The sequence below is a fragment of the Actinosynnema sp. NPDC050436 genome, assembly GCF_040655415.1.
Taxonomy (GTDB): Bacteria; Actinomycetota; Actinomycetes; order Mycobacteriales; family Pseudonocardiaceae; genus Actinosynnema.
In genome coordinates this window covers 446,251-503,441 of the sequence record NZ_JBFAJV010000003.1, presented here as the reverse complement: position 1 = coordinate 503,441, position 57,191 = coordinate 446,251, and the positions used below count along the sequence as shown (strand labels likewise).

Here is a 57,191-nt window from a genome sequence, read left to right as displayed (position 1 = left end):
CGCGGAGGTGCCGCCCGCCCGGCCGGCGCGGGCCGGGGTCCTCCGGGCGGGAGTGCTCCGGGTGCGGGTGCTCCGGGCGGGGGTGCTCCGGGCGCGGCCGGTGCCGGGTCCGAGCTGGAGTGCGGGTCCGACGGGTTCGCGCCGGGCGGGGTGGCCCCGCGTGGCCCGGTGCCCACAGGGTTCGGACCGAGAGGGTTCGGGCCAGGCGGATTCGGGCCGAGTGGGTTCGGGCCGGGCGGGGTGGTGCCGGTCGGACCGGGACCGGTCGGACCAGGACCGGGCGGGGTGGCGCCGAGGCGGTGTGGGCCGGGTGGCGGTGGGAGGCTGCCGGAGAACGCGTTGGTGTAGCGGGTGGCGTCCGCCGCCGGCGTCGGGCCGGGCCGGGGCGCGCGGCCGGCCGGCGGCACCGCCTCGCCCCGGAACCCGCGCTCCTCTCCCCCGGACCGATCCCGCTCGTCGCCGTCGAGGCGGCCGTGCCTGCCTTCGTCGGCGTACCGACCGGGCCACGCGTCGTCCGAGCGGCCGTGGCCGCCGTCCTCGGCGTGCTGCCCGCGTGGGCCGTCGTCCAGGCGGCCGTGACGGTCGCCCTCGCTGTACTGCCCACGTCGGCCGTCGTCCAGGCGGCCGTACCGGTCGCCCTCGCTGTACGGCCCGCGCCAGTCGTCCAAGCCGCTGTGGCGGTCGCCCTCGGCGTGCTGCCCGCGCCAGTCGTCCTCCAGGCGGCCGTGGCGGCTGTCGCCGTTGAGCCTGCCGCTCAGCGAAGGGGCGTCGGGGCGGGGGGCGGGGCCGCGCGGGTCGAGGGCTCGGGGCTGTCCGCCGGGTGGCGTCGGGGGCCTGCGGACCGAAGGCTCGTCCCAGCCCGGCGGCGAGACCTGGGTGATCTCCTCGGGGGCCGGCGGGGGCGGTGCGGCGGGTCGGCGGTCCCCTGGCCTGGGGCGGGGCGACCGTCCCGGCGGCAGCCCCGACGGGCCGCCGCGCGGCGGGGGCGGGTCGTGGCTCACCGAAATTCCTCCCGGTCCGAACGTTCCTGAACTGCGCGGTGCTCTTCAGTGACCTGCTCGGCTACGTTAACGTGTTCATCCAGCAGTGGACGTGAACTCGCGCCACTGGGAGCTCATCCACCCCCGTCAGGCGAGGACAGAATGCCCAAGTCCAAGGTCCGCAAGAAGGCCGTGTACACGGCGCCGACCGATCGCCGCACCCCGGTGAAGGTGAAGGCGGCCGGTCCGTCCCACCCGGTCTACATCGCCGTGATGCTCGGTCTGATGCTGCTCGGCCTGGCGTGGCTGGTGGTCAACTACATCGCGGGCGAGAAGGTCCCGGTGATGATGGACCTCGGGAGCTGGAACTTCGGCATCGGGTTCGCCCTGATGATCGTCGGACTGCTGATGACCATGCGGTGGCGCTGACCACGCGCTACGCCACGTGGCGGACGGCCCGGACGTGTACCGCGTCCGGGCCGTCGTGCGTCCACCGGTAGTTCACCCGGTTCACCTCCCGGTCACCGAAGCACAGGGGTGTAACTCATCCCCAATGGGGACAACTCCTGTGGACAACTTTGCGCCAAATTGCACAAGCGCCGGTAGAGCCCTCCAGTTGTCCACATGCGGGAGACTCGGACGCGTGACCGAACCTCGTTCCTGGGCCCCGAAACCGGCCGCCGTGGGCGTCGCCTGGGCGCTGGCCGCCACCGCGCTCGTCGTCGCCGTCCTGAGCGCCGAACCCACCACCAGGCTGCTCCTGGGCACCGCGACCGCGTTCACGGCCGCCTTGGCGGCCTACGGCACGTTCGTGCGACCCAAGCTCGCCGCCGACGCCACCGGGCTGACCGTCCGCACCGCCACCGGGCCGCGCCACCTGCCGTGGCACGAGGTGAAGGTGAAGCTCGCCCACACCCGCCGGCTGGGCCGGGAGGTGACCACCCTGGAGCTGGACTGGGAGCGCGGCGAGGACGAGCAGCTCTACGTGCTGACCGTCACCGACCTGGGCGCGGACCCGCGCGACGTCGCCGACGTGCTGCACGCGCTGCGGCCGTAGCGCCGACCGCGCACCGGGACCGCCGCCGGGGGTGCCGGTCAGCCGAGCTGGCCGGTCCGCACGACGGCCATCACGACCAGCAGCACGACCGCGCCCACCACCGCGAGCGCCTGGTACCGGTCGCGGTGCGCGCGGGGGGCGTAGACCAGGCCGGCCGCCACCGCCGCGCCGACGACCAGGCCGCCCACGTGGCCGAGCAGCGAGATGCCCGGCAGCGTGAAGCTGAGCACCAGGTTCAGCGCGATCACGCCGAGCGCCGACCCGGGGTTGAGCCGGAGCTTCAGCACGGCCACGAGCAGCGCGCCCATCAGGCCGTACACCGCGCCGGACGCGCCGGCGACGGGCGTGTTCACCCCGCCGAACAGGTACACCGCGACCCCGCCGCCCAGCAGCGACACCAGGTACACGGCCAGGAACCGGACCTTGCCGAACGCCGGTTCCAGGTCACGCCCCAGCACGTAGAGGGCGATCATGTTCAGGCCGAGGTGGGCGGGCCCGTAGTGCAGGAACCCGGAGGTCACCAGCCGCCACCACTCGCCCGACCAGATGCCGACCGGCCACAGCACGAACTCGGCGAACAGCCGCGACGCCGCGTTGTTCGCCACGCTGCCCGCCTGGAGCGCGGTCACCACGTACGCGAGCGCGTTCAGCGCGATCAGCACGGGCGTGACGACCAGCCGGCGGGAGAACTCCGCGCCGACCATCGTCGTGCCGCGCCGGACCGTCTTGCGGCCCTCGGACACGCAGTCGACGCACTGGAAGCCGACTGACGCCTCCCTCAGGCACTCCGGGCACGCGGGGCGGTCGCACCGGGCGCACCGCAGCCCGGTGGCCCGGTCGGGGTGCCGCACGCAGGCGGCGGCCCCGACCGGGTCACCGGGGGCAGCAGGCGAGGTCATCGCTCAGGCGCGCTCGATCGAGATCTTCTGGATCACCACGTCGGTGACGGGGCGGTCGCCGGAGCCGGTCGGCGCGTTGCCGATCGCGTCCACGACGTTGCGGGAGTCCTGGTCGGCCACCTCGCCGAAGATCGTGTGCTTGAAGTTCAGCCACGTCGTCGGCGCGACGGTGACGAAGAACTGCGAGCCGTTCGAGTTGGGCCCGGAGTTCGCCATCGCCAGCAGGTAGGGCTTGTTGAACTGGAGCTCCGGGTGGAACTCGTCGGCGAACTTGTAGCCGGGGCCGCCCCGGCCGGTGCCGGTCGGGTCGCCGCCCTGGAGCATGAAGCCCGCGATGACGCGGTGGAAGATCGAGCCGTCGTAGAAGGCCCCGGAGGACTCCCCCCGCGCGTTGGGCTCGCTGTAGCTCTTGGTGCCCTCGGCCAGGCCGACGAAGTTGGCCACCGTCTTCGGGGCGTGGTCGGGGAAGAGGTTGATCTTGATGTCACCCTGCGAGGTGTGCAGGGTGGCCGTCACCTTGGTCCCGACGAGGGAGTCTTTGCTGTCTGCCACGCCCACCATCGTGCCATCCGGGAGCAGGACGGTTCGGGAAGGGGCAGGATGGGTATTGCCGGAGGGTGACTGACCGACAGCTTGTGGAGCGCGACATGGACGAGGTGGACGCAATGGCCCGAGCCGGTGAATCGGTGGGCAAGGCGGTCGGCACGGGTCTGCGCGCCGTTCGCCGAGGTGCGGTCCGCGCTGGTCACGCCGGTGCCGATGCCGCCGTGACCTGGGCGGAGCGGGCGGAGGGCAAGCTCGCGGAGCGCGGCGTCACGGCCGACCACGTGCGCGGCCTCGTCGCGGACCGGGCGGGCGCGCTGGTGGAGAAGGCCGAAGAGGTCGAGAAGTCGACCCGCAAGACCCGCAAGCAGCTCGCCAAGAGGGCCAAGGGCGTCCGCAAGGACGTGGCCAAGGCCGCCGACCGGGCCCGCAAGGAGACCAGGACGCGTGCGAAGGACGTGCGCAAGGCCGCCAAGCAGGCCCGCAAGGACTTCGCCGCCGCGCAGCGGCCGAAGAAGGGCCGCAAGTGGCCGTGGCTGCTGGGCCTGGTCGCCGCCGTGGCCGTCGCCGGCTACGTGGCGCTGACCCGCCGCCCGGAGGAGGTCCACCTGGAGGAGGTCGACGAGCCGGTCGGCCCGCCGCCCGCCGTGGACCGCACGACCGCCGACAACGCCGCCCGCAACGGCCGCCCGGCGGACCAGAGCGTCTCCGACCGCCACTGAGGGTTCCGGGGGACGACCCCGGAGCACGGGCCGCAGCCGCGCCGACCACCTCCCACCGAGGCGGCCGGCGCGGACGCACGCCCGCGCTCAGAGGCCGAGGTTGCCGATCACCGTCTCGGCGATCCGCTTCGCCTTGATGGTCTGCTGCTGGTTGCTGGTCACGACGACGGCGGCCCCGCCCTTGGCGACCGCGTAGACCGCGCCCTCGCCGCCCGTCAGCGACCCGCCCTTCCAGCCGGCGGGCGCGGAGGCGGGGCTGGAGTCGGCGACCGGCGCGGCCCGGTCGACCACCGCCTTGGCGGCTTTCTCCTCGCCCTCGAACACCCAGACCGAGAGCTGGACGTCGGTGGCGTTCGCGTAGAAGAAGCACGCCGGGCGGGGCTGGTCGGCGGACAGCCGGACCTTCACCACGAGCTGGCCGTTCGCCTGGGCGACGGTGGTCGACTCCAGGTACGGGCACGTCCCCTCGGCGGCCGGCTCCGGCACCGGGGGCGGGCCCGCCGGCGCGGGTGCCGAGGACGGGGTGCTCGACGCGGCGGGCGGGGTCGCGGCGGCGGGCGTGGCCGGGCCGCCGGTGCCGCACGCGGCCAGCGCGCCGAGGACCAGCAGGGATGGCAGGGCAATGCGCAGCGGTCGGTTCATAGGGCCGTCAGTCAATCAGAATCCCAACAGCGAATCGACAGGGTGACGACCTAGGCACGCAACGTTAAGGCGGTTAGCTTGTCCTTACCCCTGCCAGGCCGCCCTGCGATGTGAGGACTGACCCTGATGAACGTCTTTGACCGCGGTCGTGATCACGCCCTAGCTGTGTTCCGGATCGTCGTCGGCGTGTTGTTCGTGTGTCACGGGGCACAGAAGTTGTTCGGTGTGCTGGGCGCGAAGGGAAGCGTGTCCATCACCTCCTGGCCGGCGGGTCCGGCCGGGCTGATCGAACTCGTCGGCGGCGCGCTGATCGTCCTCGGGCTGGGCACGCGCGTGGCCGCGCTGGTCTCGTCCGGTGCGATGGCGTACGCCTACTTCGTGGTGCACCAGCCCGCCGGGCTGCTGCCGATCCAGAACCAGGGCGAACTCGCCGCCGTGTACGCCTGGGTGTTCCTGCTCCTGGTCTTCACCGGTCCCGGGTCCTGGGCCCTGGACAAGGTGATCGCCGCGCGCAGGCAGCACAACACCTCGAACAGTCTGGCCAACGCCTGACCACCCGGTGAGCGAGCAGGCGGGGCGTCGCAACGGTGCGACGCCCCGCCGCTGCTTTTCACCCGATCGGGCAGCCACCTCCACCCGGCAGCGCCCGCACGTGACGCTTCGTGCCCCGCAGCCGACCGGTTGAGTGCCGCACCGGGACCCGGTCCCCCGGCACCCGACCGGCACCCACCCGATCACCCCCGATTCCACGGCACCGGGCCGGAACCTCAGCGCGCCGGAACGACACGGGGCTGGAACGACGGGGAGCCGGAATGACAAAAGGCCCGCAGGAGGTCCTGCGAGCCTTGAGTGCGTGGAGACGAGGGGAATCGAACCCCTAACCCCCGCCTTGCAAAGGCGGTGCTCTGCCAATTGAGCTACGTCCCCTCACGAGGAGCGGCAGATGTCCGCCCTTCGCGGGTTCAGTCGGTCGGAGCCGTGGCCTCGCGCCACAGGTCCGCGTCGGCCTTCGCCGAGCGGTTGCGCTTGACGAAGAACAGAACCGCACCGGCGACGGCGACAAGTGCGATGATCTTCTTCACAGCATTTCCCCTCTGCAATCCTGCGGAACTTCCGGTGGGCCTAGGAGGACTTGAACCTCCGACCTCTTCATTATCAGTGAAGCGCTCTAACCGCCTGAGCTATAGGCCCTCGGGGCAACGACCGCAACAGTACACGATCCACTGTCGTGGCCCCAAATCCGGGGTCACTCGCGTTCGGACAGCGTCACTTCCAGTCCGCCCGCGAGGTCCGCCGACACGTTGTAGACGAACGCGCCGACCGTGGCGAGCGCGGTGAACAGCACGATGTTGACCGCGCCGACGATCGCCGCCACGCCGAACACCCGGCCCGCGCTGATCAACGGGTCACCGGACGCCTCGTTGCCCTGGAGCAGGTCGTTCGCGGTGTTGTTGATCTTGTCCCACACGCCCATGCCGTTCAGCACGCCGTACAGCACGCCGACCGCCACCAGCCACACGAAGAACAGCGCCACGCTGAGCACCAGCGCCAGCTTCAGCACCGACCACGGGTCCACCCGCTTGACCTGGAGGCTGGCCCGCCGGGGCCCCCGGCCGGGACGGCGCGTGGACGGCGCGGACTGCGCCGGCCGCCCGTTCGCCGCGCCCAGGTTCACCGACGTGCGCCCCGGACCGCCGAGCAGGCCGCCCGCCGGCGACCCGGCCGACCCCGGTGCCGCCGGGCGGGCCACCGCCACCGTGTCCGGGTCGGAGGCCGGGTACGCGGGCTGCGACCCGGCCTCCGCCGAGGGCTGCTCGGGAGCGACGTCGCCCGGCCCGACCTGCTGCGCCTCGCCGTACCGGGCGTCGCTGGTCACGCGCTGCCAGGGCGGCGGCGCGGCGGCCGACTCCTGGTCGGCCGCCGGGGCCTCCGCCGCCGGGCTCCCGCCGGCCGGGGTGGCCGGCGCGGTCGGCGCGGCGGCCTCCGCCGCGCCGGACCCACCCGATGAGGTCTGCGCCGTCGGTTGTTCCGGTGTCGACCCGGCGCTCGGCCGGGTGATCACCGCGGTCTTGTCCTCTGGCTTCTCGGGTGAACTCACGAGCAGTCCTCAACCTCTCGTCGCGCTAGTTGGCGGGTTCCCCGTCGACCGGTTCCCCGCCGTCACCACTGGGGACGTCTCCGGCCTCGTCCGCGTTGCGTGCGACCGCGATGAGAGTGGTCCCCTCACCGAGGTTCATCAACCGGACGCCCTTCGTCTGCCTGCCCGCTTTGCGCACCTCCACGGCGCTGGTCCGGATGACCCCGCCGGAGGAGGTGATGGCGTACAGCTCGTCGTCGACGTCGACGATGAGCGCGCCGACCAGCCTCCCACGCCGGCGGTCGTGCTGGATGGTCAGCACGCCCTTGCCGCCCCGACCCTGCACCGGGTAGTCCTCGATCGGCGTGCGCTTGGCGTACCCACCATCGGTGGCCACCAAAACAAACAGGCCCTCCTGCACCACGCCCATCGACAGCAGCTCGTCACCGGTGTTGAAGCGCATCCCCAGGACGCCCGAGGTGGCGCGGCCCATCGGCCGCAGCGCCTCGTCACCGGCGTGGAACCGGATGGACTGGCCGTCCGCCGACACCAGCAGCAGGTCGTCGTCCGCCGAGCAGAGCACCGCGCCCACCAGCTCGTCGTCGTCACGGAGGTTGATGCCGATAAGACCACCCGATCGGTTGGAGTCGAAGTCGGTCAGCTTCGACTTCTTCACCAACCCCTTCTTGGTGGCCAGCACCAGGTACGGCGCCACCCCGTAGTTCTTGATCTGGATGACCTGGGCGATCTCCTCGTCCGGCTGGAACGCCAGCAGGTTCGCCACGTGCTGGCCGCGCGCGTTCCGGTTCGCCTCGGGCAGCTCGTACGCCTTGGCCCGGTACACCCGGCCCTTGTTGGTGAAGAACAGGATCCAGTCGTGCGTGGAGCACACGAAGAAGTGCTGCACGATGTCGTCCTGCTTGAGCTGCGCGCCCTGGACGCCCTTGCCGCCGCGCTTCTGCGAGCGGTACAGGTCGGTCTTGGTCCGCTTGGCGTAGCCCGTGCGGGTGATCGTGACCACGACGTCCTCGACCGCGATCAGGTCTTCCATCGACACGTCGCCGTCGAACGGCACGATCTTGGTCCGCCGGTCGTCGCCGTGCTTCTCCACGATCGCCAGCAGCTCCTCGCGCACGATCGCGCGCTGCCGCTCCGGCTTGTCCAGGATGTCCTTGAGGTCCGCGATCTCCAGCTCGATCTCGGCGAGCTGGTCGATGATCTTCTGCCGCTCCAGGGCCGCCAGCCGGCGGAGCTGCATCTCCAGGATCGCGTTCGCCTGGATCTCGTCGACGTCGAGCAGCTCCATCAGGCCGGTGCGCGCCACGTCCGGCGTCTGCGACCGGCGGATCAGCGCGATGACCTCGTCGAGGTGGTCGAGCGCCTTGACCAGGCCGCGCAGCACGTGGGCCCGCTCCTCGGCCTTGCGCAGCCGGAAGCGGGTGCGCCGGACGATGACCTCGATCTGGTGCTTCACGTAGTGCCGGATCATCTGGTCCAGGCGCAGCGTGCGCGGCACGCCGTCGACCAGCGACAGCATGTTCACACCGAAGGAGTACTGGAGCTGGGTGTGCTTGTAGAGGTTGTTGAGCACCACCTTGGCGACCGCGTCCCGCTTCAGCGTGACCACGATCCGCATCCCGATGCGCTTGTTGGACTCGTCGGCGATGTTGGCGATGCCGGTGAGCTTCTGGTCGCGCACCAGGTTGGCGATGTTCTCCACCAGGTTGTCCGGGTTCACCTGGTAGGGCAGTTCGGAGACGACCAGGATGGTCCGCCCCTTGCTGTCCTCGTCGATCTCCACGACCGCGCGCATCTTCACCGAGCCGCGCCCGGTCCGGTAGGCGTCCTCGATGCCGGCGGTGCCGAGGATCTGGCCGTAGGTCGGGAAGTCCGGCCCCTTGACCCGGGCGATCATCGCCTCCAGCGTCTCCTCCTCGGACGCCTCGGGGTTGTCCAGCGCCCACACCACGCCGTCCGCGACCTCGCGCAGGTTGTGCGGCGGGATGTTGGTCGCCATGCCGACCGCGATGCCGGAGGACCCGTTGATCAGCAGGTTGGGGACGCGGGACGGCAGGACGGTCGGCTCCTGGATGCGCCCGTCGTAGTTGTCCCGGAAGTCGACCGTCTCCTCCTCGATGTCGGCCAGCATCTGCATGGCCAACGGCGTGAGGCGGCACTCGGTGTTGTGGCTGACGAACCCGTCGGTGACGAACGCGTGGTCCTCGGTGTCGACGCGCAGGCTGTACACCGCCTGGACGCCGGCGGCGGTCACGGACTCGACCGCCGCGTAGTAGAACCGCCCGTCCACCAGCGGCTCGACCACGTCGAGCACCTCGCGCTCGGTGATCCGCGCGGAGATCTCGTCGCGGTCCCGCTCCCACCGCTCCACGCGGTCGACGTCGTGCCTGCGCAGCCAGTCCCGCTCGGTCCAGCGGGTGGCACCGCGCGCGCGGACGTAGTCGCCGACGAAGGGCACGTGGTCGCTGCTCATGGCCCGGCTCTCGGCCGGGATCGCGCCGAGGATCGCGGTGAGCTTGTCCTGCTTGACGCCGAGGAACCCGACGTTGACGGCGAACAACCGGGCGTCCCGCCGGTTGGTGACGACGACCTTGACCTCACCGTCGTCGTAGGCGACCAGCGTGCTGACCACGCCGAACTCCAGCAGCAACTGCTGCACCTCGCGGGCGAGCAGGCGGCTGCGGGTGGAGTAGGAGACCTGCACGGTGTTGCGCGACAGCGCGGAGGCCGAGCCGTCACCGGTGAACAGCGAGGCGAGGAACACCCGCTTGACCGCGACGGAGCCCCGCCACACGAACTCGGGCACCTGCTTGGCCGCGCTGCGCTGCCCCGCCATCGGGCCGAGCACGCTCGTCCGGAGCGCGGTCAGGTCCTGCACGTCGAGTTCGTGCAGCACCGAGCCGGACTTGATGGTGCGGCTGTAGGCGTAGCGCGGCCCGCCGACCACCGAGTCGTACGCCGCGAGCACGCGGGCGAAGTAGTCCGCGTCGACGTTGTTGAACCCCGCGCGGTTCTCGGAGACCCACCCCTCGCCGACGAATGCGCCGGCCACCAGCGCGGCTGCCTCGTCCTCGGGCGTGAGCGCCTCCGACTGGTCCTGCGGCGTGCGCTGGAGGACCACGCGGTCGCCTGGCTGGATCTCCTCCAGCAGCTTCCACAGCAGCGTCGGTACGCCGAGCACGCTGACCAGGCACAGCACCGGGTGGTTGTGCGTGCCGGTCAGCTCGTAGCCGTTGCGGGTGCGCAGCTTCAGCGTCGGGTGGTCGCCCGAGTGGAAGAGCACGTCGGCCCGCACCGGGTCGCCGTTGCGGTCGAGCACCTTGAGGTCGACCGGGTTGTCGCTGTTCGGCAGCGCGTCGGGCACGATGTCGCCGATGCGGGGCGTCGAGCCGTCCGCCAGCCTGACCCGCGTGTCCGGTGCCACGCAGTAGCGCATGGCGGCTGCCGGGTCGTTGCCCTGGGAGCCGAAGTTGCCCTGGCCGTCGATCAGCGGGTAGCGCAGGGCCCACGGTTGGGCGAGGCGGACCAGGGCGTCGTAGATCGCCGAGTCGCCGTGCGGGTGGTAGTTGCCCATCACGTCGCCGACCACGCGGGCGCACTTGTTGTAGCTGCGGTCCGGGCGGAAGCCCGAGTCGTACATCGAGTACAGGACGCGGACGTGGACCGGCTTCAGGCCGTCGCGCACGTCGGGCAGCGCTCGTCCGACGATCACGCTCATGGCGTAGTCGATGTACGAGTTCTGCATCTCCTGCTGGAGATCGCGCGGCTCGGTGCGGTCATGACCGCCGGGAGGCAGCGTCGTCTCAGTCACGGTTCTTCTTTCCTGTTCGCCGGCCGGGGAGGACTACGCGCGGACGCTCAGACGTCCAGGAACCGCACGCCCTTGGCGTTGCGGGTGATGAACGAGCGGCGTGCCTCGACGTCCTCGCCCATCAGGACGCTGAACAGCTCGTCGGCCGTCGCCGCGTCGTCCATGGTCACCTGGAGCAGCACCCGGTTGGCCGGGTCCATGGTGGTCTCCCACAGCTCCTCGGCGTTCATCTCGCCGAGGCCCTTGTAGCGCTGGATGTTGTCGTCCTTGCCGATCTTCCGGCCGGCCGCGAGGCCCTGCTGGACCAGGCCGTCGCGCTCGCGGTCGGAGTAGGCGTACTCCGGCTCCGCGCGCTGCCACTTGATCTTGTACAGCGGCGGCTGGGCGAGGTAGACGTGCCCGGTCTCCAGCAGCGGGCGCATGAAGCGGAAGAGCAGGGTGAGCAGCAGGGTGCGGATGTGCTGGCCGTCGACGTCGGCGTCGGCCATCAGCACGATCTTGTGGTAACGCAGCTTGGTCAGGTCGAACTCGTCGTGGATGCCGGTGCCCAGCGCGGTGATCAGCGACTGGACCTCGTTGTTCTTCAGCACGCGGTCGATGCGCGCCTTCTCCACGTTGATGATCTTGCCCCGGATCGGCAGGATCGCCTGGAACATGGAGTCCCGGCCCTCCTTGGCCGAGCCGCCGGCGGAGTCGCCCTCCACCACGTACAGCTCGCACTCCTCCGGGTTGGTGGAGCGGCAGTCCTTGAGCTTGCCGGGCAGGCCGCCGATGTCCAGGGCACCCTTGCGGCGGACGAGTTCGCGGGCCTTGCGGGCGGCGATGCGGGCCTGGGCCGAGGAGACCGCCTTGGTGACGATGGTCTTGGTCTCGTTGGGGTGGCGCTCGAACCAGTCGGCCAGGTGCTCGTTGGAGGACTTCTGCACGAACGACTTGGCCTCGCTGTTGCCCAGCTTGGTCTTCGTCTGCCCTTCGAACTGGGGCTCCTTGAGCTTGACCGAGATGATCGCGGCCAGGCCCTCGCGGATGTCGTCGCCGGTGAGGTTGGAGTCCTTCTCCTTGAGCAGCTTCTTCTCGCGCGCGTACTCGTTGACCACGCGGGTCAGCGCGGCGCGGAAGCCCTCCTCGTGGGTGCCGCCCTCGTGGGTGTTGATGGTGTTGGCGAAGGTGTACACCGAGGGCGTGTAGCCGGTGTTCCACTGCATGGCGACCTCGACTTCGAGGTCGTCGCCCTTGGCCTCGAACGAGATGACCTTCTCGTGCACGGCCTCGCGGGTGTGGTTGATGTGGCGGACGAAGTCCTCCAGGCCGCCGGGGTAGTGGAAGGTGCGCTCGCGCACGGCGGCCACGTGGCCCTCGGCGTCGGCCTCCACGTCCGTGTCCTGCACGCGCTCGTCGCGCAGGATGATGGTGAGGCCCTTGTTCAGGAACGCCATCTCCTGCAACCGGCGGGAGATGGTCTCGATGTTGTACTCGGTGGTCTCGAAGATCTCCGGGTCCGCCCAGTACGTGATGGCCGTGCCGGTCTCCTCGGTCGCCTCGCCCCGGCGCAGCTCGTGCGCGGGCTTGCTGGCCTCGAAGCGCTGGTTCCACGTGAAACCGTCGGTCTTGACCTCGACGTCGATCGCGGTCGAGAGCGCGTTCACCACGGAGATGCCGACGCCGTGCAGGCCGCCGGACACCGCGTAGGAGTCGCTGTCGAACTTGCCGCCCGCGTGCAGCTTGGTGAGCACCACCTCCAGGGTGGGCTTCTGCTCCACGGGGTGCATCCCGACCGGGATGCCCCGGCCGTCGTCGATCACCCGGACGCCGCCGTTGGCCAGCAGGGTGACGTCGACCTTGGTCGCGTACCCGGCCATGGCCTCGTCCACCGAGTTGTCCACGACCTCCCAGATGAGGTGGTGCAGACCGCGCTCGCCGGTGGACCCGATGTACATGCCGGGCCGCTTGCGGACCGCCTCCAGACCCTCTAGGACGGTGATCGAAGACGCGCTGTACTCATTCTTCTTGGCTGCCACGGGCCTGGTGTCTCCTCGGACGTCAAGCGACTCGCCACCGAAGGGTGCGACGCTGCTGTCACGCTATACCCCTCGATTCTACTGGGCGAGACGTCCAGAAACCCACCAAGGACACCCCTGGTTTGCTCACAGGCGGCCCGAAGTGAAGACCGAAGGGTCCGCGCGGCTGTCGCCGGGCTGCGAAACGGCTGCTGAGCGCTCACCGCGCCGTAGGATCGCCGCTGACGCCCTGGCGGGGCTCACCCGTAGGTGTCACGTGGTCCGCGCCCCGGCACGTGCCTGGGGCCGTAGCGCCAACTGGGCGCGGCCGGCCCCTGCACCTTGAGCTTGTGCACCACGCCGTTCCCCACCCCGGCCGCGATGCGCTTGAGCAGCTCGCGCTGGAGCAGCCGCAACTGGGTGGCCCACGCCGTGGAGTCGGCCTGGACGGTCAGCTCGCCGTCACTGAACGCAACCGGTTGCGCGTGCTCGGCCACGTCCTCGCCGACCAGTTTGGGCCACCGGGCGAACACCTGGCCGCCCGCGAGCCGCTCGGTCCAGCCCCGGTCGGCGGCGATCCGGGAGGCCAGCCTGCCCAGCGGCTGGGGGTCGCGGTCGTCGGGGCCCGGACCGGACCAGCGCCGCCGGCGGCGGACCGCGCCGCCGCTCCCGCCCCTCCGGGCCACGCGCGCACCGCGTTCCTTGGCCGACGCCCGCGCCGCCTCCAGAGCCGCCCGTGCGAGGTCCGACCCCTTCAATCCACCCTCTTGTGGGACTTCAGGTGTGGATAGATGCCCTTCGGTGGCCGAGTTATCCACACCATCCACAGGGTTGTCCCCAGATGTGCCGCCCATCACACCCGATTGGCGGATCTCCTCAGGCACGGTGCACCTCCCCGTGGCGAACCTCGAAACGCACGCCGTCCAGCTCCTCGGGCACGTCCTCGGCGACCGCCGCCGTGATGAACACCTGCTCCGCCGCCGCCGCCACCTTCGCCAGTTGCCGACGCCGGCCCCGGTCGAGCTCGGCGAACACATCGTCCAGCACGAGCACCGGTTCGGCCCCCTCGACACGCAGCATCTCGTAGCCGCCCAGGCGCAGCGCCAACGCGAAGGACCATGACTCACCGTGACTGGCGTAGCCCTTCGCCGGCAGCTCGCCGAGCGCCAGCTCCAGGTCGTCGCGGTGCGGGCCGACCAGGCACACGCCCCGGTCGACCTCCTGCCCGCGCAGCCGGCCCAGCTCGGACAGCAGCGCCTCCTCCAGCGCCGCCCGGTCGTGCGTGCCCGGGAACGCGCCGCCCAGGCTCGACCGGTACCCGATCACCGCCGGCCGAGACTCCGGCGCGACCTCCGCGTAGGACCGCGCCACGTGCGGCGCGATGTCCGCCACCAGGTCCAGCCGGCCCGCCAGCAGCTCCGCGCCGTGCCGGGCCAGGTGCCCGTCCCACACGTCCAGCGTGCCGACGTCCGCCGACCGCACCGACCGGATGCTCTTGAGCAGCGCGCCGCGCTGCTTGAGCACCCGGTCGTAGTCCGCGCGCACCCCGGCGAACCGGGGCGACCGGCTGGTCAGCAGCTCGTCCAGGAACCGCCGCCGCTCACCGGGGTCGCCGCGCACCAGCGCCAGGTCCTCCGGCGCGAACAGCACGGTGCGCAGGATGCCCAGCACGTCGCGCGGCCGGGGCACCGGGCCCCGGTTGATCCGCGCCCGGTTGGCCTTGCCGGCGGTGATCTCCAGCTCGACCAGCAGCTCGCGGCCCTCGTTCACCACGGCGGCGCGCACCACCGCGCGCGCCGCGCCGTGCCGGATCAGCGGCGCGTCCGTCGCCACCCGGTGCGAACCGAGGGTGGCCACGTAGCCGAGCGCCTCGACCAGGTTCGTCTTGCCCTGGCCGTTGCGCCCGACGAGCACGCTCACCCCCGGCTCGAACGCCAGGTCCGCCTGCTCCCACGACCTGAAGTCGGCGACCTGCAGGTGCCGGACGTACAAGGCTCAGCTCTGCGTGCTGCCGGAACCGGAAGAGGGACCGGCAGCCTGCACGGCGTGCCCGCCGAACTGGTTGCGCAGCGCGGCGACCGCGCGCATCGCGGGCGAGTCGTCCTGGCGGGACGCGAACCGGGCGAACAGCGCGGCGGAGATCACCGGCGCGGGCACCGCGTGGTTGATCGCCTCCTCGACGGTCCACCGGCCCTCGCCCGAGTCCTCCACGTGGCCGCGCAGGTCGTCCAGCTCCGGGTCCGACTCCAGCGCGCGCACCAGCAGGTCGAGCAGCCAGGACCGGACGACGGTGCCGCGCTGCCACGCCTTGATCGTCGCCGGCACGTCCTGGACCAGCTCGGACGCCTCCAGCAGCTCGAAGCCCTCGGCGTAGGCCTGCATCAGGCCGTACTCGATGCCGTTGTGCACCATCTTGGCGAAGTGCCCCGCGCCGACCTTGCCGGCGTGCGCGAAGCCCTCCTCGCGCGGGCCCTCCGGGCGCAGCGCGTCGAAGATCGGCATCGCCTGCTCGACGTGCTCCGGCTCGCCGCCGACCATCAGGCCGTAGCCGTTCTCCAGGCCCCACACGCCGCCGGACACGCCGGCGTCGACGTACGCGACGCCCTGGGCGGCCAGCGCCTCGGCGTTCTTCGCGTCGTCGGTGAACCGCGAGTTGCCGCCGTCGATCACCAGGTCACCGGGCGAGAGCAGCTCGCCCAGCTCCGCGACGGTCTGCCGGGTGATGTCGCCGGCGGGCACCATCACCCACACCACGCGGGGGGCGTCGAGCGCGGCCACCAGGTCGGCCAGCGAGCCGGTGTCGGTCACGTCCGGGTTGCGGTCGTAGCCCACCACCTCGTGACCGGCGCGGCGGATCCGCTCGCGCATGTTGAAGCCCATCTTGCCGAGGCCGACGAGTCCGAGCTGCACGGTCGTGTTCTCCCCTGGGTCGTGGTTGGTCAGCCGGGCAGGCGCACGGGCATCAGCAGGTACAGGTAGCCCGGCGCCACGTTCCCATCCTCGTCCACCGGCTTGAGCAGCGCCGGGCGGCTCGGCGTGGTGAACGACAGGTGCGCCCTGGGGGTGCGCACCGCCTGGAGGCCCTCGTGCAGGTAGGTCGGGTTGAACGCGATGGTGACCGCGTCGCCGGTGTACTCGACCGGCAGCTCCTCCTCGGCGCTGCCCTCGTCGTCACCGCCCGCCGACAGCTTCAGCACCGAGTCGCCGAACTCCAGCCGCACCTGCGTGCCGCGCTCGGCGACCAGCGAGACCCGCTTGATCGCCTGCACCAGCGAGTCGACCTCGATGATCGCGGCGGCGGAGTGCTCGGTCGGCAGCAGTTGCCGGTACTTCGGGAAGTCCGCGTCGAGCAGCCGGGTGGTGGTGCGCCGGCCCGTGCCGGACAGGCCCAGCAGGCCGTCGTTGGCGGCGAGCGACAGCTCGACCTTCGCGCCGGACGCGCCCAGCGTCTTCGCGGAGTCGTTGAGCGTCTTGGCGGGCACCAGGACGGCGACCTCGCCCAGCGACTCGTCGGGCTGCCAGTCGAACTCGCGCATGGCGAGCCGGAACCGGTCGGTCGCCACCAGGGTCAGCTTGCCCTCGCCGATCTCCAGCCGCACGCCGGTCAGCATCGGCAGCGTGTCGTCCTTGCCGGCCGCGACGGCGACCTGGGAGACGGCCTCGCCGAACACCTCGCCGGGCAACTGGCCCGCGAGCTGGGGCATGGACGGGAGCTGGGGGTAGTCCTCGACCGGCATGGTCGGCAGCGAGAAGCGCGCCGAACCGCAGCTGATCGTCATCCGGGAGCCGTCCACCGCGATCTCCACCGGATGGTTCGGCAGCGCCTTGGTGATGTCCGCGAGCAGCCGGCCGGAGACCAGCGCCTTGCCGCCGTCCGCGATCGTGGCCGGGACCCCGCACTGCGCCGAGACCTCGTAGTCGAACCCGGAGACGGTCAGCGCCTCGCCGGAGCCGTCCTCCGCCCCGGCGTCGAGCAGAACACCACCGAGCACCGGGACCGGCGGCCGGGACGGCAGGCTGCGCGCGACCCAGGCGACGGCGTCGGCCAGGCCGTCGCGCTCGACGCGGATCTTCATGAGGCGTCCTCTCTCAAAGTCCTCAAGTCGGCATGGTCCACGACAACAGCGAGCCGTTGCGGTGGGGTTGGGGAGCCGCGTCCCTCGCCGGATCGTCCGACCCTCGGCGCGGAGCCCCAACCGTAGAGCGTCGGGGAGCGGTTCGTCACCTCGGGGCCACACCCGGGTGCCACCCGGGGCGGGGCGCTGTCCCCGGGCCCGACCCCCGCTGTTTTTTCTTTCTTCTCTTCTTCAAGGGAAGACAACAGCAACAGCAGTAGGGGCTGTGGATTGTGTGGACAACAGGCGTTCCCGCAGTTCGTCACCCCTCTGGAGCTGTGGACGAACACGGGTCGTCACCCGGGGACAGATCGCCGCACCCGGGGAGAACTCCGGCGGTGCTCCGTTCAGTCCACAGGAAGGCCGAGTTGTCCCCGGGTGCATCCCCGGGTGTGGGCCGAGTTGTACCCGGGTGCTGCACAGGGTGATCGTGGCCTGGATCTCGCCCGATCGGCGCTTTTTGCGGGCCTGTGGACAACCCGGAACCGCCGGTTCACCGCCCCGACACGCGCCGGCACCCGGGTTCCGCCCCGGGTTCCGGGCCGTCGCACACCCCTGGCGGCACCCTCGGCAGGCCGTTGCCGAGCCCCGGGCCGCCCCCGCGCAAACGTTTCCGGAGCCCCTCCGCCGCCCCGCCCCGGCCGGGCCCGCACCCGGGCGCGACACCCGGGGACGCCGACCCGCACCCGGGTGCGGGGTCGGTCCGGCCCGGCCGCACCCGGGTGCGGCGCGGTCGGGCCGGCGCCCGCACCCGGGTGCCGGGGGTGGAGCGCCGGCCGCACCCGGGTGCGACTGGGCGTCCCCGGGTGCGGGTCCGCCGGCGCGTCACCCGCGCGGCGACCGGTCGCCGGGGACGGGGGTGCCGTGCAGGATCTGGTCGAGCCGGTCCGTCGCGCTCTCGGCGGCGTCGATCGCCCGGGCGGCGTGCTCGGCCGCCTGCTGCGCGCGGTCGGCCGCCTCGGTCGCCGCGCCGGCCTCGCGGCGCAACCGCCGCGCCAGGTCGACGTGCCCGAGCCGCTCGGCCGCGTCCGCCCGCTCGCCGGCCGTGGCCGCCGCGCGCCGGCGTCGAACGACGTCGTGGCGACCTGCTCGGCGGCGAGCTGCGCGCCCTGCGCAAGGACGCCCGCGTCACGCTCGAACAGGCGGCAGCGGCGATAGGGCTGTCGAAGCAGGTGCTCTCCCGGCTGGAGACCGGCCAGCGCAACATCGTCCCGGACGAAGTCGCCGGGCTGCTCGGCCTCTACGGCGTCACCGGCCCCCGCCGCGAGCAGTTGCTGACCATGGCGCGCACGCTGGACGACCCCGGCTGGTGGGAGCTGAACGCGCCCGGCCTGACCCAGGAGTCGGCGACCCTGGCCGACTACGAGGAGCGGGCGACCCGCATCACCGACTGGTCGCCGCTGCTCGTGCCGGGTCTGCTCCAGACCCCCGACTACGCCCGCGCGTTCATGCTGGACGACGGGCTGACCTCCACCGAGGTCGAGTCGCGGCTCGCCGCGCGGATGCGCCGCCAGGAGCGCCTGGACCGCGACGACGTCCACTACACGGCACTGCTCGGCGAACCGGCGCTGATCGGCAACGACGACATCCACCGGGACCAACTGGCCGCGCTGGCGGTCGCCGCCGACCGCCCGAACGTGACGATCCGAGTGGTACCGACCCGGTCGATGCCACGACTGGGCCGCGTCGGTGCCTTCATGGTGCTCGGCATCTCGTCGTCGACCGTGGTGCACGTCGAGATGGCCCGGTCGGGCACATTCCTGGACGAGGAGGCGTTCACGACGCCCTACCTCCGTCGCGCAGGGCGACTCGGGGAGGTCGCGCTCAGTGCGACACTGTCCCTGCGTCGGATTGTCGATCTGCGAGACGAAGTGGGTGTGTGATTGATGCGACTACCTGCACTGGTGTGGCGGAAGTCGGCCCGATCGGAGTCGCAGTCGAACTGCGTTGAACTGGCCTCGCTCCGGGACGGCGGTGTCGCGGTGCGGGACAGCAAGCTGGGCGGGTTGAGCCCGGTGCTGGCGCTCGGCCGGGCCGGTGCGGTGGCGTTGCGCGACGCTGTCAAGCGGGGCGCGTTCGAACCGGCCTGACCGTCTTCACGTGACGGGAGCGGCGGCGAACCCGGTCCGGGTCGCCGCCGCTCCGGCGTTCGGCACCGGTCAGGGGGTGTGGCGGGCGCGCTGCTTGATGCGCGACGTCAGTTCCTGCACCTGCTCGTAGACCCGGCGGCGCTCGGCCATCTCCTTGCGGATCTTCTTGTCCGCGTGCATGACCGTCGTGTGGTCCCGGCCGCCGAAGGTCTGGCCGATCTTCGGCAGCGACAGGTCGGTCAGCTCGCGGCACAGGTACATCGAGATCTGGCGGGCCTGGGCGAGCACCTTCGTCTTGCCGGGCCCGCACAGGTCGTCCATGGACACGCTGAAGAACTCGGCGGTGACCGCCATGATGGTCGGCGCGGTGATCTCCGGCGCGTGCGAGTCCGGGATGAGGTCGCGCAGCACGATCTCGGCCAGCTGGATGTCGACCGGCTGCCGGTTCAGCGACGCGAACGCGGTGACCCGGATGAGCGCGCCCTCCAGCTCGCGGATGTTGCGCTCGATCCGTGACGCGATGAACTCCAGCACGTCGGCGGGGGCGGCCAGGCGGTCCTGGGCGGCCTTCTTGCGCAGGATCGCGATCCGGGTCTCCAGCTCGGGCGGCTGGATGTCGGTGATCAGGCCCCACTCGAACCGGGTGCGCAGCCGGTCCTCCAGCGTCTCCAGCCGCTTGGGCGGCCGGTCGGAGGACACCACGATCTGCTTGTTCGAGTTGTGCAGCGTGTTGAACGTGTGGAAGAACTCCTCCTGGGTGCCTTCCTTGCCCTCCAGGAACTGGATGTCGTCCACCAGCAGCACGTCGATGTCCCGGTACCGCCGCTGGAACGCGACCTTCCGGTCGTCGCGCAGCGAGTTGATGAAGTCGTTGGTGAACTCCTCCGTCGACACGTACCGCACCCGCATACCCGGGAACAGGCGCTGGGCGTAGTGGCCGACGGCGTGCAGCAGGTGGGTCTTGCCCAGCCCGGACTCGCCCCAGATGAACAGCGGGTTGTACGCGCGGGCCGGTGCCTCGGCGACCGCGACCGCCGCCGCGTGGGCGAACCGGTTGGACGCGCCGATGACGAAGGTGTCGAAGTTGTACTTCTCGTTGAGCCGGGTCTGCGACGAGGCCGGGTTCGCGGGCCGGGTGAACGGCGTGCCGCTCGGGGCGCCGCCGCTGAACGTCGGCCAGATCTCGGTGACGGCGGCGAGCGCGTCGCCCTCCTCGTCGACCTCCTCGTCGGTCTCCGGCTCGTCGGCCGCGAGCGGCAGCTCGGCCGGCACCAGCCCGGTGGGCGGGGGGCCCGGCACGGGCACCGGCAGCGGCACCGGCTTGACGCCGGGCACGGGGATCGGCGTGGTCGGCGGGCTGTTCACCGGTTCGGGTGAGTCCACCTTCACGGCCAGGGACACCGCCCGACCCAGCCTGCGCGACAGCGCGGCCGTGATCGGCTCGCGCAGCGCACGCTCGATCGCCTCCTTGGCGAAGTCGGAGGGCGCGGCCAGCAGCGCGGTCCCGTCGAGCAGGCCGATGGGACGGGTCACGCGCATCCACGCGCGCTGCTGCGGGGACAGCGTGCTGGCGGCGAGCTCCTGCACGACCTGCTCCCACACTCGACCCAGGTCGGCCTGGTGGTCGGACACCTCCGCGCCCCTCCCCTCGGTGTGACTGCCCTGCGGTCGGCCCCGGGGACCGACACGACGTGGACACGGAGAATAGAGGCATCCACAGAGTTATCCACAACTGTGCACGAACGGCGCGTCGGGTGGCAGCGGATCCCCCCGTTGCTCCCGGACGCCCAGCGGTGCGCGTCACGACGTCCCGTCGGCCCACGGCTGCCCGCGAAGGCAGCACGCTAACAAGGCGCGGGCCATGCCACAAGACGTAGGTCGCCGCAAGCGCTTTACCTGCCGGGCGGGGTCGCGGACCGTGGCGGCGCACACCCTACCGGGGACCCCGATTTGAGTCCCGCACCCGGGGCTGCGTACCCTGGAACGGTCTCCGCTTGCGAGGCGTGCTCTTTGCGCGCGCCCATGGACCCGCCGGGGACGACCACAGACGTTAAGCACCCGGGAGTCCGACCGTGAGCAAGGGTAAGCGCACTTTCCAGCCCAACAACCGCCGCCGCGCGAAGACGCACGGCTTCCGGCTGCGTATGCGCACCCGTGCCGGTCGCGCCATCCTGGCCGCGCGCCGCAGCAAGGGCCGCAAGCAGCTGTCCGCCTGATCGCCGAAGAGCCGTGCTTCCCGCGGCCAATCGGCTGACCCGCAGCCAGGACTTCGGCCTGGTGGTCCGCCGAGGCCGCCGGGCCGGCCGGCCCCGGCTGGTCGTGCACGCCCTGATGTCCGCAGTCGAGGACCTCGGGGTGCCACCGCGTACCTCGGCGCAGCCCACCTTGGACCAGTCCAAGGTGGGCTTCGTCGTGAGCAAGGCGGTGGGCAACTCCGTCGTCCGGCACCGGGTGAGCCGCCGGCTGCGGCACGTGGTGCGGGACCGGCTCGCCGTCCTGCCCGCCGGCACGTCGCTGGTCGTGCGCGCGCTCGCGCCGGCCGCCTCGGCGAGCAGTGCCGAACTCGGCGACGACTTCGACGCCGCCCTGCGCAGGCTGCTGCGATGACCGAGCGGGTGAGCCCCGTGACGCGGGTGTTGCTGCTGCCGATCCGCTTCTACCGGCGGTTCATCTCCCCCGCGTTGCCCCCGACCTGCCGTTTCCACCCGAGTTGCAGCACCTACGCGGTGGAGGCGCTGACCGTCCACGGTCCGCTGCGCGGCTCCTGGCTGGCCATCCGCCGGCTGGGCCGCTGCGGACCCTGGCACCCTGGTGGCCTGGACCCCGTTCCGCCGAGGCGAACCACGGTCCCCGACCTTCCTGCCGAGGAGTAGCAAGTGCTCAACTTCATCTACTACCCGGTGTCCTTCATCCTGTGGTGTTGGCACTGGGTGTTCGGCCACGTCTTCGGCGAGTCGAGCGGGATCGCGTGGGCGCTGTCCGTGGTGTTCCTGGTCTTCACGCTCCGGGCGCTGCTGTTCAAGCCGTTCGTCGGCCAGGTCCGCTCCATGCGCAAGATGCAGGAGTTCGCGCCGGAGCTGCAGAAGATCAAGAAGAAGTACGCGAACGACCGCCAGCGCCAGGCGCAGGAGATGCAGAAGCTCCAGTCCGAGCACGGGGTCAACCCGCTCGGCGGCTGCCTGCCGATGCTGGTGCAGATCCCGGTGTTCATCGGTCTGTTCCACGTGCTGCGCTCGTTCAAGCCCGGCTGGGGCGAGGTGTACTTCTTCGACGCCGAGGGCGTGAAGTCGTTCGTCGAGGCGAAGCTGTTCGGCGCGAACCTGTCGACGTTCATCACCATGCCGGCCGACGAGCTGGCGAAGTTCGCCACCGAGCGGAACTCGGTCCTGTTCGTGGCGATCCCGCTGATGATCGTCGCCTCGATCGCCACGCACTTCACCGCGCGGCACTCGGTGGCCCGGCAGACGCAGGTGGCGGCGGAGAACCCGCAGACCGCCATCATGAACAAGCTGACGCTCTACATCTTCCCGCTGGGCGTCCTGGTCGGTGGCTTCTTCTTCCCCATCGCCATCCTGCTCTACTGGCTGAGCAACAACGCGTGGACGCTGGCCCAGCAGTACGTCGTGTACCACCGCATCGACCGCGAGGAAGCGGAGAAGAAGGAAGCCGCGACCCAGCAGCGCCAGGCGCTCGCCCCCAAGCCGGGCGTGAAGCCGAAGCCCGGCGCGAAGCCCGCCGTGGGCGCGAAGCCCGCCGCCGGCGCGAAGCCTGCCGGTGCCAAGCCGGCGGCCGGTGCGAAGCCCGCTGCGCGGAAGCAGGACACCCCGCCGTCCGACGCGGTCGAGGCCGAGGAGCCCACCGCGAACGGCAAGTCGTCCACCGAGATCCCCGGTCTGAGCCCAGACCGATCCCCAGGCAAGAAGCAGGGCAACAAGAGGCGTCGTTGACCCTGGAGAGGAGACATCGTGTCGGAGACGTTGCAGGCGACCGACGTGGACGCACCCGAGGCCGAGGCCCCGCAGGTGCGGTCGGGGACTTCGGAGGACCTGCTCGTCCAGGAGGGCGACATCGCGGGTGACTACCTGGAGCGGCTGCTCGACCTGCTCGACTACGACGGGGACATCGACCTCGACGTCGAGGCGGGTCGGGCCATCGTGAGCATCGACGGCGGGGACGACCTGGAGAAGCTGGTCGGCCCGCGCGGCACCGTGCTGGAGTCGCTGCAGGAGCTCACCCGCCTGGCCGTGCAGCAGGAGACCGGCGTGCGCAGCCGGCTCATGCTGGACATCGCGGGCTGGCGGGCCGGGCGTCGGGCCGAGCTGGCCGAGTTGGGCAAGTCGACCGCCGAGAAGGTGCTCGCGGCCGGTGAGAAGGTGCGGCTGCACCCGATGACGCCGTTCGAGCGCAAGGTCGTGCACGACGCCGTTGCCACGGTCGACGGCGTGCACAGCGAGAGCGAGGGCGAGGAGCCCCAGCGCCGCGTCGTGGTGCTGCCCAAGTCCTGACCCTGCTTCGCGGAGCGGCCCCCGGTTTCACGTGAAACCGGGGGCCGCTCTGTCATGTCGAGGTGGTCACCCCGACACGCCGTGCCTCTTCGGCCAAACGGTGCCCATCGCCGTGTTCCACGTGAAACCGTCCGGGCATGACCGAGATCATCCGGAAGCTGCGGGTGGCGGCCTACGCCGTCATCATCGACGACGACCGCATCCTGCTCTCGCGGTGGCTGGGGCCGGAGCGCCCCCGGTGGATCCTGCCCGGCGGCGGGATCGACCACGGGGAGGACCCGTACGACGCGGTGATCCGCGAGGTGTTCGAGGAGACCGGGTACCGGGCCGAGGTGCAGCGGCTGCTCGGCATCCAGAGCGTGCGCGGTCCGCTCAACCTCGACGGCGACGACGTGGACTACCACCGGCTCCGCGTCCTGTACGAGGCGAAGGTGGTGGGCGGTGAGTTGACGTTCGAGGTCGACGGCTCGACGGATCAGGCGGCCTGGGTGGCGCTCGGCGACCTGCCCGGTCTGGACTACGTGGAGTCGGTCGACGCCGGCCTGGAGCTGTACCGCCAACGGCCCGCAGACGGCCGTCCTCCCCTCCTCGGGTGACGTCTGGCGCCGTTTCACGTGAAACACGGTTGATCTGGTCACGTCGGTTTGGCGTGTCGGCGGGGTGATCCGTCATAGTGGTCGTCGGCACATCCGAGGGCGGTCGACGCCCGCGCGGACGCCCCCATAACCCACCGGCTCAGCACCGCCGTGGGGTTTCACGTGAAACGACGGAGACATGGCCGTAGCTCTGGAGGACCGCGCGAAGCGGGTTTTCGGTGACCACTACCCCAAGGCAGTCGCCTTCCAGACCCTGCTCGTGGAGCACGGCGTCGAGCGCGGGTTGATCGGTCCGCGCGAGGTCGACCGCCTCTGGGAACGGCACATCCTGAATTCGGCCGTCGTCGCGGAGTTGCTTCCCCAGGGTTGTCGGGTGGTGGACGTAGGCTCGGGCGCGGGCTTGCCGGGGATACCCTTGGCGATCGTCCGCCCCGACCTCGACCTCACGCTCCTGGAGCCGATGGCCCGTCGGGTGGCGTGGCTGACCGAGGTGGTCGACGCGCTGGGGCTGAAGACCGAGGTGCTCCGGGGACGGGCGGAGGAGGCGGTGGTGCGGGAACGGCTGGCCGGCAGTGACGTCGTGACGGCCCGCGCCGTGGCCCCGCTGGAACGGCTCACCCGGTGGTGCCTCCCGCTCGTGCGGCCGGGTGGACGGCTGGTCGCGCTCAAGGGCGAGAGCGCCGAGGAGGAACTGGCACGGGACGCCGAGGCGGTGCGCCGGGCCGGGGGGATCCGACCCCGGGTCGTCGCGTGCGGCGGTGACGTCCTCGACGTGCCGACCACCGTCGTGCTGGTGGAGCGCGACGAGCAGGCGAGCCGCCGTGACGGTGGGCGGCGCAAGAGGAAGGATCGGTGACCGTGTACCCCGACCCCCTGCAACCGGTGTTCCAAGCGGCCGGTGTTCCACGTGAAACCGGACCCTCGGGAGCGGTGGGCGCGGGGGAAGTACTCCGTCCCGACACCGGCCCCGGTGTCAGCGGACCGACTGCAAACGGCTCGGACGACAACGCAGGAGACAGCACCGTGTGGACCCCGATCGCGGAGGAAGCAGCGCGCGCTACCCGTGTTCTGCACCCCGACTCCTCCCAACTCCCCCGCCCCTCCCACCGTCGAGTCCTCACCGTCGCCAACCAGAAGGGCGGGGTGGGCAAGACGACCAGCACGGTGAACCTGGCGGCGGCGCTCGCCATCCACGGCCTCAAGGTCCTGGTGATCGACCTCGATCCGCAGGGCAACGCGAGCACCGCGCTGGCCGTCGAGCACCGGTCCGGCACCCCCTCCGTGTACGAGGTGCTGATCGGTGAGATGTCGGTCGCCGAGGCGGCCCAGGTGAGCAACCAGTCCCCCAACCTCTACTGCGTGCCCGCCACGATCGACCTGGCCGGCGCGGAGATCGAGCTGGTGTCCATGGTCGCCCGGGAGTCGCGCCTCAAGGAGGCGCTGAGCCCGGAGGCGCTGGACCCGATCCGCCCGGACTACGTGTTCATCGACTGCCCGCCGTCGCTGGGCCTGCTCACGGTGAACGCGATGGTGGCCGCCCAGGAGGTGCTGATCCCGATCCAGTGCGAGTACTACGCGCTGGAGGGGCTGGGTCAGCTCCTGCGGAACATCGAGCTGGTCCAGGCGCACCTCAACCCCACGCTCCTGGTGAGCACGATCCTGCTGACGATGTACGACGGCCGGACGAAGCTCGCCGACCAGGTGACCAGCGAGGTGCGCGGGCACTTCGGCGACACGGTCCTCAAGACGGTGATCCCGCGCAGCGTGAAGGTGTCGGAAGCACCGGGGTTCGGTCAGACGGTGCTCACCTACGACCCCGGCTCGCGGGGCGCGATGAGCTACCTGGACGCGGCACGGGAGATCGCCGAATACGGCGCGGAGATGGGGTCGGCATGACGGAGCAGCGCAAGGGTGGACTGGGCCGAGGGCTCGCGGCCCTGATCCCGAGCGGTCCCCCGGTCGGTGCGCCGACGCCGGTCCGGGCCGTCCCGAACGGGAACGGCTCCGCCCCTGCGCCCTCCCCCGCCGACGGCTCGCCCTCGGGCGAGGTCGCCGGCGCGGTGTACCAGGAGCTGCCGGTCACCTCGATCCGCACGAACCCGAAGCAGCCGAGGTCGGTGTTCGACGAGGAGGCGCTCCGCGAGCTGGAGCACTCCATCCGCGAGTTCGGCCTGATGCAGCCGATCGTCGTGCGGGCGGTGGGGCCGGGCACCTACGAGCTGGTGATGGGTGAGCGGCGCTGGCGTGCCACCCAGCTCGCCGGGCTCAAGACGATCCCGGCCATCGTCCGGCAGACCGCCGACGACGTGATGCTGCGGGACGCGCTGCTGGAGAACATCCACCGGGTGCAGCTCAACCCGCTGGAGGAGGCGGCGGCGTACCAGCAGCTGTTGCAGGAGTTCGGCGTCACCCACGAGGAACTGGCCGACCGGATCGGCCGCAGCCGCCCGGTCGTGACCAACACGATCCGACTGCTCAAGCTCCCCCTCCCCGTGCAGCGGCGGGTGGCGGCGGGCGTGCTGTCGGCGGGGCACGCGCGGGCGCTGCTCGGCCTGGAGGACCCGGGCGTCCAGGAGGAGCTGGCGACCCGGATCGTGGCCGAGGGCATGTCGGTCCGGGCGACCGAGGAGGCGGTGACGCTGGCGAAGTCGGCGGAGCCGGCGAAGGCGAAGCAGGCCCGGCGCAAGCCGATGCAGGCACCGGGGTTGCAGGAGCTCGCCGAGCGGCTGTCGGACAACTTCGACACCCGGGTGAAGGTCGAGCTGGGTCAGCGGAAGGGCCGGATCGTGGTCGAGTTCGGGTCGGTCGACGACCTCGAACGGATCATCGAGCTGATGTCGCCGGAAGCGACAAATCGGACTCGTTCGACCGACGTGTGATCACCCACGGCCCTTATGTCACGGTGACGATTACGGCCCGCATCCAATCGGATACGGGCCGTCACCTTAGTGCTAAGCGATGTTTACCGTGAAACAGCGCGCTCGATGAGCCCGGCGTAGATCTCGCCGAGCGACGCGCCGGCCGCCTCGACCGCCATCGGCAGCAGCGAGGTCTCGGTCAGGCCGGGTGAGACGTTCACTTCGAGGAAGTGCACGGTGCCGTCCGGCGCGACGACCGCGTCCGTCCGCGACACGTCCCGCAGACCGAGCAGCCGGTGCGCGGCCACGGCGAGTTCGCCGACCGCCTGGCTGCTCTTGTCGTCCAGCCGCGCGGGCGCGTGGAAGTCGGTCAAGCCGGCGGTGTACCGCGCGGTGTAGTCGTAGATGCCGTTCTCCGGCACGATCTCGACCGGCGGCAGGGCGTACGGCCCGTCCGGTCCGTCCACGACCGCCACGGCCACCTCGACGCCCGCCACGTACCGCTCGGCCAGCACGGTGTCGCCGTACGCCAGGCACCCGACCATCGCGGCCGGCAGGTCCGCCGCCTCGCGCACGACCTGGGCGCCCAGCGCCGACCCGCCCTGGTCCGGCTTGAGCATCAGCGGCAGGCCGAACCGGTCGACCAGCGCGTCCAGCACGGGCTTCGCCCCCAGCTCGCGGAACGTCGCGTGCGGCAGCACCGCCCACTCCGGCGTGGCCAGCCCGGCGCGCGCGATCTCGCCCTTGGCGGTCGGCTTGTCCCACGCCCGGCGGCACGCCCGCGAGTCCGCGCCGACGAACGGCACGCCGACCAGTTCCAGGATGGTCTGCACCGACCCGTTCTCGCCCTCGCCGCCGTGCAGCGCGACGACGACGGCGTCGGGCCGGTGCTCGCGCAGCCGGGTCAGCAGGTGCGCGTCGGCGTCCCACTCCTCCACGACCAGGCCCGCCGAACGCAGCGCGGCGGACAGCCGGCGACCGGATCGCAGGCTCACCTCGCGCTCGTGCGACAGACCCCCGGACAGCACGGCGACCCAGCGGTCAGACAACGTTCTTCTCCTGCGGTGTGGAGCCCGGCGGACTCGCCGGGCTGGGTCGGGTCCGGCCGCGCCGCGATCCGGGCGGGACCGGACCCGGTGGTGTGCCAGGTCCGGGTGCCGGCCCTCAGGCGGTGTCGGGCGACGGGTTCTGCGGTCCGGAGACGGCACGCGCGGCCGTGGGGCCGAACGTCTCCAGCAACTCCATCTCGTCCTTGATCACGTTCGCCAGCCGGCGCACGCCCTCGCGGATGCGCTCCGGCGTCGGGTAGCAGTAGGAGATGCGCAACTGGCGGCTGCCCAGGCCGTCGGCGTAGAAGCCGGTGCCCGAGGCGTACGCCACGCGCTGGGTGATCGCGCGCGGGAGCATCGCCTTGGTGTCGACGCCCTCCGGCACGGTCAGCCAGACGTAGAACCCGCCGTTGGGCTTGTTCCACGTGGAACCGACCGGCATGTGCTGTTCGAGCGCCGAGATCGCCGCGTCCCGGCGCTCCCGGTACGCCTCCCGGTAGGTCTTGATCTGACCCTTCCAGTCGTGCGTCGACAGGTAGCGCGACACGATGAGCTGGTTGAGGGTCGGCGGGCACAGCGTGGCCGACTCGGCGGCCAGCACGAGCTTCTCGCGCACGGCGTGCGGCGCGAGCACCCAGCCCACCCGCAGGCCCGCCGCGAACGTCTTGGAGAACGAGCCGAGGTACACGACGTTGTCCGGGTCGGTGGAGCGCAGCGCCGGGTAGGTGACGCCGTCGAAGCCGAGCAGCCCGTACGGGTTGTCCTCGACCACGAGGATGCCGTGCCGCCGGCAGATCTCCAGCACCTCGGCCCGCCGCTGCACGGCGAGCGTCACGCCGGCGGGGTTGTGGAAGTTCGGGATGGTGTAGAGGAACTTGACGCGCTGACCGGCCTTCTCGACCGCCAGCACCGCCTCCTGGAGCGCGGAGGGCACCAGGCCGTCCGCGTCCATCGCCACGTGCACCACCTGGGCCTGGTAGGCGGAGAACGAGCCCAGCGCCCCCACGTACGACGGGCCCTCGGCCAGCACGACGTCACCCGGGTCGCAGAAGATCCGGGTCACCATGTCCAGGCCCATCTGGGAGCCCACGGTGACCACGACGTCGTCCGGGTGGGCGTTGATGCCCTCCAGCGCCATCACGTCGCAGATCTGCTCGCGCAGCTCCGGCACGCCGTGCGCGGAGCCGTACTGGAGCGCGACCAGGCCGTCCTGCGCGATCAGGTCGCCGATCTCGGCGGACAGCGAGTCGAGGGGAAGTGCCGCCAGGTGGGGCATCCCTCCCGCCAGGGACACCACCTCGGGTCGGCTCGCCACCGCGAACAGCGCCCGGATCTCCGATGCCGTCATGCCCGCCGTGCGCGCCGCGTACCGGCGCAGGTGGGGGTCGAGGCTTCTGGCACCCTGCTTGGGTGGCTGTCCGGGCAGGTTCACGGGGAACTCCGACGTAGTAGCGGTTACCGGCGGGTTTGTTCCCGGCTGAGTGTAACCGCCGTCCCGTTCGGGGCATCCGTCTTCCAGACCGGGGTCACATCCGCCTATCCTCGTGGGGGTTGCATTCGGGGGCTTGGGAGGTCGGGGTGACGCGACGCGTTGTGGGCGTCACGCTGGACAACCTGGAGCACCTCTCCAAGCACAGCCGGACGTGCGTGTTCTGGGAGCTGGCGCCGCACCTGCGGGAGCAGGCGGAGGAGTACGGCGACACGGAGTTCGAGAAGGAGGCGTGGGTCTCCAGCGTCCTGCTCGAATGGGGTTCCTGCGGCCGGATCATCTACTGCGACGGCATCCCGGCGGGCTCCGTGTTCTACGCGCCGCCGGCCGCCGTGCCCCGGTCGCTGGCCTTCCCCACCTCCCCCGTCAGCCCCGACGCGGTGCTGATGACCGGCCTGGAGGTGCTGCCGGAGTTCCGGGGCGGCGGCCTCGGCCGGGTGCTCGTGCAGACCGTGGCGAAGGACCTGACCCGCCGGGGCGTGAAGGCCGTCGAGGCGTTCGCGGACAACCAGCCCTCGGACGACGAGCGCTCGTGCGTGACCCCGGCCGACTTCCTGCTCCAGGTGGGCTTCAAGACCGTCCGCCCGCATCCCCGGTGGCCCAGGCTGCGGCTGGACCTGCGCAGCGCGTCCTCGTGGAAGGAAGACGTCGAGGCGGCGCTGGAGCGGCTGCTCAACACGGTGACGGTCTCCACCGCCACCGCCGAACCCAGCTTCCGCCCGGTCTAGCCCCTCCGCTCGACCTCACCGAACCCGTCCTCACCGAACCGACCTGGCCGCATCGGCCCGGCGGCGGTTCCCGCTTTTCCGCGCTCTGACCTGCTGTTCTCCGCCCGCTGCTTGACATGCAGGTAATTGCCTGCCTAACCTTCCGGCGTGGACAAGGTGTTCAAGGCGCTGGCCGACGAGACCCGTCGCTACCTGCTCGACCGGCTGCGCGAGGAGAACGGTCAGACGCTCACCGAGCTGTGCACGCGGCTGGGCATGGCGCGGCAGTCCGTGACGCAGCACCTCGGCGTGCTGGAGGCCGCGAACCTGATCACCACCGTCCGCCGGGGCCGGGAGAAGCTGCACTACCTCAACCCCGTGCCGCTGCACGAGATCCAGGAACGGTGGATCGAGCGGTTCGAGCAGCCCCGGCTCCGGGTGCTCAGCACGATCAAACGACAGGCGGAGAACTCCATGAAGCCCGAATTCGTGTACGTGACCTACATCCGGAGCACCCCGTCGGCGGTCTGGGAGGCGCTCACCGACGCCGACCTGACCGCCGCCTACTGGGGGCACGCCAACGTGTCCGACTGGCAGCAGGGCTCCACCTGGCAGCACCGCCGCACCGACGGCTCCGGGGTCGCCGACATCGTCGGCGAGGTGGTGACCAGCGAGCCGCCGAACCGCCTGGTCACGACGTGGCGCGACCCCCACGGTGACGGCTCCGCGCACTCGACCGTCACCTACCTGGTCGAACCGCACGAGGGGATCGTCCGGCTCACCGTGACCCACGTGGGCCTGGCCGACGAGAAGGACCTCGCCGACATCACCCACGGCTGGCCGGCCGTGCTGTCCAACCTCAAGTCGCTGCTGGAGACCGGCTCGGCGCTGCCCACCGCGCCGTGGGAGATGCCGGTCGGGTAACGCGGTGCGACAGGCGCGCGGTGATCGGATTAGTTTGACCGCGTGCTGTACGCGATCCTCGCCGTGCTGGCGGCCGTGTTCCTCGTCCTCGGCGTGCGCCGTGACCGGCGGAGGGTGGCGAACGCGGTCTGGCTCGGCCTGACCCTGGTGTTCGGGTTCCTGTGGCTGGTGTCGCGCGACGACCTGCCGACGTGGCTCAACAACGCCATCGGGTACGCGGTGGTGGCGGCGGTGCTCGTCTCCGGGCTCGTCCTGCCGGTGGTGCTGGTGCTCAACGGCGTGGTCATGCTGCGCCGCGAGGGCCGGTCGCCGGCCAACCTGCTGTCGCTGCTCACCGGCCTGGCGATCATCGCGCTGGGCGTGGTGTTCGTCTTCGCGCTGGCCGACGACCGCGAGTGGGTGCACGCGGTCGTCGGCTCGCTGGTGATCGTCGCCGCGTACGTGGCGTTCCTGTTCGTCAGCCTGCTGCTCTACTCGGTCATCTACGGCAAGACCGGCCGCCGCACCGGCTTCGACGCGGTGATCGTCCTCGGCGCGGGCCTGGTCGGCGACCGCGTCCCACCCCTGCTGGCCGGCCGCCTGGACCGCGCGACGAAGGTGTACCGCCGCGAGGTCGCGGCCGGCCACGCGCCGGTCGTCGTCGTCTCCGGCGGCCAGGGCGCGGACGAGGAGACCTCGGAGGCGGCGGCCATGCACCGCTACCTGCTGGAGCGGGGCGTGCCTGACGACGCGATCGTGCTGGAGGACCGCGCCACCACCACCGAGGAGAACCTGAAGTACAGCAAGGCCCTGCTCGACGAACGCGGCCACGCCGGCCGGACCGTCGCCGTGACCAACAACTACCACGTCTTCCGCACCGCCGTCCTCGCCCGCCGGATGCGGATGAAGCTGGAGGTCATCGGGTCGCACACGGCGCTGTACTTCTGGCCCAGCGCGTTCCTGCGCGAGTTCGTGGCCATCCTGGCGCGGCGACCGATCACGCACACGGTCGTGTGCGGCTTCTTCGTGGCCCTCTACGTGATGCTGGTCCTGGGCTGAGCACCGGCCGGTCGGGTGGTTACCTGGCCTGGCCGGTGGTCAGCTCGTGGCGCATCAGGTCGTCCAGGGTGAACGTGCCCGTGGGCTGGTCGTCCTTGCCCAGCAGGTACAGCCTCTTCACCGCCACCAGGACGCCCTCGGCCACCACGTCCCGGAACGACGGGTCGGCCAGGCGTGCGCGGTCGCCCCGGTTGGTCAGGTAGCCGACCTCCACGCGGACCGCCGTGCACCTGGTCATCCGGAGCATGTCCCACGTCTTCGGGTGCGTGCCGCAGTCCAGCATCCCGGTGCGGGCGACGATCTCGCGCTGGATGAAGCCCGCCAGGGCCTCGCCGACCGTGGACGACGTGCCGTTGCCGGTGCCGAAGTGGAAGCTCGCCACGCCCGACGCCAGCGCGGACGGGTTCGCGTCGCTGTGCAGGGACAGGATCAGGTCCGCGCCCGCCTCGTTGGCGAACTTCGCCCGCTGGCCCTCGTCCGGGCAGTTGTTCGGCCCCCGCGTGAGCAGGGCCTCCATGCCCGTCGCGGCCATCTTGCCCTCCAGCAGCCTGGCCAGGTCGAGCATCACGTCGGCCTCGGACACGCCGTCGACCACGACGCCCCGGTCCTGGCCGCCGTGGCCCGGGTCGATGATGATCCGCTTGCCGGACAGCCTCGGGCCGGCCCGGCGCACGCGCTCCTGCTCGCGCAGGAACACCGGGCGCCCGCCGCGCACCTTGGGCTGGAGCTGGCGCAGCGCGCGCACCGTGTCGGGGCCGCACATCCCGTCGACGATCAGGCCGTAGTCGCGCTGGAAGTTCCGCAGCGCCTGCTCGGTCTGCTGGCCGAACTCGCCGTTCGCGCGCCCGGCGTCGTAGCCCAGCTCCAGCAGGCGCTCCTGGAGCGCGAACACGTCGTCGCCGGTCACCGGCTGGGACATCAGGAACGCGAGCGGGCGGTCACCCAGGCGGAACGTGGCGTCGCGCAGCGCGCGGTACGTGGCCGGGCCGACGATGCCGTCGGTGATGAGACCCCGCTGCTGCTGGAACGCGCGCACGGCGTGCTCGACCGGGAGGTCGAACACCTGCGACGGCTGCGGATCGGACAGCAACCCGAGCCTGGTCAGCGTGGCCCTGACCTCGGCGACGTCCGGACCGAAATCCCCGCGGCGGAGTAGCGGCATGTACCCCTCAGTTCGCTCTGGCGCCGACGTCGGTCGACGCGCCGGTTGACGTCTCATTGTGCCTTGCCTGAACGGATGCCCCACGTTGGGCTACGAAGAGTGGTTACCCACACCAAAAAGCGCGACCCGTCCGTCATTCGTTCGACGGACGGGTCACGCTGCGAGGTGCACTCAGGCGAGGACGTCGGACAGGTCGTTGAGCAGCGCGGCCTTCGGCTTCGCACCCACGATCTGCTTCACCGGCTTGCCGCCCTGGAACAGGATCAGGGTCGGCACCGACATGATCTGGTAGTCCCGCGCGATCGACGGGTTGGCGTCGATGTCGAGCTTCGCCACGGTGATCTTCTCGGCGTGCTCGGCCGCGATCTCCTCCAGCACCGGGGCGACCATCTTGCACGGGCCGCACCAGGTCGCCCAGAAGTCGACCAGGACCGGCTTCTCGCTCTGGAGCACGTTCTCCAGGAACGTGTCCTTCGTCACCGGCACGGTGGCGCCTGCCATGTTGTTCTCCTCTGTCCGGGTGGGGATCTAGCTGGTGGTGGCGGGCTCGCCGTAGCCGCCGCCGACGTGCTCGGCGGCCAGGGCGGCCTCCGGGGAGCCGTGCTCGGCGAGCCAGCGCTCGGCGTCGATCGCGGCGGAGCAGCCCGAGCCGGCGGCGGTGATCGCCTGCCGGTAGGTGTGGTCGACCAGGTCGCCGGCGGCGAAGACGCCGGTGACGTTGGTGTACGTGGTCCGGTCCTGCACCTTCACGTACCCGGCGTCGTCCACGTCGACCTGGCCGCGCACCAGCTCGCTGCGCGGGTCGTGGCCGATGGCGACGAAGAAGCCGGTGAACGGGTGCTCGGAGACCTCGCCGGTCCGGGTGTCCCGGACCTTGACGCCCGACACCGCGCCCTGGCCGAGCACCTCGGTGACCTCGGCGTTGAGCAGCCACTTGATCTTCTCGTTGCTGCGGGCGCGCTCCAGCATGATCCGGGAGGACCGGAACTCCTCGCGGCGGTGGATGATCGTCACCGACCGGGCGAACCGGGTCAGGAAGGTCGCCTCCTCCATCGCCGAGTCGCCGCCGCCGACCACGGCGATGTCCTGGTCGCGGAAGAAGAAGCCGTCGCAGGTCGCGCACGCCGAGACGCCCCGCCCGAGCAGCTCCTGCTCACCGGGCACGTTCAGGTAGCGGGCCGCCGCGCCCATGGCCAGCACCACGGTCCTGGCCGCGTAGCGGGTGCCGTTGGCGGTGACGTACTTGACGTCGCCCTCCAGCTCCACCGACTCCACGTCCTCGGCGCGCAGCTCCGCGCCGAACCGCTTGGCCTGCTCCCTCATCTGCTCCATGAGGTCGGGGCCCATGATGCCGTCGCGGAAGCCGGGGTAGTTCTCGACTTCGGTCGTGGTCATCAGCGCGCCGCCGTACTGCGAGCCCTCGAACACCAGCGGTTCGAGCTGCGCGCGCGCCGCGTAGACCGCGGCGGTGTACCCGGCGGGCCCCGACCCCACGACGATCAGGTTCCGAACGTCCGACACCCTCGACCTCCGTTGATCGTGACAGGCTTGGCCTGCACTTGCCTTCAACGGATCGTAGGGTGCCGTGATTCCTTGCCTAGTGGGTGAGGTGCACTACTACGGCGTTATGTTGCTCTTGGCCAGCACGCCGTTCGGGTTGTCCGGGCCGCACGTCTCGGGGTCGAGCACGACGATCTGGAACGCGCCGGGCTTGCCGCCGGGCAGGATCGCCATGACCGCGTCCCGGCCGTCGAGGGTGATCGGGCTGACGCCCAGCGGCTTGCCGCCGACGACGTCCCCGCCCTTGAGGCAGCCGGCCAGCTTGTCCTGGTTCTCCAGCGGGCCGTAGTTCTGCGCCTTGAGCACGTCGCCGAACACCGGGCCGAAGTCGTTGCCCTTCACCGCGAGCGGCGCGGTGCCCGGTGCGGTGACCGGCGAGTTCGTCGGGGTCGGCAGCGCCACCTGGTCGCCGGGCGGGGCGGCGGTGTTGGCCTGGGTCGAGACCACCACGACACCCACCGCGACGGCGGCGGCGGCCAGCAGGCCGGCACCCCACCCGAGCTGCTTCTTGCGGCGCCGGGCGGCCAGGTCGACCACCGGGGCGACCGGCCGGGCCTCCTCGGCCAGGGCCGCGTCGATCCGGTCGGCCACGTTCCGGGGCATCGGGATCGGCGGCACGTCGCCCAGCCCCCGCAGGTCGTCGAGCGTCGCGTCCAGCGCGGCCAGGACGGCCTGCGCCTCGGGGTCGCCCGCCACCACCGACCGCAGCTCGGCCTCGCTGCGCGGGTCCAGGACCCCGGCGTGCAGGTCAGCCAGCAGGTCGACGGACCACGGCGGCCCGGAGCGCCGCGCATTGCCGGTCATCGTTCCTCCAACTGACGTCCTCGTTGCACCTGCACATCGGTGACTGGGACGTTCGCATCTGCACTCTGGTTCCGGAGGTGCCCCAGAACTTTGGCCAGCTTCGCCCGGCCCCGGGCGCACCTCGACTTCACGGTGCCCTCCGCGATGCCCAGGATCTGGGCCGTCTCCGCCACGGAGTACCCCTCCACGTCCACCAGCACGATCGGGGCGCGTTGCTCCTCCGGGAGCTCCGCCAGCGCCTCCTGCACGACCAGCCGGGTCTCCCGCTCCGCCATCGCGTCGCGCGGGGCCACCGGCTCGCCGGGCCCGGCCTCGGGCAGCGGCACGGTCGGCCGGGTCTGCCGCCGCCGCATCCGGTCCAGGCAGGCGTTCACCACGATCCGGTGCAGCCAGGTGGTGACCTGCGACTCGGCCCGGAAGCTCGCAGCGGCCCGGAAGGCGGAGATGAACGCCTCCTGGAGCGCGTCCGCCGCCTCCTCCGGGTCGCGCAGCGTGCGCAGCGCCACCGCCCACAACCGATCTCGGTGCCGTTTCACCAGCTCCGAGAACGCGTGCGGGTCGCCCGCGGCGTGGGCCGCGATGAGGTCTGCGTCCGAGCTGGCTGCGGCGGTCACGGGTCAGAGGGTATCGGCCCTCGTCGGTGTTGCTCCGATCACCCGTTCAGCGCACTGCCGGGGACGGCGGGTTCCGGGTCGGCGGCGCGGCGCAGCCGCTCCCGCCGGCGGGCCGCCGCCCACACCGCGACCGCCGCGCCGGCCAGGGCCAGCAGGGCGGCCTTGACCCACGCTGGCCCGTCCACCGCGAGCACGGACGCGGCGAGCAGGAGGGCGGCCAGCGGCAGGTGCGGGCCGGTGCGCTTCGGGGGCATCGGGGTTCCTCTCGCGGGCTACTGGGCCCGCGTGTAGACCAGCTCGGCGATCTCGGACCTGTTGTTGCGGCCCTCGCCGCCGAGCTTGGTGATCCACACCAGCACGTGCTGGGACGGGTCGTGCTCGTTCAGCTGGATCTGGGTCTGCCCCGACGACAGCGTGGCGACCGCGATCACCTTGGTCTCCTCCAGCGGGGCGCCGTCCGACGCGGCCACCCGGACCTCCACCACCGTGCCCTCGCTGGGCGAGGTCACCGTCACCGACGCGAGCTTCACCTGTTCGGCGAAGCTCGCCATCAGCCCGATCCCGGGCTTGAGCGACGGGAACGGCTGGAAGTAGTTCTCGGTCTGCCAGACCGTCGTCGGGTTGTTGTCGACCGCCCGGTCCGCGCGGTTCGCGTTGTCCGGCTGGTTGGTCACGTCGTAGACGCCGACGGACGCGGGCTGCACCGGCCCGGCCGGGGTGGGCGGCGGTGGCGGGGCCTGCTGCCCGGAGGCGACGGGCGTGGACTGGCCGATCACCACGGTCGGGCCGCCGCCCTTGGTCGGCGAGTCGCTGAAGAAGTTGACGATCTGGAAGCCCAGCCACACCACGACCGCCAGCGTGGCGATGGCCAGCACGGCGACGCTGATCATCAGCTTGCGCTTGTGGTCCTTGCCGCGCGGCGGGCGCTGGGTGGTCCACACCGCGCCGTCGTCGCCCGGGTCGGGCACGGGCGCGAGCAGCGCGGTCTGCGCCTCCGACTCGGAGATCTGGTCCAGCACCTGGAGGATCGCCGCTGACGTGCGGATGCCGCCCACGCTGGTGTCCTCCAGCGAGCGCACGGCCACCGACGACAGCTCGTGCGGCACGTACGGGTGCAGCGCGCTGGGCGGGACGACCGCCCCGTCCGGGCCGGTCGGGGCCACCGGCACGCCGTCCGGGCCGCCGGGCAGCGCCCACCGGCCGGTCAGCAGCAGGTACAGCACCGCGCCCAGGCCCTTGACGTCGTCCCGGGCGATCGCGTCCGGCCGGGGGCCGGGGAACGCCAGCCGCAGCCGGCCGTCCGAGGTGACCCGGATGCGCTGCGGGTGGTCCGCGCCCAGCACCAGGCCGGCGTGGTGCGCGCCCTCGATGGCCGCGCCCAGCGGCTCCAGCAGCTTGGTCGCGGCACCGGCGGGCAGCGGGCCCTCGGCGACCAGGTCCATCAGGTCGGTGCCCTGGGTCCACTCGGCCACGACGATGCCGAGGATGCCCTCGTCGAAGCGGATGCCGGTGCCGGGCGTCAGCACGTCGATCACCCGGGCGACACCGGGGTGGGTGAAGCTCGCCGCGTGCATCGCGCGCTCGACGGTCCGCTTCGCGCGGGCCAGCGCGGCGTGGTCCGCCGGGTTGCCCACCAGGACGGTCAGCGCGACGTCCCGGTTGAGCTGGCCGTCCCGCGCGCGCCACAGGTGGGCGTCGCACCGCCGGTCGACCCCCGACTGGGCGAGCAGCCGGTAGCGGCCGTCGCCGATCACCCCGCCGGGTACCAGCGAGGTGTTCTGGATCGGGCCGCTGCTCACGCGCCCGAGGGTACGGGAGTCGGCCGGAACGGCGCGGTCATCGCCGCCGCACCAGTCGGATGATCTTGTCCACCACCGGCTTCACCTCGGGTACCCGGAACACGGCCAGGAGCGCGAAGCTCGACGGCAGGCCCACGACCGTGAGCACCACCAGCTCCACGAACGCGGTGGCCACCGGACCTTCGGTTCCCAGCAGGCGGACGGCGAGCCACGCCGCGCCCGCCGCCACCGCGAAGCCGATGGCCGACGCCACCACGGTCAAGCAGATCGTCCACGCCGTGTACCCCGTGCGCAGCCGGCCCAACCGGATCCGCAGCCAGAGCTGGCCGACCAGGCAGCCGACGACGAAGCTCAGCGACATGGCGATCGACACGCCCACCGCGAGCTTCTCGTTGGGCGCGAACTCCAAGAAGGCGTAGAGCAGCACGACCCGGACCGCGACGATGATCCCCTGGATCAGGGTGGGCGTGCGCGCGTCCTTCAACGCGTAGAACACCCGCAGTTGCAGCAGCGTGATCGCGTAGGGCACCAGGCCGAACGCGGACAGCGCCAGCGCCATGCCCATGCGCTCGCCGCCGGCGAGGCCGGACTCGCCGTGCGAGAAGATCGCCAGCCCGATCGGCAGCCCCGCGACCGTCAGCAGCGCGCTGAACGGCATCAGCATGATCGAGGACATCCGGTTGCCGAACGACAGGTCGCCGACCAGGGCCGGGACGTCGTCCGACGCGGCGGCGCGCGACATCTTCGGCATCAGCGCGGTCAGCAGCGAGACGCCCAGCACGCCGTAGGGCACCTGCGCGACCAGCCACTGGTAGTTGTAGGCGGTCAGCGCGCCCACGGAGTTCAGCGCGACCCGGGTCAGCACCGCCATGCTGACGAAGCCGAGCGCCACGTACAGCAGCACCCAGAAGGCCAGCCCGCCGAACTCGGCCAGCCGCCGGTCCCAGCCCCAGCGCCAGCGCCAGCGGAAGCCGGTGCGCTTCATCGCGGGCAGCATCACCGCCGCCTGCACGCCCACGCCCAGCATCGTGCCCAGGCCCAGGATCAGCAGCTTCGGCTCGCCCATGCGCACCGGGTCGAGCGTGATCTCCCCCGGCACCAGCCAGTACACGACCAGGGTCAGGATCACCACGACGTTGTTGAGCACCGGCGCCCAGGTGGGCAGGCCGAACACGTGGCGGGTGTTGAGGATCGCGCCCAGCAGCGCGGACAGGCCGTAGAACACGATGCCCGGCAGCACCAGGTACGCGAACGCGGTGACCAGCGCCGGGTTGGCCTGGCTCGACGAGCCGGTGAACAGCGAGGTGAGCAGCGGCGCGCAGGCGACCGCGACCAGCGTGCCCACGCCCAGCAGGACGGCCGACATGGTGATCAGCCACTGCGCGTAGGACTCGCCGCCGTCGCCGTCCTCCTTCTCGGCGCGCACCAGCAGCGGGATCGCCACCGAGGTGAGCACGCCGCCGAGGAGCAGCTCGTTGATCATCGTCGGCAGCGTGGTCGCCGCCTGGTACGAGTCGTTGAGCATCCCGGCGCCGATGATGGTGATCAGCATCAGCTTGGACAGCAGGCCGGACGCCCGGCTGACGATCGTGGCGATGGCCATCGAGCCCGAGGCCCGTGCCACCGAGGGGGGCTTCGCCTGCTCGGTCACCGTGGGTGTTCCGCTCAACTCGTGCTCGACTTCTCCGGGGTGACGCCCGAGGCGTCGTGGGGCACCGCCGCCGCTGCCGCCCGCGAGGCCCGCGCCCGCCGGTAGATGCGCCGGGCGGACAGCAGGACCAGCAGGGCGCCGGCGAGGACGGTGATGACGATGGTGATCGTCCCGTACGCCGAGGAGGAGACCTCCAGCCGGGCCCGTTCACCGAGTTCCACGCCCTCGGGCGTGGTCAGCCGGATGTGCACCGGGAACTTGCCCGACCGCAGCACCTCCACCGGCACGGTGAGCTGCCGGTCGCCGCCGGCGGGCAGGAGCTGGTCGGGCAGCGGCGAGGTGACGATGCCGGGGGTCTCCTCGACCACGATCCGGACCGTGATCCGCACGTCCAGCCGGTTGCGGATGGTCACCGGGATCGGGCTGTCCCCGGACGCGAGCAGGATCGGGCTGTTCGGCTCGGTGACCGACACCTTGCCGCGCAGGCCGGAGAGCTGGTCGTCGGCGACGGCCAGCGCGTCGCGCGCGCCGCCCTCGTTGCCGCGCCACGCGCCCGACACCGACCGCAGCAGGCTCAGCCGCAGCGGCGCGACCAGCTCCTCGGGCCGGGTGGACTCGCGGTCCTGCTGGCTCATCGCCTTCGACAGCTCCGCGAGCTGCCGCCAGGACGAGGACACGTCGGCGGTCACCGCCGGCGGCACCTCCTGCGCGCCGGACTCGACCGGGTAGCTCAGCGCGGCGGTCTGCGCGGGCGTCGAGCCGATCAGCGACTGGAGCCCGACCGGGGTGGCGAAGCCGGACCCGACCAGCGACTTGGTGATCTGGAGGAACGTGTTGACCTCGCCGGTCGGCGCGTTCCACCGGCGCGGCGGGCTGATCACCACGTTCTGCCCGGCGGCCTGGAAGCCGGTCCGGTAGGCGAGTGCGGCGAGCGCGTTCTGCACCGACACCGGGCGGGTCTCGGTCGGCGTGGTGATGCCGCCCGCGACCGGCCGGGCCGTCGCCGGGCCGCGCAGCGCGTCGGACACCATGCCGTCGATCCGGACGGCGGTGACCGGCTTGCCGCCCGCGTCGAGGGTGACCGGGCCGCTGCCCGGCGTGCCCGCCACGGCGGACTGGTCGACCACGGCGGAGGTGACGCCCTGCTGGGCCAGGTCGGCGAGGGTCTGCTGGTCCAGCACGCCGTCCTCCGGCCACGCCAGGCCGGGCAGCGCCTGCACCTCCAGCACCGTGCGGACCTGCTCGGCGCCCTGGGTGGCCAGGGCGACCAGGTCGGTCAGCCGGGCGCGGGACAGCGCCACCAGGTCGGCGTCGGCGTCGGGCAGCGCGACCACGCACCGGCCGCCGGCCAGCAGCCGGAGCTGGGCGAGCCACAGCTCGGCCTCGTTGCGGCCCCGGCCCTCGCCCTGCCCCTGGACCTGGTAGCCCTTGCCCATGGCCTGGACGGTGCGCAGCAGGTCCGGGTCGACGGCCAGGCAGACCGCGCCGCCCAGCGGGCCCTCCAACGCCGACTCGTACGCCTTGAGCAGGCCGTACAGCCGGCCGCCGAGGGCCAGCGAGGACGCCAGCTCGTCGTCGGCGAGCACGGGTTCCAGCCCGCCGGACACCATCCGGGGGCGGTCGGCCAGCGGCCACAGCAGGGTGAGCTTCGCCGGGTCGGCCGGCGGCGGCAGCGCGTCGCCGCCCGGCACCGCGAGCACCGGCAGCAGCGTGCTCAGCGCGGCCAGCCGGGCGCGGTAGCCCCGGTCCAGGCTGCCGTTGATGTTGGCCAGCACCGGGTAGACGCCGGGCCGGTCGATGCGCAGCGAGGTGTTCTCCGGCCCGCGCACCGGCACGGTCAGGCTGAACGGCTTGCTCTGGCCCATTTTCAGCTCGTCCGCGATCCGGGTGAACCACGGCTGCACGGCCTCCGCGTCGGTCGGCTCGCGCAGCGCCTGCCGGATGTCCTCCTCGCTGGTCAGCGCTTCACCGCGCTCCAACCGGAGTTCCAGGTCGGAGATGTCGCGGTCGCCGACGTTGACGATCTTGCCGCTGATGGTGACCGAGGTCGTGGCGGCGGTGACCAGCCGGGGCGAGAGGTCCTCGATGTCGAGCCGCAGCAGCGGCTGGGCCGTGCTGCCGGGCTGGTGGGACGCCGGGCGGGTGGCCCACACCTGGGTGGCGGGCGCGGGCTTCACCGGCAGCCGCCCGCCGTCGGCCGGGGCCGCGAGCGCGGGTGTGCCGCCGACGAGCATCCCCGCCGCCGCGAGCGCGGACAGCAGCCGTTTCACGCCTACTCCGCTCCGTCCACGTTGGCGTCGGCCAGGTCGAGCCCGGCCGGGGCCGATTCGAGCAGCTCGACGGCGCGGCGCACCAGCCGCCGCTCGTCGGCGTAGGCGAGTCGCTCGTCCAGCTCGCCAAGGGGCACCCACGCCACCTCGGTGACCTCCACGTCTTCGTCGGAAAGCTCGCCGCCCAGCGCTTCGAGGAGGAAGTGGTGGACGGTCTTGTGCACCCGCCGGTCCTCGGCGACGAACCAGTAGTCGATCGAGCCGAGGGGGCGCAGCACCCTGCTATGAATACCGGTCTCCTCGGCGACCTCGCGCACCGCGGTCTGCTCCGCGGTCTCGCCGGCCTCGATGTGGCCTTTGGGCAGTGACCAGAGCAGCCTGCCACGCCGGTCCAGCCGCCCGATGATCGCGGCGGCCCGGTGGAGGTCGTCCAGCACGAGGCCGCCCGCCGAGGTCTCGTCCACCGTCTTCAGGCGGCGACCGCGACGTCGGTTCCGACGCCTCGGCTTGGGACCGCCGGAGCGACCGGACGAGTGGGGCATGGTCCTGATGGTAGTGGTGAGCAGCGATTACTGGGCGTGGCCGCCCTGTTGCGCCTGGTGATCCGCCGACCGGTGCGGCGGCGGTGGACCTTGGTCAACGCGTGGTGGTCGAGGTGCGCCTTACCAGTACGCTGGCTCTTCGTGTCCGAATCGAACGTGTCCACCGATGTGGTGGGACTGCTGAGCGCCTTCCCCGTGGCCGACGACCTGGCCGGCCGGTTCGCCGCTGCGGGCCACCGGCTGTACCTGGTCGGCGGCAGCGTGCGGGACGCCCTGCTGGGGCGGCTCTCCGGCGGGTTCGACCTGGACTTCACCACCGACGCCCGGCCGCCCGAGGTGCAGCGGCTGCTCGCCGGGTGGGCGGACGCGGTCTGGGACACCGGCATCGCGTTCGGCACCGTCGGCGCGACCAAGCTCGGCCGGACCGTGGAGATCACCACGTTCCGCGCGGACGCCTACGACGGCGTGACCCGCAACCCCGAGGTGACCTTCGGCGACACCGTCGAAGGCGACCTGCTGCGCCGCGACTTCACCGTCAACGCGATGGCGTTCGACCTGGTGGCGCGGGAGCTGGTGGACCCGACCGGCGGGCGGGCGGCGCTGGCCGCGAAGGTGCTGGACACGCCGGCGACGCCGCAGGAGTCGTTCTCCGACGACCCGCTGCGGATGCTGCGCGCCGCCCGGTTCGTCTCCCAGCTCGGTTTCACGCCCGCGCCCCGGGTGGTCGGGGCGATGACCGCGATGGCGGGCGAGCTGGCCCGGATCACGCCGGAGCGCGTGCAGGCGGAGCTGTCCAAGCTGCTGACCGGCGCGCACCCGCGCGCGGGGGTGGAGCTGGTGGTGTCCACCGGCCTGGCCGACGTGGTGCTGCCCGAGCTGCCCGCGATGAAGCTGGAGATCGACGAGCACCACCAGCACAAGGACGTGTTCCACCACTCGCTGGTCGTGCTCGACCAGGCGATCGACCTGGAGGACGGCCCGGAGCCCGACCTGGTGCTGCGGCTGGCCGCGCTGCTGCACGACATCGGCAAGCCGGACACCCGGCGGTTCGAGGCCGGCGGCGGCGTCTCGTTCCACCACCACGAGGTGGTCGGCGCGAAGATGGTCCGCAAGCGCTTGCGGGCGCTGCGGTACTCCAAGGAGGTCGTGGAGGACGTCGCCCAGCTCGTGTACCTCCACCTGCGGTTCCACGGCTACGGCTCGGGTGGGTGGACCGACTCGGCCGTGCGCCGGTACGTGACCGACGCCGACCACCTGCTGCCCCGGCTGCACAAGCTGGTCCGCGCCGACTGCACGACCCGGAACAAGCGCAAGGCCAACGCGCTCCAGCGGACCTACGACGAGCTGGAGCGCCGGATCGCCCGGATCGCCGCCGAGGAGGACCTGCGCCGGGTGCGGCCGGACCTGGACGGCAACGAGATCATGCGGCTGCTCGGCCTGCCGCCGGGCCCGCAGGTCGGGCGGGCGTGGAAGTTCCTCAAGGAGCTGCGGCTGGACCGGGGTCCGCTGGAGCACGACGAGGCGATCGCGGAGCTGTACGCGTGGGCGCGGTCGGAGGGGATCGAACCCCCCGCGTGACCGCCCGGCCGAATCACCCGCTTCCCGTTAGCCAAGTGACAGGCAGTTGCGGGACCATGACTGTGTGCGTCGGACGCACACTGGGGGTGGTTTCGGATGAACACGTGGGGACTGTCGACCGAGGGAGTCACCCGGGAGCAGGGGCTGGCCGCGCTCAGCGACCAGCAGCGGGCCGTGCTGCGGTGCCTGGCGCGCGGGCTGGCCGACCACGAGATCGCGCGCGTGCTGGCGGTGAGCCAGCGCCACGTGGGCCTGGTGGTCACCGAGATCCTGCGCGCGCTGAACCTGCGCGACCGGATGGCCGCCGTGGTCTTCGCGCACGAGACGGGCATCATCCGGCTGCCCGTGCCGGGCGGGCCGGCCTAGGCGGCGGCACCGGGGGCCGGCGGGGACGTGCCGCCGTGGCCGGGGGCTAACCCGCCCGGCGGTTCAGCGCCAGGTAGGCGACCGCGCCGACCAGGTAGGCGAGGGCCGCCACGACGACCAGCGCCGGCGAGCGGCCGTCCAGGGGGACGACGGCCGCCGCCGCCGAGATGGCGACCACCTGCGTGATGTTGAACAGCGTGTCGTAGAGGGCGAACACCCGGCCCCGGACCTCGTCGCCGACGTCGCCCTGCACGGCCGCGTCCACGCACAGCTTGACCACCTGGCCCGCGAAGGTCAGGAAGAACGACGCCGCCAGGATGGTCGGCAGCACCATCGGCAGGCCCAGGCCGAGCTGCGCCGACGCGGCCAGCGCGAGCGCGCCGCAGATCGCGCCCGTGCGCCCGAGCACGGCCACCAGCCGGTCGGTGACCAGGCCCGCGACCAGCAGGCCCGCGCCGCCGGCCAGGGCGACCTCGCCCAGGCCCGCCAGGCCCGCCCGCAGCGGGCCGAAGTCCTCCAGGCCGTTGCGCATCAGCAGCAGGGTGAGCAGCAGCGACGCCCCGAACGCGGCCCGGTGGGCGAGCAGGGCGGCCAGCGACGCGGTCACCGCCGGCGCGCGCCACGCGGCCCGCGCGCCGTCCAGCAGGCCCAGCGCCACCGCCGTCATCGTGCGGCTGGGCTCGTCCACCTCGTCCGGCCCCAGCGCGCCCCGGCGGAACCGGGCCGCCAGGAACGCCGCGACCAGCGGCCCGGCCACCGCGCACGCCGTGGTCCACGCGGACCCGCCGTCGCCCGCGCCGAACAGCTCGCGCAGGCCGACCGCGCACCCCGCGCCGAGCACGGTGGTCAGCGACCCGAGGGTGGTGACGAACGCGTTCGCCTCGACCAGGTGGTCCGGCCCGACCACGTGCGGCAGCGCCGCCGACAGGCCGGAGCCGACGAACCGGCTCACCCCCGTCACCAGCAGGGCCGCCGCGTAGAGCGGCACGCCGTCCAGGCCGAGGCCGACGGCACCCGCCGTGAGCACGATGAACACCGCGCGGGTGAGGTTGGCGACCAGCAGCACCCGGCGGCGGTCCCAGCGGTCCAGCAGAGCGCCGGCGAAGGGGCCGACCACCGAGTACGGGAGCAGCAGCACGGCGAACCCGGCGGCCACCGCCAGCGGGTCGGCCTGCCGCTCCGGGTTGAACAGGACGGCCCCGGCCAGGCCCGCCTGGAACACGCCGTCACCCCACTGCCCGGCCAACCGGGTGGCGAACAGCCGCCGGAAGTCGGCGGTCGCCAGGAGCCCGCGGGTACCGAGGTGGTGCTGCGCCGCTGTGGGGCCGGCTGTCGTCACCCGTCGAGCCTAGGCCCTGACCACCGCGAAGGCCGGACCCGTGACGGGTCCGGCCTCCTCGGGCCAGGCGCCCGGTCGCCTCTCGGCGGGTCGCGCTGCGCGGCTCCAGCCGGACGGTATTCCGCGGAGGCGGTTTGTGTTGGGCCCGGGGGACTCGATGGCGCCTGGCGGTCGGTACAACGACAACGGTAACCCGGATGTTCCGCTCCCGGTGTGACGTGCGCCGTCTGGGATCATGGGCCCGTGCGTGCTGATGCGGAAGTCCGACCGGGTTCCCTGCTGGTCGCGGCGACGGGCCTGACCGACTCGAACTTCCGCCGCACGGTGGTCTACGTCATCGACCACCGGGGGGAGGGCACCCTGGGCGTCGTGCTCAACCGGCCCAGCGAGGTCGCCGTGCACGACGTGCTGCCGGCGTGGGGCCCGCACGCGACCCGGCCGCAGGCCGTCTACATCGGCGGGCCGGTGCACCAGAAGACCGCGCTGTGCCTGGCCGCCCTGCGCACCGGCGAGGACCACCGGTCGATCGAGGGCGTGGTGAACGTGCACGGCCCGGTCGCGCTGATCGACCTCGACTCGGACCCGGACGCGCTGGCCGCGAGGGTGCGCGGGCTGCGGGTGTTCGCGGGCTACTCGGGGTGGAGCGAGGGCCAGTTGGCGGGTGAGATCGAGCGCGGCGATTGGATCGTCGTGCCCGGCCTGCCCGACGACGTGCTGACCCCGCCGAACGTCGACCTGTGGGGCCGGGTGCTGCGCCGCCAGGGGATGCCGACGGCGCTGCTGGCGACCTTCCCGACCGACGTGCGCCGCAACTAGCCGCTCAGGCGCGCTGGAGGACGCCGCACGCGCCGGCGCACGCGCAGCCGCCGCAGCCGGAGGTCTCGGGCTCGGGCAGCGCCTCGGCCGCGCGGTGGCCCAGCACGCCGGCCGCACCGGCGATCGCCAGCGAGCCGACCAGCCCGATCAGGCCCACGACCAGCGCGGTGGACGGGTTGACGGCCACCGCCGCCGCCGTGACCAGGGCGATCGCCCCCGCCACGACGGTGGGCACCGCCGCGACCCTGTTGGCCAGGGTGAACGCCTCTTCGTCACGCAGGGTGGCCTTGGTGCGCACCCCGAAGAACCGGTTGCGCCGGAGCCGACCGCGCATCCCGAGGACGCCGACGACCCCTAGAGCGCCACCGACCAGCCCCAGCACGACAAGCAGCACGATGTTCACACCGTCGAGGGTAGGCGCGGGCGTCGGCCGGGAACGCACCAGGTCCGCCGAACGTGGTCACCCGTCTGAGCGCTACCGCGCGCACCACCACCCCGGCAGGCTCGGGACCCATGAGATCTCGATCTTGGGTGGTCGGCGCGGCGCTCGTCGCCGCCGCGCTCGTCCCCGGCCTCACCCCCGGCCTCGCCGCCGCCGCGCCGGCCGCCGCCGCGCCCCAGGCCCGCTACCTCGGCTTCGCCACCCTGCCCCACAAGCTCGCCTTCCAGGGCACGACGGTCGGCGGGCTGTCCGGCATCGACCGCGATCCGCGCACCGGCGAGTACGTCCTGATCAGCGACGACCGCTCGAACACCAACCCGGTGCGCACCTACACCGCGCGGCTGGACGTGGACGGGACCGGCGTGCGCGGCGTCGCGCTCACCGGCACCACGCCGCTGCGCCGGGCGGACGGCAGCACCTACCCGCCCAACGCCGTGGACCCCGAGGACGTCCGGGTCGACCCGCTGACCGGCGACTACTGGTGGGCACAGGAGGGCAACCGGGCCGCGACGCCGGTCCAGCCGTCGATCGAGCGCTCCACCCGCGCCGGTGCGCACCGGTCCACCCTCCCGCTGCCCGCGAACTACGCGATCACCCCGGACGCCGGACCGCGCGGCAACCGCGCGCTGGAAGCGCTCACGTTCGACGCCGCCGGCGCGCTGGTGACCTCGATCGTGGAGGGCCCGCTGCTGGAGGACGGCGAGGAGTCCACCGTCGACCGGGGCTCCCTGACCCGGATCACCGTGCAGACCCGGTTCGGGCACGTGCTGTCCCAGCACGTCTACCCGCTGGAGCCGCTGTTCGCCGCACCCGAGCCCGGCCCGTGGGGCCCGGACACCGGGGTGCCCGCGATCCTGAGCGACCCGGCGCACCCCGGCCGCTACCTGGCCCTGGAGCGCAGTTGGGTGCCCGGCGCGGACTACAAGGTGCGGCTCTACCGGATCGACCTGTGGGGCTCGACCGACGTGAAGGGCGTGCCGAGCCTGCGGGACGCGGGCGCGCGGCCGGTGCGCAAGGAGCTGGTCGCCGACCTGGACGACTTCCCGCTGCCGCTGATCGACAACGTCGAGGGGCTGGCCTGGGGCCCGCGCCTGCCGTCCGGCGAGCGCACGCTCGTGCTGGTCAGCGACGACAACTTCGCCGCCGAGGAGGTCACCCGCTTCATCGCGCTGGCGATCCGCTGACCACCGCTCCCCGGCCCGGCCGCTGCCGGGCCGGGGAGCGGTGCGGCGGTGGTCGGGCCCGGGGTGTCCGGTGGGGCGTGGTTGCGCTCCGCTGCTACCGTTGACGTCATGAGCACGGCCCGCCTGCTCCTTAGCTAGCCGCGCAGACCTCCAGAAGGTCGGCGCGGCAACCCCTCATGCCTGTCCTGGGCTGGGGGGTTTCGTCATGTCAGGGGCCGGCAACCGAAGGGAAGACCCGAGATGAGCACCGACGCGGCCGAGACGCCCGCCTTCCGCTACACCGCCGCCGTGGCCGGCGAGATCGAGCGGCGCTGGCAACGGGAGTGGGAGGAGCGCGGGACCTACCACGCGCCCAACCCGGTCGGTCCGCTCCGGGGCGAGGTGCCGGCCGACAAGCTGTTCGTGCAGGACATGTTCCCCTACCCGTCCGGTTCGGGCCTGCACGTCGGGCACCCGCTGGGGTTCATCGGCACCGACGTGTTCGCCCGGTACCACCGGATGAACGGCCGCAACGTGCTGCACACCATGGGCTTCGACGCGTTCGGCCTGCCCGCCGAGCAGTACGCCGTGCAGACCGGGCAGCACCCGCGCGCGACCACCGAGGCCAACATCCGGACCTACCTGCGGCAGATCCGCCGGGTCGGCCTGGGCCACGACGAGCGCCGCCGGATCTCCACGATCGACCCGGGCTACTACCGGTGGACCCAGTGGATCTTCCTGCAGATCTTCAACTCCTGGTTCGACGAGGAGGTGAAGAGGGCCCGCCCGATCGCCGAGCTGGAGGCGCAGTTCGCGGACGGCACCCGGGCCACGCCGGACGGGCGGCCGTGGGCGGAGCTGACCGGCGCGCAGCGGGAGAAGGTGCTGGGCGGCTACCGGCTGGCCTACCTGTCCGAGGCCCCGGTGAACTGGTGCCCCGGCCTGGGCACGGTGCTGGCCAACGAGGAGGTCACCGCCGACGGCCGCAGCGAGCGCGGCGACTTCCCGGTGTTCCGGCGCTCGCTGCGCCAGTGGATGATGCGGATCACCGCCTACGCCGACCGCCTGGTCGACGACCTGGACCGGCTGGAGTGGCCGGAGAAGGTCAAGTCGATGCAGCGCAACTGGATCGGCCGCTCGCACGGCGCGCGGGTGCGGTTCGCGGTCGGCGGGCACGACGTCGAGGTGTTCACCACCCGGCCGGACACGCTGTTCGGCGCCACCTACGTGGTGCTGGCCCCCGAGCACCCGCTGGTGGACGAGATCACCACCCCCGACCGGGCCGGCGCGATCGCCGAGTACCGGCGCTCGGTGGCCCGCAAGTCCGACCTGGACCGCCAGGAGAACAAGGAGAAGACCGGCGTCTTCACCGGCGCGCACGCCGTCAACCCGGCCACCGGCGCGGAGATCCCGGTCTACGTCGCCGACTACGTGCTGATGGGCTACGGCACCGGGGCGATCATGGCGGTGCCCGGCCAGGACCAGCGCGACTGGGACTTCGCCACGGCGTTCGGCCTGCCGGTCGTGCGGACCGTGCAGCCGCCGGAGGGCTTCGACGGCGAGGCGTACACCGGCACCGGTCCGGCGGTGAACAGCGGTTTCCTGGACGGCCTGGACGTCGCCGAGGCCAAGAAGACGATCATCGCCTGGCTGGAGGAGCACGGCCGGGGCGAGGGCACCGTCCAGTTCAAGCTGCGCGACTGGCTGTTCTCCCGCCAGCGGTACTGGGGCGAGCCGTTCCCGATCGTCTACGACGAGGCCGGCACGCCGGTCGCGGTGCCCGAGTCGATGCTGCCGATCGAGCTGCCCGACGTGGACGACTACTCGCCCCGCACGTTCGACCCGGAGGACGCGGACTCGGAGCCGTCGCCGCCGCTGTCCCGCGCGGGCGAGTGGGTGGAGGTCGAGCTGGACCTGGGCGACGGGCCGAAGAAGTACCGCCGCGAGACCAACACCATGCCCAACTGGGCGGGGTCCTGCTGGTACCAGATGCGGTACGTGGACCCGACGGAGACCGAGCGGTTCGTCAACGCCGAGAACGAGCGCTACTGGCTGGGCCCGCGCACCGCCGAGCACGGCGCGGACGACCCGGGCGGCGTCGACCTGTACATCGGCGGCGTGGAGCACGCGGTGCTGCACCTGCTGTACTCCCGGTTCTGGCAGAAGGTGCTGTTCGACCTGGGCCACGTGTCCGGTGACGAGCCGTACCGGCGGCTGTTCAACCAGGGCTACATCGAGGCGTACGCCTACCGCGACGACCGGGGCGCGCTGGTCGAGGCCGCGCGCGTCGAGGAGCGGGACGGCCGGTTCTTCTTCGAGGGCGCCGAGGTCAGGCGCGAGTACGGCAAGATGGGCAAGAGCCTGAAGAACGCCGTGACGCCGGACGAGATGTGCGACCAGTACGGCGCGGACACGTTCCGGCTGTACGAGATGTCCATGGGCCCGATGGACGTGTCCCGCCCGTGGGCGACGAAGGACGTCGTGGGTGCCCAGCGGTTCCTGCAACGGCTGTGGCGCAACCTGGTCGACGAGGAGACCGGCGCGCTGCGGGTCACCGACGAGCAGCCGGCCGAGGACGCGCTGCGGTTGCTGCACAAGACGATCGCGGGCGTGCACGACGACTACGCGAACCTGCGCTACAACACGGCGGGCGCGAAGCTGATCGAGCTGAACAACTACGTCACCAAGCACTTCGCGGGCGGTGCGCCGCGCGCGGTGGCCGAGCCGCTGGTGCTGCTGCTGGCACCGCTGTGCCCGCACGTGGCCGAGGAGCTGTGGGCGAAGCTGGGCCACACCGGGTCGCTGGCGCACGGGCCGTTCCCGCGCGCCGAGGACCGGTACCTGGTGGAGGACACCGTCGAGTACCCGATCCAGGTCAACGGCAAGGTGAAGGCCCGGGTCGTGGTGCCCGCGTCGGCGTCGCAGGACGAGGTGCGGGCGGCGGCGCTGGGCGACCCGAAGGTGGCCGAGCTGCTCAGCGGCGAGCCGCGCAAGGTGATCGTCGTGCCGGGCCGGCTGGTGAACGTGGTGCTGTGACGGCACCTCGCGGCGCGGCCCGCCGTCCACTCCGGACGGCGGGCCGCGCGGCTAGTCGTCGGTGAACCCCATCTCGCCGATGATCTGCGCCAGCATCGAGTCGAACATCGGCTCCGGGTTGGTGACCGCGAACGGGAAGCGGCCGAACACCTCCAGCGCCACGTGCCCGTAGAGCCGGACCCAGGACTGCGTGATGTGGTAGACCGCGCTGAGCGGCAGCTCCCCGGCGTCGACCGGGACGCCGCGCGCGTTCACCGCCCCGATCAGCACCTGCTGGAAGACCGCGAGGTCCTCGTGCAGGGACCCGGGCACGTCGTCGCCGTGGTCGTGGTGGGCGGAGTGGCTCGCGATCAGCCGCCCGGCGACCTCCAGGAAGACCCGGCCGAACTGGTCGCCGACCTGGTGGCGGTCGTCCGGGCCGCACGCGCCGAGCGCGGTCTCGGTGGACGCGAAGACCAGCGCGAACTCCTGGGGGTGCGCCAGGGCCCAGCGGCGGAAGCCCCGGCACACCGCGTACACCTGCCCGGTGACGTCGTCCTCGGGCACGCGGCCCAGGCCGGCGTCCAGCTCGGTGGCCAGGTCGGCGCAGATGTCGTCGGCGAGGTGGTGCAGCAGGTCCTCGCGCGAGTCGTAGTACCGGTAGAGCGCGGGCGCGGTGATGCCCAGTTCGCGGGCGATCGCGCGGAGGGTGACGGCATCCCGGCCGTGTGCCACGAGCAGGGCACGCGCCTGGCGGCGAATGTCACGCTCCGTTTCGGCCCGCAGCCGTTCGCGGCGAGTGGCCTCGGTCATATGTCACCCCATCGGGTTGTACCCGGTGTCCACCGGTTGTACGGTCGGCCGCAGACTTCAGTGAACGGTGTTTACATAGTTGACGCCATTCACGCCACCGTAACCCATCAGCCTGGGAGGACGCGTGTTCGCAAAGTGGGGATCACTGGCCTACCGCCGGCGGTGGGTGGTGCTCATTGCGACGGTGGTGCTGGCGGTGGCCGGTGGGGCGTGGGGGCTCGGCGTCTTCGACAAGCTCAGCCAGGGCGGCTACGACGCCCCTTCCAGCGAGTCGGCGCGGGCCAACCAGGTGGCGCAGGACGCGTTCGGACGCCAGGGCGGTGACGTGGTCGTCGTCTACGACACCGTGGACGAGGCGCAGCTCGGCCGGATCGCCGCGCAGCTCGCCACGCTGCCGCAGGACGCCGTGCTCCAGGTGCAGCCGCCGTTCCCCTCCCCCGCCGCCGGCAAGTCGCTGGTGGCGATCACGTTGCGCGGCACCGACTCCAACACGCACGTCAAGCAGTACGAGCAGATCGCCGACCGGCTGGCCGTCGACGGGGTGGCGAAGCAGGTCGGCGGGCTGGTGCCGACCCAGAAGGCCATCAACGACATGTCGTCGTCGGACCTGACCAAGGCCGAGGCCGTGTCGCTGCCCATCGTGCTGGTGCTGCTGGTGATCATCTTCGGCGGCCTGGTCGCCGCGTCGCTGCCGGTCGCGGTCGGCGGCCTGTCGATCATGGCCTCGCTGGGCGTGCTGCACGCGGTGTCGCTGGGCGCGGAGGTGAACTCGTTCGCCGTCAACGTCGCCAGCCTGCTGGGCCTCGGCATGGCGATCGACTACGGGTTGTTCATGGTCGGCCGGTTCCGCGAGGAGCTGGCCGCCGGGCGCAGCACCGAGGACGCCGTCAAGCGGACCGTGATGTCCGCCGGCCGCACGGTCGTGTTCTCGGCCACGCTGCTGGTGATCGCGCTGTCCGGGCTGCTGCTGTTCCCGCACGGGTTCCTCAAGTCGCTCAGCTACGGCGGCATGTCGGCGGTCGCCATCGCCGCGGCCGTGTCGCTCACCCTGCTGCCCGCGCTGCTCGGCATCCTCGGCCCCCGCGTGGACAAGCTCGCCATGCCGTGGCGCAAGGGGAAGACTCCGTCCGAGCGGGGCTGGCGGCGGCTGGCCGGCCGGGTCATGAAGCGGCCCGTGCTGTTCGCGCTGCCCATCGTCGGCGTCCTGGTGGCGCTCGGGGCGCCGTTCCTCGGCGTGCAGTTCGGCGAGGTCACCGAGAAGGTCCTGCCCGAGGGCAACCCCGCCCGGGTCGCCGCCGAGACGATCAGCCGCGACTTCGGCGGCGTCGCCTCCGGCGGGATGAAGGTGGTCCTCACCGGCGACCCGGCGCAGGCCGACGTCCAGGCGTTCCTCGCCCGGGTCGGGGACGTGCCCGGCGTCGGCGAGGTCCGGATCGCGGCCGAGCCGAAGGACGGCGTGTGGCTGCTCAACGCCGGGCTGGAGCACGACCAGCTCTCCGACGAGTCGAAGCAGGCGCTGCGCGACGTCCGCGCGCTGGCCGCGCCCGGCTCGGGCGAGGTGCTGGTCGGCGGCAGCACCGCGATGGTCGCCGACAGCCTCGACGCCATCAAGGACAAGCTGCCCTGGATGGTGCTGCTGCTGGTCGGCGCGACCTTCGTGCTGATGTTCCTCGCGTTCGGCTCGGTGCTGCTGCCGATCAAGGCGGTCGTGGTGTCGGCGCTGTCGCTGTCGGCCACGTTCGGCGTGCTGGTCTGGGTGTTCCAGGAGGGCCACGGCGCCTCGCTGCTCGGCGTCACGCCCGCGCCGCTGGAGTCCGGGATCGTCGTGCTGATGGCCGCCATGGTGTTCGGCCTGTCCACCGACTACGAGGTCTTCCTGCTCTCGCGCATGGTCGAGGCGCGCGGGCGCGGCGCGTCCACCGAGGAGGCGGTGACGGCGGGCCTGGCCAAGACCGGGCGGGTGATCACCGCCGCCGCGCTGCTGCTGATCGTGGTCACCGGGGCGTTCGCGTTCTCGCAGATCACGATGATGAGGTTCGTCGGCGTCGGCATGATCCTCGCCCTGGCGCTGGACGCCACCGTGGTGCGGATGCTGCTGGTGCCGGCCGTGCTGAAGCTGCTCGGCGACGCCGCCTGGTGGGCACCGGGCCCGCTGCGGCGCATCCAGGAGCGGTTGGCGATCCACGAGGACGCGCCGCCCGTCGAGGAGGAGAAGGTGCCCGCCCGGGTCTAGGCACCCGGGCGCGGCCCGTCCCGGCCGGACCGGGTCAGTCGGCGACGGGCTGGAACGCGACGGTCGTGGCCTCGAAGCCGCGGCCGTCGCTGTTGAGGCCGGTGAGGTGGAAGGTGGCCAGCACCGAGTCGTCCGCGCTGTCGAGCAGGGTCGTGGTCTTGCCGCAGGCCAGGAAGACCCGGCGGTCGCCGGGCGGGATGGCCAGGCTCTTCGCGGCCAGGTCGAGCGTGCTCGTCGTGCCGGTGGCGGTGTCGACCACGGCCACGGCCCCGTCCAGCGCCACGTACACCCGCCGCCCGTCCGGCGTCACCGCCACGCTGCCCGCGCCCTTGCCGACCGGCATGGACCACACGGCCCTGCGGGTCTTCGCGTCGATCGCGGTGATCGCGCCCGGCTTGTCGCCCAGGTGCAGCGAGCTGACGTAGACCAGGCCGCCGTCCGGCGAGACCGCGACCTGCTGCGGCAGCCCGCCGACCTCGACGGTGGTGATCACGGTGGCGGACTTGGTGTCCAGGACGCTGACCGTGCCGTCCTGCGCGTTGGCCACGTACAGCTCCTCGCCGTCCGGGCTGACCGCGACCCCCTGCGGCTGGCGGCCCACCCGCGCGGTCGCCACCACCCGGAACGGCTCCAGCTCGACCACCGCCACCAGGCCGCTGCCGGTCACGTAGAGGCGCTTGCCGCCCGGCTGGAGCACGGCCTGGGCGAGCTGCGCGCCCGTGTCGATGCGGCCCACCACGCCGGCCCCGGGCTCGACGGCGGTGATGTCGCCCGCCCAGCCGTTGACCACGTACACCCGGCGGCCGTCCGCCGACACCGCCGCGCCCGTCGTCCACGCGCCCGTGTCGTCGCGCGAGAGCACCCCGCCGGTCCGCGTGTCCAGCACCTGCACCTGGCCGTTGCGGGCGATCACGTACGCCCGCGCGGCCTGCGCGCCGGCCACCGGGACGACGGCGGGCGCGGGGATCTGGGAGGCGAGGGCACAGCAGACGAGCAGCGCCGCGATACCGAGGACTGCTCGTCTGGTGGCCATGTCCACATCGGAACACCGGTCGACGGGACCGGCGAGCGTGGTGCCACGGACGAGTGGCCAATCCGCCAGAACGGGTGACGAGTGCGGCAGTTCCCGTCGTCTGCCGCCCGCGACGGCGGGGCGGGCGGCAGCGCGCCAAGTGCGTCCGGCGCCGGTCGCTCGGGGGGCGAAACGACCGACGCCGGACCCCTGCCGGTGCGCTGCACCGGTGGCCTGTTCCCCCGACGACGTAGAACTACCACCAGGTTGACGCAAGGTGGGGCGTTTTGGATCCCGAGAGCTACGAATTCGCCGAAATTCGTCGCGTTGCCACCAGCTCGGCGTAACGGGTACCCGCCGTCAGGAGGACGAGGCCCGCACCGGTGAAGGCCAGCACCCGCGCGATCCCGTCGAGCGCGGACAGGTCGAACAGCAGCAGCTTGGCCACCGCCGCACCCACCAGGACCAGGCCCGCGACCCGCAGCGACCGCACGTCCACGCCGCGCACCAGCAGCACCAGCGCGGCGACCGCCCACGACACGGTGACCACCGAGTGGCCGAACACGAAGCCGGTGGCGGTCTGCGACACCGCGAGCGCGCCGCACAGCACCACGCCCGCCGCCGCGTACAGCACCACCAGGCCGATCCCCACCCACGGCAGGGGCGCGCGCTTGAGCACGTCCAGCCGCACCGCCGCCCACGGCAGCACGACCGCGAGCACCAGCAGCACCAGTGCGGTGAGCAGGCCGGTGACCAGCCGGCCGGTGTCGACCCGGTCCGCCTGCTGGACGAGCAGCAGCCTGGGCGGCACCACGTGCGCCGAGGTCAGCACCAGGCCGACGCCGCCGAACAGCGCCGCGCCGAGCAGCGAGCCGCGCGAGCGCAGCCGGGCGGCCAGGACCGCCAGCACCAGCGCCTCCCCGAGCACGACGACCGCGCGGGGGCTCGCGTCGAGCGCCACCGTGGTGGTGACGAACAGCGCGAACACCCCGACGCCCGCGACACCGGCGGCGAACTGCGCGGGCAGCGCCCGGCGGCCGACCACCCACAGGGCGAGCACCAGCGCGGCGACCACCCCGGCCAGGCCCGTCGCCCAGGCGCGGTCGAGCACGGCGGTGGTGAGCAGCGCGGGCATCGGCGACCCGATCAGCAGGCCCAGCGCGGTCCGGTCGTCCGGGCGGACCCGGGCGGTCAGCACCGCCGCCGCCACGCCGACCACCGCCGTGGCCAGCGCGATCCCGGCCAGGACTGCTTGGTCCTCGGTGCGGGCGACGGCGAGCACGGTGGCCAACAGCGGCGGGACACCCGCCGCGACGGCCAGCGCCGGCCAGTTCCGCTTGAGGTGCACGGGGGTCGCGGCCATCTTCAGCACCAGCAGGAACGCCACGAGCAGCGGGGTGAACCCGGAGGTCAGGATCGGCGCGCACACCGCGCCCGCGCCGACGACGCCGACGACGAACGCGACCGAGCCCCAGCGCGTGGCCAGCAGCAGGCCGCCGGCCGCGACGGCGAGCCCGGCCACCAGGCCGACCCCCTCGGGCAGGTAGCCGTAGAGGGAGGTGGCGGCGACGACGTCCAGGTACAGCACCGCGAAGCCGGTGGCGGCCACGGCGAACGCGCCGGTGCGCGCGGCCTCGGACCGGTGCAGCCGCAGGGCCGTCCCGATCAGCGCCGCGCCGAGCAGCGCGCCGCCGACCACCCGGGGCACCGGGCCGAGGTAGCCCCGCTGCACGGCGAGGACCAGCAGCATCACCACGCCGAGGAGGGTGACCGCGCCGCCGACCCAGGCCAGCAGCCGGCTGCCCGCGCCGGGCGTGCTGAGCCGGTCGAACAGCGTGGGGCGCGGTGGCTGCGGCGGACCGCCCCACGGCATCGGCGGCACGGCGGGCGGTGCG

The 57,191-nt window shown here is 72.2% G+C and carries 54 protein-coding genes, 2 tRNA genes and 1 pseudogene (2 of these 57 only partly in view); 24 read left to right on the top strand and 33 right to left on the bottom strand.

All coding sequences use genetic code 11. The features are described from left to right. A protein-coding gene (locus AB0I60_RS10825; RefSeq protein ID WP_360727663.1) for a class E sortase crosses the window boundary here: on the bottom strand, window positions 1-1,001 show its 5' portion. It extends 961 nt beyond the left edge of the window; the window shows 1,001 of its 1,962 coding nt (coding positions 1-1,001); the start codon lies at window positions 999-1,001; its stop codon lies off the left edge, out of view. A 141-nt stretch (window positions 1,002-1,142) separates the two neighbouring features. Between AB0I60_RS10825 and crgA the strand changes: the two genes are divergently transcribed. Together crgA and AB0I60_RS10815 are read left to right on the top strand one after the other, a co-directional pair. After that, window positions 1,143-1,409 carry a cell division protein CrgA gene (crgA, locus tag AB0I60_RS10820; protein ID WP_360727660.1) on the top strand — a complete coding sequence of 89 codons (267 nt, stop codon included), beginning with the start codon at window positions 1,143-1,145 and terminating at the stop codon, window positions 1,407-1,409. A 214-nt stretch (window positions 1,410-1,623) separates the two neighbouring features. Further along, a complete protein-coding gene (locus tag AB0I60_RS10815; RefSeq protein ID WP_360727657.1) occupies window positions 1,624-2,037 on the top strand; it encodes a PH domain-containing protein in 414 nt (137 codons plus the stop codon). Between the two features lie 38 nt (window positions 2,038-2,075). Here the strand turns inward: AB0I60_RS10815 and AB0I60_RS10810 are convergent, their stop codons facing one another. After that, window positions 2,076-2,936: a rhomboid family intramembrane serine protease gene (locus AB0I60_RS10810; RefSeq protein ID WP_360727655.1), complete on the bottom strand. Its 861-nt coding sequence runs from the start codon at window positions 2,934-2,936 to the stop codon at window positions 2,076-2,078. A 3-nt stretch (window positions 2,937-2,939) separates the two neighbouring features. After that, window positions 2,940-3,497 carry a peptidylprolyl isomerase gene (locus tag AB0I60_RS10805; protein WP_360727653.1) on the bottom strand — a complete coding sequence of 186 codons (558 nt, stop codon included), beginning with the start codon at window positions 3,495-3,497 and terminating at the stop codon, window positions 2,940-2,942. 86 nt (window positions 3,498-3,583) lie between these two features. On the opposite strand from AB0I60_RS10805, the gene AB0I60_RS10800 reads away from it, so the two are divergent. Then, the gene (locus AB0I60_RS10800; protein WP_360727650.1) at window positions 3,584-4,201 is read left to right on the top strand and encodes a hypothetical protein; all 618 of its coding nucleotides are present in this window, start codon (window positions 3,584-3,586) and stop codon (window positions 4,199-4,201) included. Between the two features lie 87 nt (window positions 4,202-4,288). Here the strand turns inward: AB0I60_RS10800 and AB0I60_RS10795 are convergent, their stop codons facing one another. Next, window positions 4,289-4,843 carry a DUF2020 domain-containing protein gene (locus AB0I60_RS10795; protein WP_360727647.1) on the bottom strand — a complete coding sequence of 185 codons (555 nt, stop codon included), beginning with the start codon at window positions 4,841-4,843 and terminating at the stop codon, window positions 4,289-4,291. A 126-nt stretch (window positions 4,844-4,969) separates the two neighbouring features. Here AB0I60_RS10795 and AB0I60_RS10790 point away from each other — a divergent pair, with 126 nt between their 5' ends. Next, window positions 4,970-5,395, top strand: a complete 426-nt coding sequence (locus AB0I60_RS10790) for a DoxX family protein (protein WP_360727645.1) — start codon at window positions 4,970-4,972, stop codon at window positions 5,393-5,395. 302 nt (window positions 5,396-5,697) lie between these two features. Here AB0I60_RS10790 and AB0I60_RS10785 read toward each other — a convergent pair. The 11 genes and pseudogenes from AB0I60_RS10785 to AB0I60_RS10735 form a co-directional block, all read right to left on the bottom strand. After that, window positions 5,698-5,770 (bottom strand) — tRNA-Ala (locus tag AB0I60_RS10785). 38 nt (window positions 5,771-5,808) lie between these two features. Further along, window positions 5,809-5,925: pseudogene (locus tag AB0I60_RS10780) on the bottom strand (DLW-39 family protein); the annotation flags it as partial. Between the two features lie 35 nt (window positions 5,926-5,960). After that, window positions 5,961-6,034, bottom strand: a tRNA-Ile gene (locus AB0I60_RS10775). Window positions 6,035-6,089: 55 nt separating this feature from the next. Next, the gene (locus tag AB0I60_RS10770; RefSeq protein WP_360727643.1) at window positions 6,090-6,941 is read right to left on the bottom strand and encodes a DUF3566 domain-containing protein; all 852 of its coding nucleotides are present in this window, start codon (window positions 6,939-6,941) and stop codon (window positions 6,090-6,092) included. Window positions 6,942-6,966: 25 nt separating this feature from the next. Then, on the bottom strand, window positions 6,967-10,749 hold the full coding sequence (gyrA, locus tag AB0I60_RS10765; protein WP_360727641.1) for an intein-containing DNA gyrase subunit A: 3,783 nt from the start codon (window positions 10,747-10,749) through the stop codon (window positions 6,967-6,969). A gap of 47 nt (window positions 10,750-10,796) precedes the next feature. Then, window positions 10,797-12,767: a DNA topoisomerase (ATP-hydrolyzing) subunit B gene (gene gyrB, locus AB0I60_RS10760; RefSeq protein WP_360727638.1), complete on the bottom strand. Its 1,971-nt coding sequence runs from the start codon at window positions 12,765-12,767 to the stop codon at window positions 10,797-10,799. A 239-nt stretch (window positions 12,768-13,006) separates the two neighbouring features. Further along, the gene (locus AB0I60_RS10755; protein WP_360727635.1) at window positions 13,007-13,504 is read right to left on the bottom strand and encodes a DciA family protein; all 498 of its coding nucleotides are present in this window, start codon (window positions 13,502-13,504) and stop codon (window positions 13,007-13,009) included. Between the two features lie 118 nt (window positions 13,505-13,622). After that, a complete protein-coding gene (gene recF, locus AB0I60_RS10750; protein WP_360727632.1) occupies window positions 13,623-14,738 on the bottom strand; it encodes a DNA replication/repair protein RecF in 1,116 nt (371 codons plus the stop codon). A gap of 3 nt (window positions 14,739-14,741) precedes the next feature. Then, window positions 14,742-15,656: a phosphogluconate dehydrogenase (NAD(+)-dependent, decarboxylating) gene (gene gnd / locus AB0I60_RS10745; protein ID WP_360727629.1), complete on the bottom strand. Its 915-nt coding sequence runs from the start codon at window positions 15,654-15,656 to the stop codon at window positions 14,742-14,744. Between the two features lie 29 nt (window positions 15,657-15,685). Then, window positions 15,686-16,822: a DNA polymerase III subunit beta gene (gene dnaN, locus AB0I60_RS10740; RefSeq protein WP_360727626.1), complete on the bottom strand. Its 1,137-nt coding sequence runs from the start codon at window positions 16,820-16,822 to the stop codon at window positions 15,686-15,688. A gap of 864 nt (window positions 16,823-17,686) precedes the next feature. Then, on the bottom strand, window positions 17,687-17,848 hold the full coding sequence (locus AB0I60_RS10735; RefSeq protein WP_360728580.1) for a hypothetical protein: 162 nt from the start codon (window positions 17,846-17,848) through the stop codon (window positions 17,687-17,689). Between the two features lie 98 nt (window positions 17,849-17,946). On the opposite strand from AB0I60_RS10735, the gene AB0I60_RS10730 reads away from it, so the two are divergent. Next, window positions 17,947-18,744 carry a helix-turn-helix transcriptional regulator gene (locus AB0I60_RS10730; RefSeq protein WP_360728532.1) on the top strand — a complete coding sequence of 266 codons (798 nt, stop codon included), beginning with the start codon at window positions 17,947-17,949 and terminating at the stop codon, window positions 18,742-18,744. Between the two features lie 3 nt (window positions 18,745-18,747). Beyond that, a complete protein-coding gene (locus AB0I60_RS10725) occupies window positions 18,748-18,951 on the top strand; it encodes a DUF397 domain-containing protein (RefSeq protein ID WP_360727623.1) in 204 nt (67 codons plus the stop codon). A 69-nt stretch (window positions 18,952-19,020) separates the two neighbouring features. On the opposite strand, the gene dnaA is transcribed toward AB0I60_RS10725, so the two are convergent. Next, on the bottom strand, window positions 19,021-20,583 hold the full coding sequence (dnaA, locus tag AB0I60_RS10720) for a chromosomal replication initiator protein DnaA (protein ID WP_360727620.1): 1,563 nt from the start codon (window positions 20,581-20,583) through the stop codon (window positions 19,021-19,023). A gap of 440 nt (window positions 20,584-21,023) precedes the next feature. Here dnaA and rpmH point away from each other — a divergent pair, with 440 nt between their 5' ends. The 9 genes from rpmH to AB0I60_RS10675 all read left to right on the top strand — a co-directional run bounded on the left by rpmH (window position 21,024) and on the right by AB0I60_RS10675 (window position 26,931). Beyond that, the gene (rpmH, locus tag AB0I60_RS10715) at window positions 21,024-21,167 is read left to right on the top strand and encodes a 50S ribosomal protein L34 (protein WP_033428178.1); all 144 of its coding nucleotides are present in this window, start codon (window positions 21,024-21,026) and stop codon (window positions 21,165-21,167) included. Window positions 21,168-21,180: 13 nt separating this feature from the next. After that, window positions 21,181-21,558, top strand: coding sequence for a ribonuclease P protein component (gene rnpA / locus AB0I60_RS10710; RefSeq protein WP_360727617.1), 378 nt, complete (start codon window positions 21,181-21,183; stop codon window positions 21,556-21,558). Then, window positions 21,555-21,824, top strand: a complete 270-nt coding sequence (gene yidD / locus AB0I60_RS10705) for a membrane protein insertion efficiency factor YidD (RefSeq protein WP_360727614.1) — start codon at window positions 21,555-21,557, stop codon at window positions 21,822-21,824. The genes rnpA and yidD overlap by 4 nt, the downstream gene beginning before the upstream one ends. Window positions 21,825-21,827: 3 nt before the next feature. Then, window positions 21,828-22,898, top strand: coding sequence for a membrane protein insertase YidC (gene yidC, locus AB0I60_RS10700; RefSeq protein ID WP_360727611.1), 1,071 nt, complete (start codon window positions 21,828-21,830; stop codon window positions 22,896-22,898). Between the two features lie 18 nt (window positions 22,899-22,916). Then, complete coding sequence (locus tag AB0I60_RS10695) at window positions 22,917-23,456, top strand: R3H domain-containing nucleic acid-binding protein (RefSeq protein ID WP_360727610.1); 540 nt, start codon at window positions 22,917-22,919, stop codon at window positions 23,454-23,456. Between the two features lie 137 nt (window positions 23,457-23,593). Then, entirely contained in the window at window positions 23,594-24,052 is a 459-nt protein-coding gene (locus AB0I60_RS10690) for an NUDIX hydrolase (protein ID WP_360727608.1), read from the top strand. A gap of 178 nt (window positions 24,053-24,230) precedes the next feature. Further along, a complete protein-coding gene (gene rsmG, locus AB0I60_RS10685) occupies window positions 24,231-24,908 on the top strand; it encodes a 16S rRNA (guanine(527)-N(7))-methyltransferase RsmG (RefSeq protein ID WP_360727605.1) in 678 nt (225 codons plus the stop codon). A gap of 167 nt (window positions 24,909-25,075) precedes the next feature. Continuing rightward, a complete protein-coding gene (locus tag AB0I60_RS10680) occupies window positions 25,076-25,948 on the top strand; it encodes a ParA family protein (RefSeq protein WP_360727603.1) in 873 nt (290 codons plus the stop codon). Beyond that, window positions 25,945-26,931 (top strand): ParB/RepB/Spo0J family partition protein, encoded by a 987-nt coding sequence (locus AB0I60_RS10675; protein WP_360727600.1) that lies wholly within the window; start codon window positions 25,945-25,947, stop codon window positions 26,929-26,931. The genes AB0I60_RS10680 and AB0I60_RS10675 overlap by 4 nt, the downstream gene beginning before the upstream one ends. A gap of 83 nt (window positions 26,932-27,014) precedes the next feature. Here the strand turns inward: AB0I60_RS10675 and AB0I60_RS10670 are convergent, their stop codons facing one another. After that, window positions 27,015-27,959: a D-alanine--D-alanine ligase gene (locus AB0I60_RS10670; protein WP_360727599.1), complete on the bottom strand. Its 945-nt coding sequence runs from the start codon at window positions 27,957-27,959 to the stop codon at window positions 27,015-27,017. Window positions 27,960-28,074: 115 nt separating this feature from the next. Beyond that, window positions 28,075-29,391: a PLP-dependent aminotransferase family protein gene (locus AB0I60_RS10665; protein WP_360727598.1), complete on the bottom strand. Its 1,317-nt coding sequence runs from the start codon at window positions 29,389-29,391 to the stop codon at window positions 28,075-28,077. A 146-nt stretch (window positions 29,392-29,537) separates the two neighbouring features. Between AB0I60_RS10665 and AB0I60_RS10660 the strand changes: the two genes are divergently transcribed. The 3 genes from AB0I60_RS10660 to AB0I60_RS10650 all read left to right on the top strand — a co-directional run bounded on the left by AB0I60_RS10660 (window position 29,538) and on the right by AB0I60_RS10650 (window position 32,117). Then, on the top strand, window positions 29,538-30,176 hold the full coding sequence (locus tag AB0I60_RS10660) for a GNAT family N-acetyltransferase (RefSeq protein WP_360727595.1): 639 nt from the start codon (window positions 29,538-29,540) through the stop codon (window positions 30,174-30,176). A gap of 147 nt (window positions 30,177-30,323) precedes the next feature. Beyond that, window positions 30,324-31,079 (top strand): metalloregulator ArsR/SmtB family transcription factor, encoded by a 756-nt coding sequence (locus AB0I60_RS10655; RefSeq protein WP_360727593.1) that lies wholly within the window; start codon window positions 30,324-30,326, stop codon window positions 31,077-31,079. Between the two features lie 42 nt (window positions 31,080-31,121). Further along, a complete protein-coding gene (locus AB0I60_RS10650) occupies window positions 31,122-32,117 on the top strand; it encodes a YdcF family protein (RefSeq protein ID WP_360727591.1) in 996 nt (331 codons plus the stop codon). 19 nt (window positions 32,118-32,136) lie between these two features. Here the strand turns inward: AB0I60_RS10650 and AB0I60_RS10645 are convergent, their stop codons facing one another. The 10 genes from AB0I60_RS10645 to AB0I60_RS10600 form a co-directional block, all read right to left on the bottom strand. Next, window positions 32,137-33,279 carry an N-acetylmuramoyl-L-alanine amidase gene (locus AB0I60_RS10645; protein ID WP_360727589.1) on the bottom strand — a complete coding sequence of 381 codons (1,143 nt, stop codon included), beginning with the start codon at window positions 33,277-33,279 and terminating at the stop codon, window positions 32,137-32,139. 171 nt (window positions 33,280-33,450) lie between these two features. Beyond that, a complete protein-coding gene (trxA, locus tag AB0I60_RS10640) occupies window positions 33,451-33,780 on the bottom strand; it encodes a thioredoxin (RefSeq protein ID WP_360727588.1) in 330 nt (109 codons plus the stop codon). 27 nt (window positions 33,781-33,807) lie between these two features. Further along, window positions 33,808-34,800 (bottom strand): thioredoxin-disulfide reductase, encoded by a 993-nt coding sequence (gene trxB / locus AB0I60_RS10635; protein ID WP_360727586.1) that lies wholly within the window; start codon window positions 34,798-34,800, stop codon window positions 33,808-33,810. 96 nt (window positions 34,801-34,896) lie between these two features. Continuing rightward, entirely contained in the window at window positions 34,897-35,643 is a 747-nt protein-coding gene (locus tag AB0I60_RS10630) for a hypothetical protein (RefSeq protein WP_360727584.1), read from the bottom strand. Continuing rightward, complete coding sequence (gene sigM / locus AB0I60_RS10625; RefSeq protein WP_360727582.1) at window positions 35,640-36,257, bottom strand: RNA polymerase sigma factor SigM; 618 nt, start codon at window positions 36,255-36,257, stop codon at window positions 35,640-35,642. Before sigM ends, AB0I60_RS10630 begins: the two co-directional genes overlap by 4 nt. 38 nt (window positions 36,258-36,295) lie before the next feature. Beyond that, window positions 36,296-36,511: a hypothetical protein gene (locus AB0I60_RS10620; protein ID WP_360727580.1), complete on the bottom strand. Its 216-nt coding sequence runs from the start codon at window positions 36,509-36,511 to the stop codon at window positions 36,296-36,298. A gap of 18 nt (window positions 36,512-36,529) precedes the next feature. After that, window positions 36,530-38,056, bottom strand: coding sequence for a protein kinase family protein (locus AB0I60_RS10615; protein ID WP_360727578.1), 1,527 nt, complete (start codon window positions 38,054-38,056; stop codon window positions 36,530-36,532). 37 nt (window positions 38,057-38,093) lie between these two features. Then, window positions 38,094-39,725, bottom strand: coding sequence for a murein biosynthesis integral membrane protein MurJ (gene murJ, locus AB0I60_RS10610; protein WP_360727575.1), 1,632 nt, complete (start codon window positions 39,723-39,725; stop codon window positions 38,094-38,096). Beyond that, window positions 39,722-41,977, bottom strand: coding sequence for a DUF6049 family protein (locus AB0I60_RS10605; protein WP_360727572.1), 2,256 nt, complete (start codon window positions 41,975-41,977; stop codon window positions 39,722-39,724). The genes murJ and AB0I60_RS10605 overlap by 4 nt, the downstream gene beginning before the upstream one ends. Before the next feature lie 2 nt (window positions 41,978-41,979). Continuing rightward, a complete protein-coding gene (locus AB0I60_RS10600; protein ID WP_360727569.1) occupies window positions 41,980-42,519 on the bottom strand; it encodes an NUDIX hydrolase in 540 nt (179 codons plus the stop codon). A 141-nt stretch (window positions 42,520-42,660) separates the two neighbouring features. Between AB0I60_RS10600 and AB0I60_RS10595 the strand changes: the two genes are divergently transcribed. Together AB0I60_RS10595 and AB0I60_RS10590 are read left to right on the top strand one after the other, a co-directional pair. Beyond that, window positions 42,661-44,097 carry a CCA tRNA nucleotidyltransferase gene (locus AB0I60_RS10595; RefSeq protein ID WP_360727566.1) on the top strand — a complete coding sequence of 479 codons (1,437 nt, stop codon included), beginning with the start codon at window positions 42,661-42,663 and terminating at the stop codon, window positions 44,095-44,097. 96 nt (window positions 44,098-44,193) lie between these two features. After that, the gene (locus AB0I60_RS10590) at window positions 44,194-44,463 is read left to right on the top strand and encodes a LuxR C-terminal-related transcriptional regulator (protein WP_360727563.1); all 270 of its coding nucleotides are present in this window, start codon (window positions 44,194-44,196) and stop codon (window positions 44,461-44,463) included. Between the two features lie 46 nt (window positions 44,464-44,509). On the opposite strand, the gene AB0I60_RS10585 is transcribed toward AB0I60_RS10590, so the two are convergent. Continuing rightward, on the bottom strand, window positions 44,510-45,802 hold the full coding sequence (locus tag AB0I60_RS10585; protein ID WP_360727560.1) for an MFS transporter: 1,293 nt from the start codon (window positions 45,800-45,802) through the stop codon (window positions 44,510-44,512). A gap of 243 nt (window positions 45,803-46,045) precedes the next feature. Here AB0I60_RS10585 and AB0I60_RS10580 point away from each other — a divergent pair, with 243 nt between their 5' ends. Next, the gene (locus AB0I60_RS10580; RefSeq protein WP_360727557.1) at window positions 46,046-46,618 is read left to right on the top strand and encodes a YqgE/AlgH family protein; all 573 of its coding nucleotides are present in this window, start codon (window positions 46,046-46,048) and stop codon (window positions 46,616-46,618) included. A gap of 4 nt (window positions 46,619-46,622) precedes the next feature. On the opposite strand, the gene AB0I60_RS10575 is transcribed toward AB0I60_RS10580, so the two are convergent. After that, window positions 46,623-47,021 carry an SdpI family protein gene (locus tag AB0I60_RS10575; RefSeq protein ID WP_360727554.1) on the bottom strand — a complete coding sequence of 133 codons (399 nt, stop codon included), beginning with the start codon at window positions 47,019-47,021 and terminating at the stop codon, window positions 46,623-46,625. Window positions 47,022-47,131: 110 nt separating this feature from the next. Here AB0I60_RS10575 and AB0I60_RS10570 point away from each other — a divergent pair, with 110 nt between their 5' ends. Then, window positions 47,132-48,244 (top strand): esterase-like activity of phytase family protein, encoded by a 1,113-nt coding sequence (locus AB0I60_RS10570; RefSeq protein ID WP_360727551.1) that lies wholly within the window; start codon window positions 47,132-47,134, stop codon window positions 48,242-48,244. A gap of 240 nt (window positions 48,245-48,484) precedes the next feature. Continuing rightward, complete coding sequence (gene leuS / locus AB0I60_RS10565) at window positions 48,485-51,259, top strand: leucine--tRNA ligase (protein ID WP_360727548.1); 2,775 nt, start codon at window positions 48,485-48,487, stop codon at window positions 51,257-51,259. A 51-nt stretch (window positions 51,260-51,310) separates the two neighbouring features. On the opposite strand, the gene AB0I60_RS10560 is transcribed toward leuS, so the two are convergent. Further along, window positions 51,311-52,051, bottom strand: a complete 741-nt coding sequence (locus AB0I60_RS10560) for a TetR/AcrR family transcriptional regulator (protein ID WP_360727546.1) — start codon at window positions 52,049-52,051, stop codon at window positions 51,311-51,313. 124 nt (window positions 52,052-52,175) lie between these two features. Here AB0I60_RS10560 and AB0I60_RS10555 point away from each other — a divergent pair, with 124 nt between their 5' ends. Continuing rightward, window positions 52,176-54,284, top strand: coding sequence for an MMPL family transporter (locus AB0I60_RS10555; RefSeq protein WP_360727543.1), 2,109 nt, complete (start codon window positions 52,176-52,178; stop codon window positions 54,282-54,284). A 34-nt stretch (window positions 54,285-54,318) separates the two neighbouring features. Here the strand turns inward: AB0I60_RS10555 and AB0I60_RS10550 are convergent, their stop codons facing one another. Further along, entirely contained in the window at window positions 54,319-55,317 is a 999-nt protein-coding gene (locus AB0I60_RS10550) for a PQQ-binding-like beta-propeller repeat protein (RefSeq protein ID WP_360727541.1), read from the bottom strand. A gap of 280 nt (window positions 55,318-55,597) precedes the next feature. Continuing rightward, a protein-coding gene (locus AB0I60_RS10545; RefSeq protein ID WP_360727538.1) for a DUF2339 domain-containing protein crosses the window boundary here: on the bottom strand, window positions 55,598-57,191 show its 3' portion. The gene runs 542 nt beyond the window's last position; only the last 1,594 of its 2,136 coding nucleotides appear in the window; the start codon falls outside the window, past its right edge; it ends in the stop codon at window positions 55,598-55,600.

Coding starts and splice junctions, on each gene's coding strand:
- crgA (WP_360727660.1), top strand. CDS start 1,143: ATGCCCAAGTCCAAGGTCCGCAAGAAGGCCGTGTACACGGCGCCGACC.
- AB0I60_RS10810 (WP_360727655.1), bottom strand. CDS start 2,936: ATGACCTCGCCTGCTGCCCCCGGTGACCCGGTCGGGGCCGCCGCCTGC.
- AB0I60_RS10805 (WP_360727653.1), bottom strand. CDS start 3,497: ATGGTGGGCGTGGCAGACAGCAAAGACTCCCTCGTCGGGACCAAGGTG.
- AB0I60_RS10800 (WP_360727650.1), top strand. CDS start 3,584: ATGGACGAGGTGGACGCAATGGCCCGAGCCGGTGAATCGGTGGGCAAG.
- AB0I60_RS10795 (WP_360727647.1), bottom strand. CDS start 4,843: ATGAACCGACCGCTGCGCATTGCCCTGCCATCCCTGCTGGTCCTCGGC.
- AB0I60_RS10790 (WP_360727645.1), top strand. CDS start 4,970: ATGAACGTCTTTGACCGCGGTCGTGATCACGCCCTAGCTGTGTTCCGG.
- dnaN (WP_360727626.1), bottom strand. CDS start 16,822: ATGAAGATCCGCGTCGAGCGCGACGGCCTGGCCGACGCCGTCGCCTGG.
- AB0I60_RS10725 (WP_360727623.1), top strand. CDS start 18,748: ATGCGACTACCTGCACTGGTGTGGCGGAAGTCGGCCCGATCGGAGTCG.
- yidD (WP_360727614.1), top strand. CDS start 21,555: ATGACCGAGCGGGTGAGCCCCGTGACGCGGGTGTTGCTGCTGCCGATC.
- AB0I60_RS10690 (WP_360727608.1), top strand. CDS start 23,594: ATGACCGAGATCATCCGGAAGCTGCGGGTGGCGGCCTACGCCGTCATC.
- rsmG (WP_360727605.1), top strand. CDS start 24,231: ATGGCCGTAGCTCTGGAGGACCGCGCGAAGCGGGTTTTCGGTGACCAC.
- AB0I60_RS10675 (WP_360727600.1), top strand. CDS start 25,945: ATGACGGAGCAGCGCAAGGGTGGACTGGGCCGAGGGCTCGCGGCCCTG.
- AB0I60_RS10645 (WP_360727589.1), bottom strand. CDS start 33,279: ATGCCGCTACTCCGCCGCGGGGATTTCGGTCCGGACGTCGCCGAGGTC.
- trxA (WP_360727588.1), bottom strand. CDS start 33,780: ATGGCAGGCGCCACCGTGCCGGTGACGAAGGACACGTTCCTGGAGAAC.
- AB0I60_RS10630 (WP_360727584.1), bottom strand. CDS start 35,643: ATGACCGGCAATGCGCGGCGCTCCGGGCCGCCGTGGTCCGTCGACCTG.
- AB0I60_RS10620 (WP_360727580.1), bottom strand. CDS start 36,511: ATGCCCCCGAAGCGCACCGGCCCGCACCTGCCGCTGGCCGCCCTCCTG.
- AB0I60_RS10600 (WP_360727569.1), bottom strand. CDS start 42,519: ATGCCCCACTCGTCCGGTCGCTCCGGCGGTCCCAAGCCGAGGCGTCGG.
- AB0I60_RS10590 (WP_360727563.1), top strand. CDS start 44,194: ATGAACACGTGGGGACTGTCGACCGAGGGAGTCACCCGGGAGCAGGGG.
- AB0I60_RS10570 (WP_360727551.1), top strand. CDS start 47,132: ATGAGATCTCGATCTTGGGTGGTCGGCGCGGCGCTCGTCGCCGCCGCG.
- leuS (WP_360727548.1), top strand. CDS start 48,485: ATGAGCACCGACGCGGCCGAGACGCCCGCCTTCCGCTACACCGCCGCC.
- AB0I60_RS10560 (WP_360727546.1), bottom strand. CDS start 52,051: ATGACCGAGGCCACTCGCCGCGAACGGCTGCGGGCCGAAACGGAGCGT.
- AB0I60_RS10550 (WP_360727541.1), bottom strand. CDS start 55,317: ATGGCCACCAGACGAGCAGTCCTCGGTATCGCGGCGCTGCTCGTCTGC.